The organism is Gordonia sihwensis NBRC 108236, from assembly GCF_000333035.1.
GTDB classification, from domain to species: Bacteria; Actinomycetota; Actinomycetes; order Mycobacteriales; family Mycobacteriaceae; genus Gordonia; species Gordonia sihwensis.
Window position 1 is genome coordinate 1 of sequence record NZ_BANU01000037.1, and the last position, 43596, is coordinate 43596.

At 68.6% G+C, this 43596-nt stretch carries 35 protein-coding genes, 1 pseudogene and 1 riboswitch; of the genes and pseudogenes, 18 read left to right on the forward strand and 18 right to left on the reverse strand.

From position 1 onward, the window contains the following. Together GSI01S_RS17305 and GSI01S_RS17310 are read right to left on the reverse strand one after the other, a co-directional pair. Positions 1–353: pseudogene (locus GSI01S_RS17305) on the reverse strand (HNH endonuclease signature motif containing protein); the annotation flags it as partial. Between the two features lie 115 nt (positions 354–468). Further along, positions 469–1674, reverse strand: a complete 1206-nt coding sequence (locus tag GSI01S_RS17310; RefSeq protein ID WP_006897930.1) for a CaiB/BaiF CoA transferase family protein — start codon at positions 1672–1674, stop codon at positions 469–471. 290 nt (positions 1675–1964) lie between these two features. Here GSI01S_RS17310 and GSI01S_RS17315 point away from each other — a divergent pair, with 290 nt between their 5' ends. Together GSI01S_RS17315 and GSI01S_RS17320 are read left to right on the forward strand one after the other, a co-directional pair. Further along, positions 1965–3233 carry a hypothetical protein gene (locus GSI01S_RS17315; protein WP_006897931.1) on the forward strand — a complete coding sequence of 423 codons (1269 nt, stop codon included), beginning with the start codon at positions 1965–1967 and terminating at the stop codon, positions 3231–3233. Further along, complete coding sequence (locus GSI01S_RS17320; RefSeq protein ID WP_006897932.1) at positions 3230–4576, forward strand: lipase family protein; 1347 nt, start codon at positions 3230–3232, stop codon at positions 4574–4576. Before GSI01S_RS17315 ends, GSI01S_RS17320 begins: the two co-directional genes overlap by 4 nt. Positions 4577–4747: 171 nt before the next feature. Here the strand turns inward: GSI01S_RS17320 and GSI01S_RS17325 are convergent, their stop codons facing one another. From GSI01S_RS17325 to GSI01S_RS17350, 6 genes are all read right to left on the reverse strand, one after another. Next, positions 4748–5611 carry an SCO6745 family protein gene (locus tag GSI01S_RS17325; protein ID WP_039868059.1) on the reverse strand — a complete coding sequence of 288 codons (864 nt, stop codon included), beginning with the start codon at positions 5609–5611 and terminating at the stop codon, positions 4748–4750. A gap of 5 nt (positions 5612–5616) precedes the next feature. Further along, positions 5617–6777 (reverse strand): galactokinase, encoded by a 1161-nt coding sequence (gene galK, locus GSI01S_RS17330; protein WP_006897934.1) that lies wholly within the window; start codon positions 6775–6777, stop codon positions 5617–5619. Further along, positions 6770–7906: a galactose-1-phosphate uridylyltransferase gene (gene galT, locus GSI01S_RS17335; protein WP_006897935.1), complete on the reverse strand. Its 1137-nt coding sequence runs from the start codon at positions 7904–7906 to the stop codon at positions 6770–6772. The genes galK and galT overlap by 8 nt, the downstream gene beginning before the upstream one ends. Before the next feature lie 100 nt (positions 7907–8006). Then, on the reverse strand, positions 8007–9554 hold the full coding sequence (locus tag GSI01S_RS17340) for an MFS transporter (RefSeq protein ID WP_006897936.1): 1548 nt from the start codon (positions 9552–9554) through the stop codon (positions 8007–8009). Next, positions 9554–10102 carry a TetR/AcrR family transcriptional regulator gene (locus GSI01S_RS17345; RefSeq protein ID WP_006897937.1) on the reverse strand — a complete coding sequence of 183 codons (549 nt, stop codon included), beginning with the start codon at positions 10100–10102 and terminating at the stop codon, positions 9554–9556. Before GSI01S_RS17345 ends, GSI01S_RS17340 begins: the two co-directional genes overlap by 1 nt. A gap of 81 nt (positions 10103–10183) precedes the next feature. Then, positions 10184–10741 carry a TetR/AcrR family transcriptional regulator gene (locus tag GSI01S_RS17350; protein WP_006897938.1) on the reverse strand — a complete coding sequence of 186 codons (558 nt, stop codon included), beginning with the start codon at positions 10739–10741 and terminating at the stop codon, positions 10184–10186. 49 nt (positions 10742–10790) lie between these two features. Between GSI01S_RS17350 and GSI01S_RS17355 the strand changes: the two genes are divergently transcribed. From GSI01S_RS17355 to GSI01S_RS17385, 7 genes are all read left to right on the forward strand, one after another. Next, positions 10791–11591 carry an acyl-CoA thioesterase gene (locus tag GSI01S_RS17355; RefSeq protein WP_006897939.1) on the forward strand — a complete coding sequence of 267 codons (801 nt, stop codon included), beginning with the start codon at positions 10791–10793 and terminating at the stop codon, positions 11589–11591. Positions 11592–11629: 38 nt separating this feature from the next. After that, positions 11630–11815: riboswitch (cobalamin riboswitch) on the forward strand. 28 nt (positions 11816–11843) lie between these two features. Beyond that, complete coding sequence (locus tag GSI01S_RS17360) at positions 11844–12809, forward strand: ABC transporter substrate-binding protein (protein WP_006897940.1); 966 nt, start codon at positions 11844–11846, stop codon at positions 12807–12809. A gap of 7 nt (positions 12810–12816) precedes the next feature. Beyond that, a complete protein-coding gene (locus GSI01S_RS17365; RefSeq protein WP_006897941.1) occupies positions 12817–13857 on the forward strand; it encodes a FecCD family ABC transporter permease in 1041 nt (346 codons plus the stop codon). Then, complete coding sequence (locus GSI01S_RS17370; protein WP_006897942.1) at positions 13854–14666, forward strand: ABC transporter ATP-binding protein; 813 nt, start codon at positions 13854–13856, stop codon at positions 14664–14666. The genes GSI01S_RS17365 and GSI01S_RS17370 overlap by 4 nt, the downstream gene beginning before the upstream one ends. Then, positions 14666–15400 (forward strand): (2Fe-2S) ferredoxin domain-containing protein, encoded by a 735-nt coding sequence (locus GSI01S_RS17375; protein WP_006897943.1) that lies wholly within the window; start codon positions 14666–14668, stop codon positions 15398–15400. The genes GSI01S_RS17370 and GSI01S_RS17375 overlap by 1 nt, the downstream gene beginning before the upstream one ends. 86 nt (positions 15401–15486) lie before the next feature. After that, a complete protein-coding gene (locus GSI01S_RS17380; protein ID WP_006897944.1) occupies positions 15487–16188 on the forward strand; it encodes a hypothetical protein in 702 nt (233 codons plus the stop codon). Positions 16189–16294: 106 nt separating this feature from the next. Next, positions 16295–17020 (forward strand): hypothetical protein, encoded by a 726-nt coding sequence (locus GSI01S_RS17385; protein WP_231650068.1) that lies wholly within the window; start codon positions 16295–16297, stop codon positions 17018–17020. Positions 17021–17081: 61 nt separating this feature from the next. Here the strand turns inward: GSI01S_RS17385 and gdhA are convergent, their stop codons facing one another. Both gdhA and GSI01S_RS17395 read right to left on the reverse strand, forming a co-directional pair. Then, complete coding sequence (gene gdhA, locus GSI01S_RS17390; RefSeq protein WP_006897947.1) at positions 17082–18425, reverse strand: NADP-specific glutamate dehydrogenase; 1344 nt, start codon at positions 18423–18425, stop codon at positions 17082–17084. A gap of 229 nt (positions 18426–18654) precedes the next feature. After that, complete coding sequence (locus tag GSI01S_RS17395; RefSeq protein WP_006897948.1) at positions 18655–19332, reverse strand: MspA family porin; 678 nt, start codon at positions 19330–19332, stop codon at positions 18655–18657. Between the two features lie 190 nt (positions 19333–19522). Between GSI01S_RS17395 and GSI01S_RS17400 the strand changes: the two genes are divergently transcribed. Beyond that, a complete protein-coding gene (locus GSI01S_RS17400) occupies positions 19523–23278 on the forward strand; it encodes an NACHT and WD repeat domain-containing protein (RefSeq protein ID WP_006897949.1) in 3756 nt (1251 codons plus the stop codon). A gap of 10 nt (positions 23279–23288) precedes the next feature. Here the strand turns inward: GSI01S_RS17400 and GSI01S_RS17405 are convergent, their stop codons facing one another. Beyond that, positions 23289–23768 carry a TY-Chap domain-containing protein gene (locus GSI01S_RS17405; protein WP_006897950.1) on the reverse strand — a complete coding sequence of 160 codons (480 nt, stop codon included), beginning with the start codon at positions 23766–23768 and terminating at the stop codon, positions 23289–23291. 59 nt (positions 23769–23827) lie between these two features. Further along, complete coding sequence (locus GSI01S_RS17410; RefSeq protein ID WP_006897951.1) at positions 23828–24415, reverse strand: DUF2812 domain-containing protein; 588 nt, start codon at positions 24413–24415, stop codon at positions 23828–23830. A 202-nt stretch (positions 24416–24617) separates the two neighbouring features. Here GSI01S_RS17410 and GSI01S_RS17415 point away from each other — a divergent pair, with 202 nt between their 5' ends. The 5 genes from GSI01S_RS17415 (at position 24618) to GSI01S_RS17435 (ending at position 29914) form a co-directional block, all read left to right on the forward strand. After that, complete coding sequence (locus GSI01S_RS17415; protein ID WP_039868064.1) at positions 24618–25766, forward strand: N-acetylglucosamine-6-phosphate deacetylase; 1149 nt, start codon at positions 24618–24620, stop codon at positions 25764–25766. 131 nt (positions 25767–25897) lie between these two features. Beyond that, positions 25898–26443: a Rho termination factor N-terminal domain-containing protein gene (locus GSI01S_RS17420; protein WP_039868051.1), complete on the forward strand. Its 546-nt coding sequence runs from the start codon at positions 25898–25900 to the stop codon at positions 26441–26443. 36 nt (positions 26444–26479) lie between these two features. Beyond that, entirely contained in the window at positions 26480–27568 is a 1089-nt protein-coding gene (locus GSI01S_RS17425; protein ID WP_006897954.1) for an S-(hydroxymethyl)mycothiol dehydrogenase, read from the forward strand. After that, positions 27565–28230, forward strand: a complete 666-nt coding sequence (locus GSI01S_RS17430; RefSeq protein WP_006897955.1) for an MBL fold metallo-hydrolase — start codon at positions 27565–27567, stop codon at positions 28228–28230. The genes GSI01S_RS17425 and GSI01S_RS17430 overlap by 4 nt, the downstream gene beginning before the upstream one ends. Further along, a complete protein-coding gene (locus tag GSI01S_RS17435) occupies positions 28220–29914 on the forward strand; it encodes a SulP family inorganic anion transporter (protein WP_006897956.1) in 1695 nt (564 codons plus the stop codon). The genes GSI01S_RS17430 and GSI01S_RS17435 overlap by 11 nt, the downstream gene beginning before the upstream one ends. 55 nt (positions 29915–29969) lie before the next feature. Here the strand turns inward: GSI01S_RS17435 and GSI01S_RS17440 are convergent, their stop codons facing one another. Continuing rightward, on the reverse strand, positions 29970–31112 hold the full coding sequence (locus GSI01S_RS17440; protein ID WP_006897957.1) for an SLC13 family permease: 1143 nt from the start codon (positions 31110–31112) through the stop codon (positions 29970–29972). 86 nt (positions 31113–31198) lie between these two features. Continuing rightward, a complete protein-coding gene (locus tag GSI01S_RS17445) occupies positions 31199–31591 on the reverse strand; it encodes a YccF domain-containing protein (RefSeq protein ID WP_039868053.1) in 393 nt (130 codons plus the stop codon). A gap of 34 nt (positions 31592–31625) precedes the next feature. Here GSI01S_RS17445 and GSI01S_RS17450 point away from each other — a divergent pair, with 34 nt between their 5' ends. Then, complete coding sequence (locus tag GSI01S_RS17450) at positions 31626–31889, forward strand: hypothetical protein (RefSeq protein ID WP_045538737.1); 264 nt, start codon at positions 31626–31628, stop codon at positions 31887–31889. Positions 31890–31929: 40 nt separating this feature from the next. Here the strand turns inward: GSI01S_RS17450 and GSI01S_RS17455 are convergent, their stop codons facing one another. The 4 genes from GSI01S_RS17455 to GSI01S_RS17470 all read right to left on the reverse strand — a co-directional run bounded on the left by GSI01S_RS17455 (position 31930) and on the right by GSI01S_RS17470 (position 36995). After that, a complete protein-coding gene (locus GSI01S_RS17455; RefSeq protein ID WP_006897960.1) occupies positions 31930–32493 on the reverse strand; it encodes a LemA family protein in 564 nt (187 codons plus the stop codon). A 70-nt stretch (positions 32494–32563) separates the two neighbouring features. After that, a complete protein-coding gene (locus GSI01S_RS17460) occupies positions 32564–34336 on the reverse strand; it encodes a DUF2207 domain-containing protein (protein ID WP_006897961.1) in 1773 nt (590 codons plus the stop codon). An 82-nt stretch (positions 34337–34418) separates the two neighbouring features. Beyond that, the gene (locus tag GSI01S_RS17465; protein WP_006897962.1) at positions 34419–35873 is read right to left on the reverse strand and encodes a catalase; all 1455 of its coding nucleotides are present in this window, start codon (positions 35871–35873) and stop codon (positions 34419–34421) included. A 129-nt stretch (positions 35874–36002) separates the two neighbouring features. Continuing rightward, on the reverse strand, positions 36003–36995 hold the full coding sequence (locus GSI01S_RS17470) for an alpha/beta hydrolase (RefSeq protein ID WP_039868056.1): 993 nt from the start codon (positions 36993–36995) through the stop codon (positions 36003–36005). 211 nt (positions 36996–37206) lie between these two features. Here GSI01S_RS17470 and gltB point away from each other — a divergent pair, with 211 nt between their 5' ends. Both gltB and GSI01S_RS17480 read left to right on the forward strand, forming a co-directional pair. Then, a complete protein-coding gene (gltB, locus tag GSI01S_RS17475; protein ID WP_006897965.1) occupies positions 37207–41841 on the forward strand; it encodes a glutamate synthase large subunit in 4635 nt (1544 codons plus the stop codon). Further along, on the forward strand, positions 41834–43288 hold the full coding sequence (locus tag GSI01S_RS17480; RefSeq protein ID WP_006897966.1) for a glutamate synthase subunit beta: 1455 nt from the start codon (positions 41834–41836) through the stop codon (positions 43286–43288). The genes gltB and GSI01S_RS17480 overlap by 8 nt, the downstream gene beginning before the upstream one ends. The last annotated feature ends 308 nt before the right edge of the window (positions 43289–43596 follow it).

The following is a 43596-nucleotide window of genomic DNA, read 5'->3' on the forward strand; positions in this document are numbered from 1 at the left end:
TTGGAGAATTCGCCGATGGTCTCGGTCATCCGGAGCCGTCGGCCGGCTTCGCGGGTTCCGAGCCGCAGCCCTTGTGAGAGGTATTGGTGTGGATTCAGGTAGCCGGCGGTTCGGTGAGCGTTGCGGTCGGAGACCTCCACCAGCAGCGCAGCGGAGATGCCGTCCCAGCGGCGCCGGATCCGTTCGGCGGTCTGCGTGTGGGCCAGCAGTTCCGGTTCGGTCTCCGGCGACAGGGAGGTCTCGGCGAGTTTGACCGCCGCGGCATCGATCAGTGCGAGTAGTTCGGCGGGCCGCTCCGGCAGTGCACCGGTGGCGACGACAGTGGCGATCGAATCGGTGATCGGATCGGTCATCGCTGTCACCTCCCCCGAGTGTTTCAGCTGGTCACACCATGTTTTCTTGACCTACCTGAAAGCTATCACCCACCTATGACAAACAACATTGACGCGATCGACCTACGTTCGATTCTCAGTCGCCGACGCGAACAACACCGGCGGCCGACATCCGCTGCACGTCCTGCTCGTCGTAGCCGAGTTCCGCGAGCAGCGCGGCTGTATGGCGGCCGAGTGCCGGAACGTCGCCCATCGCCGCCTCGACGTCATCGAAGGTGACCGGCGGAAGTAGTGCCTTGACCTGCGCGAACTCGGTACCGACAGTGCGCCAGCGATCCCGTGCGGAGAGCTGCGGATGCTCGGCGACCTGTTCGAGCTCGTTGATCTGGGCTGCCGGAACACCCGCGGCGGAAAGCTTCGCGTCGAGCTCCGCAGTGGTCCACAGCCTGGTCCGTTGCGCCACTGCGGCGTCGCACGCCGCCCGGTTCTCGACTCGCTTCATATTGGTGGCGAATCGCGGGTCGGTCGTCAACTCGGGGACGCCCAACACTGTGGTGAGCGCCTTCCAGCCTCCTTCACTCTGAACGCCGATCAAGATCTGTCCGTCGCTGGTGGGGTACGAGTCGTACGGCGCGATCGACACATGACTCACGCCCATTCGCGGCGGCTGCACGCCCGTGTACATCTGCGTGTAGAGCGAATGTCCCATCCATTCGACGGTCGATTCGAGCATCGAGACCTCGACCGCCGCTCCGACTCCGGTGCGGCAGCGACGCAGGAGCGCCGCGAGAACCGCCTGCGCGCAGTACATTCCGGAGGCGATGTCGGCGGTCGGAATCCCGGTCTTGGCGGCATGCTCCGGTGTACCCGTGATGGAGATGAGGCCGCTCTCGGCCTGAATGAGCATGTCGTAAGCCTTGCGCTGTTCGAACGGACCGCCTCGGCCGTAGCCCGACAGATCGACCGTGACCAATTCGGGGTGCTCCTCGCGCAACTCGTCGGCCCCCAGGCCGAGCCGCGCTGCAGCGCCCGGCGCCAGGTTCTGCAGAAAGACGTCCGCGTCGCGGATCAGCGCACGGACCACCTTGCGCCCCTCGTCCGACTTCAGGTCGACGGCGATGGATTCCTTCCCGCGGTTCAGCCACACGAAGTGCGCGCCGGTGCCGTGCACGGCGTCGTCGTAGGCGCGGGCGAAATCGCCGCCGTCGGTCCGTTCCACTTTGATGACGCGGGCGCCGAGATCGGCCAGATGGCGGGACGCGAGCGGCGCGGCGACGGCCTGTTCGAGAGTCACGACCGTGTAACCGGCGAGGGGGAGGAGTTGGTCGGGACGCAGTGCCATGCACTCCACTATCGCACCGCGGCGATGGGCGGCTCCGGCGGGCGGCGTGTCACCCGATCGAGCGATTTGTGGTGTGACGACCGGCTCCCGCGACCCGCCCGAATCCGCCGTTCGCGACCGCTGCATACGGTTTGGACCTGCACCGTTATCAGATTCATCGCGCTCTGACCTGCAGGTCGAGACGGATCGTGCCATTTGTCGTTGTGACAACGCGGTGATTCACTATCCCGGACCAGCGAGCCGGACAGGCTCGCGTGATCGGTGCGGCCTCGAGTCGCAGGAGGTGACCGATGCGTTCAATTCGCACGATCGGCTGGAGGGCCGTCGTTCTGATGGCAGCGGCTCTGGTGGTGGCCCTGGCCGGATCGGCCGTCCTTGCGCCGCCCGCGTCGGCCGCCGGAGAGTTGGATCGGTACCTGGATCTGCCGCTGGTCAATCGCCATGCGGATCACGGTCCCGGCGGGGTCAACCCGGCACTCCCCACCGACCCGAAGGTCCTGAAGAACCTGCTCGACGAGGCGCGTGAACGAGGGGTCGCGCCTACGTCGTACCAGGCCCTGGTGCTTCAGTACTGGCTGGCCGACACCACAGTGGCGGCGGGAATCGACCTCAAGTCGTGGAACCCGCGCGCGGGAGTGACTGCGAACCGCGGAAACCTCACGAAGTCGTACCAGTTCTACAAGAACCTGCAGCTCAAGCACCGCGAACTCCAGTGGGCCGGGATGGGCGGGCTCGTCGGTGCCGATTTCGGCGGCGGGCTCCTCGACTTCGAGCTGGCCACCGACGTCTACGAGTTCACGCGGTTGGCACCGGTGGCGAACGCCATCGTCACCGAGACCAACAGGGCGTTCGGACCGACGATGATCGACAAGCTCCCCAAGGGTCTGCGCGCGCTGGCCCGCGTCGGCGCCACCCTCACGCCGGCCGACCTCCAGTACGTGCAGGGCTCGATCCTCGTGATGCAGAAGAACATCTTCAGCGACCTGATGCCGATGCACCGCGCATACGTGACCGGCGGACTGTCGGCACTGCGAGAGATGTACCGAGCGGGACTCTTCCCCGCCGACGTCATGAAGGCGTGGGAGGATGTCGCGAGCAAGACGCTCGACGGGATCGCGGCGGGCAATGCGCGCCTGCTCAGGCGTGAGCAGGGCGAGATCATCAACGAGCAGTGGGACACGGTCCGCGCCTACCGCGGGGACGTCGGTGAGGCGATGACCTACGCGAGCACCCTCGCCGGGTCGCCGTCGGTGGCCGGAGTCCTTCCGCTGCGCTCGTACAAGCCGCTGAAGCTGACGGGGACCACGCCCGACGGGCGGACCGTCACCGCGACCGTGCCGCTGCCGTCGTGGAACTGGTCGGTCTTCGACGAGCGATGGGATTACATCACCCACGAACTGCTGCCGAAGTACCGATTCCAGGTGGAGAACCGCTGGCCGGACCTGCGCCGAGAACTGGTGATGCCGGCCGATCCGCAGATGGAGCAGCACCGCCCCATCTTCAATCTCCTGCCGATGATGCAGTCGGCGCTCGACACGCTGAAGGTGGAGGTCCGATGAAAGCGCAGCGTTGGATCGTCGCGGCGGTCGCACTGCTGAGCGCCCTGACCGTCGGTGCCTCCCTCACAGCCGCGCCGGCCGCAGCCGGACCGCCGAACCGCACTCCGCAACTCGGCGAGGTCTTCAACGGTTTCGTACTCGGGACCTTCCAGCACGGCCGGATGGGTACGCCCGACGAGATCCTCAAGCCGCTGCAGTCCACCGACCCGTTCTACAAGGAGCCGCGACTCACGGGGTCGGAGAAGGCCGGGACGCTGCTGAAGGCCGAGCCCGTGGCCATCCAGTTCGCCGGCTTCCGCCCGGGCGACGTGGATGCGTACAAGATCATGTACGTCACCACGGCGCTCGACGGTGAGCCCGATATCAGCACCGGGCTGATCATGATCCCGCGCGACGGCCGCAAGAACGCCACGCGGCCGATCGTCAGCTACCAGATGGCCAACGACAGCGTGGGCGCCAACTGCCATCCGTCGGTGATGTGGACCGGTGGCGATCCGATCGACGGCGCCTCGTGGTCGGCCCTCGGGCCGCTGGCACAGTTGTTCGGCAAGGGGTACGCCGTCGTGATGTCGGACGTCGGTAACAACGGCGACCCGCGCCCGCACGGCGTGTTCGCCGGAAAGTACAACGCCCGCACCAGTCTCGACGCGGTGCGCGCCGCGCTCGCGGTCCGCGATGCCGGCCTGTCCGCATCGTCTCCGATCGGCATGTTCGGCATCGCCGGCGGCGGTGTCGGCACCGGTCACGCGTTGGAGATGAAGGATCAGTACGCGCCGGAACTGAACATCAAGGCCGCGGTGCTCGAGGGAATGGTTCCGAACTACCGGAACTTCATCGCGACCGCCGACGGCTCCGTCGGTTCGGGTTTCGCGATGGCGACCCTTCTGGGCCTGGAGCCGCACTACCCGGACATGCGGATCGACGACCACCTCACGGATGCGGGACGCGCTGTGGCCGATTACTACCGGACCCAGTGCCAGACGCCCGCGTACTTCACATTGCCGCTGGTACCGCTGAACACGCTGTTCAAGGGGAATGAGTCGCCTGCGACGATTCCCGCGTTCCAGCGCGCCTACCGGGACAACGTGATGGGGCAGGGGACGGCAGCGAAGGGCGTGCGCACACTCGTCGCGTCGTGCGTGGCCGACGACTCGCCGATGTCGCTGGTACCGGCTGCGGATTCGCGCAAGCTGGTCCGAGCGTGGCGCAGCCGAGGCGCTCGCGTCGACTACCAGCCGACGGACTGCAGCATGGTCAAGTTCATCACCGACATGTACGGCTGGGGCACTGACCTGTTCGGCATGCAGACCGTCGACTGGCTGGCGGCGAATCTGAAGGGGTAGAGGGGGTTTCGACTCGCTTCGCTCGCTCAACAAGCCTGGGGAGGGATGCTCGCTCAACGAGCCTGGGAGGTGCGCTGGGCGGGGTCTGGGGTTTCGACTCGCTTCGCTCGCTCAACAAGCCTGAGGAGGACGCTCGCTCAACCAGCCTGGGGAGGGCCTGGGAGGCGCTCGTCAGGACTTCTTCGACGTACCGGGGAGCACGCCGGCGTCGAGCACCGGCTTGACGAAGGGGCGAGTGCGCTCGATGAGGTCGGCGACGTCGGTGCCCAGACTCGCGCCGGTCAGTAGGTCGGTGCGTGCTTCGATGTCCTGATACAGGTCGAAGCCCGCCGAAGTGAGGCGGTGTCCGTCGTCGCCGATCTCGACGAGACCGCGCCGCGCCAGTCGGTCGACGGAGGCGTCCCAGTCGTCCTCCGACCACCCGCGGGTGAGTAGGAAGAACCGATGCCCCATCACCCGTCGACGGACGGTCGGGTCGGGCAATGCGGCCTCGTGGAAGACGCCGGCGTCGATCCCGTCCAGACCGTGGCCGATCAGCTCGGCGATGTGGTTGTCGCCGCGCCATTCCCGGAGTACCGACAAGTGACGCCAGAGGGCGAGATGCGGCGCGTCGGGAATCGGGGTGGACGCCCACGCCGCGCCCAGGGGCCGACCGGAGACGGGCAGTCCTCCGACCGCCTTCTCGTACTCGGGCAGCAGCGGCGTGATCCGCTCGCACGCGTCGCCGAGGATGGCGCGGTACTGCTCGTCGAGCATCGCGTACCGCCGTTCGGCGACCTTCTCGAGGCCGACGGCCCGAGCGCGGTCCCATGCGGATTCGATGAGCGCGGGTGAGAAGTTGTAGAAAGCGGCGGCTACGACCGCTCCCGTGGCTTCGCCCATCGGGGCGCCGCGAGCGCCGACGTAGAACGCGTGGCCGTCGAGCCCGAGGTCGGTCTGGGCGTCGCCGAGGCCCGGATTGAAGTAGGCGAGGACGTGGAAGGGTTCAAGAGTCTCGTAGGCGCGGCGCGCGATCGCCGCCTGTTCGGTGCTCATGAGTGTCACTGTGCCATCACCGGACCGGCTCCCGCGCCCGGACGGACACGGATCACCGTCGGACGCGGATCGCCGGCATCGGCGACGAGACCCGGCAACGTGCTCTCGATCCGCATCGCGGCCTCGGCCGGTGCCAGGGCGACGACGCTGCCGCCGAATCCTCCGCCGGTCATCCGGGCCCCGAAGGCGCCGAGGTCGCGGGCGGTCTCCGCGATGCGGTCGATGCCGGGTGTGGTGATCTCGAAGTCGGCGCGCATCGAGTGGTGCGACTGATTCATCAGTTCTCCGAAACGCGTGCAGTCTCCGTCGCGCAACGCCTGTGCTGCGTCCCGGACCCGTCGGTTCTCGGTGAGAACGTGCCTGGCGCGGCGCCGCAGTTCGTCGCCGCGGAGTGCTCGCCAGCCGTCATCTCGGACATAGCGCAAGCTGGGCGCCGACAGGCGGCGGGCGGCGTCCTCGCACGCCGCTCGTCGCCTCCGGTACTCGCCGTCGGCGTTCCGGTGCGGGGACCGCGAATCGATGACGAGGAGCACCGCGCCGCCCAGAGTCACCGGCACCGGCGTCACCTGCAGTGAGCGGAAGTCGAGGAGCAGAGCGGTGCCGTCGGCGCCGTACAGACTGCTCAACTGGTCGAGCAGACCGGTGGGGGCGCCCACGTATCGGTTCTCGGCGCGCTGGGCGATCAGCGCGAGGGTGCGCCGGTCGACGGTGGCCTCGGCCGCGGCGGCCAGCGCGTGGAGCACCGCGCACTCCAGAGCGGCAGACGACGACAGTCCCGCTCCGACCGGCACATCGGAGCGGATCGCCATGCGCCCGCCGGGCGCCCGGACACCGTGTTCGCGCAGCGCCCAGACACAGCCCGCCACATACGACGCCCAGCCGGTCACCCGGGTGCCGTGCGCCGCGTCATCGTCGGGAGCGGTGTCGATGGGCACGCCGGCCCGGCCGGGCGCGAGGTCGGAGGAGACGACGACCGATTCGGCGGCCGGGTCCGGCCGGAAGCTCACCGTGGTCCCGAGCTGCAGCGCGATCGACAGCGCCAGCCCGTCGTTGTAGTCCGTGTGCTCACCGATCAGATTGACTCGGCCCGGCGCATATGCGCGCACCTCCGGCTCCCGCGACCGCGGTCCGGGAGGCGAGGTGCTGCCGGCCGATCCCTCAGGCATGTCTGCCATGGTCCGCCTGTCGGCCGAGCGCCGCACGCAATTGCTCGGCGATGTTCTCGGGGGTCTTGTCCGTGATGAAGGCATCGCGCGCCGACTCGGACCCGGCCAGGTATTTGAGTCTGTGGGCGCTGCGGCGGATCGAGAAGATCTCGGCGTGCAGGTAGCCCTCGGCCGCGTCGGCCGGATACTGATGCCACGACGCGACGTAGGGCAGCGGGGCGTCGTACAGGGCGTCGCAGGCTCGAAGGACCGCGAGCTGGGTCCGCGCGAGGTCGTCGGCCTCCCGGTCGGTGAGTTCGCCGAGACCGCGGACGTGCCGGTTCGGGTAGACGTGCACCTCCACCGGCCAGCGCGCCGCGAACGGTACGAACGCGGTGGTGTGCGCGGTCGACAGGAGAATTCGCTCGCCGTCTTCGAGTTCGCGGGCGAGGATCGCTTCGAAGAGGTCTGCGGAGTGCTCGCGCCGATACCGACCGGCCGACCGCAGCATCGATTCGGTGCGTCGGGTACGGAACGGGTAGGCGTAGATCTGGCCGTGCGGGTGACCGAGGGTCACGCCGATCTCCTCGCCGCGATTCTCGAAACAATGGACCTCGCGCACGCCGTCCAACGCCATGAGCTCGGCGGTCCGGTGCGCCAGAGCGTCGAGGACCAGGCGGGCGCGGCGTTCGGGGAGTGCGCCGAACGAACCGTCGTGGTCGCTGGTGAAGCAGACCACCTCGCAGCGGCCGGTGCCCGGAATCTCGGTCCGCAGCGGATCGTCGCTCGCCGGCGGCGACGCTCCGGCACCGGCATGCTCCGGTGGTGCGGCGAGCGACGGGAAGCGATTCTCGAACACCGCCACCCCGTAGTCCGACGCTGGGATCTCGCTTCGGAGACCCTCCGGGTCGGGGCACAGCGGGCACTGCCGCCGCGGCGGCAGATGGGTACGGTCCTGGCGCGCGGGCGCCACGATCACCCAGTCGTTCGTGACGGGGTCTCGGCGGACGGTCGTCGCACCGCGATCCGTCGGCAGGTCGCGGCGGTCGGGGCGCAGGACGGAGGCCTCGCCGTCGTCGAACAGCAGTATCTCGCGTCCGTCACTGAGCCGTCCGCGGACCGGTTCGGGGAGAGACCTCGCCGTCGACACGCGGCGAATCTACCATCGGGCTCCGGTCGCGACGACCTTCCGCGACCGGAGCCCGGCACGCGTTTTCAGATCGTCACGGGGAGACGACCCCGGGCCCGGCTCATCCCTCGACCACCTCGGCGTCGATACGCGTACCCGCCGGGACCAGGGCGTACACCGCCGCGGCGACCGCCAGCATGATGAGACCGCCGGTGAGGCTGGTGATCTGCAGCGAATCGGTGAACGCGGTACCGGCTTGCTGTGCCAGGTTCGGCATGTGCAGCTGATCGGCGACGCCCGCCGCGGACCCGATCGACTCGCGGGCCGCGTCGTGCAATCGGGGATCGAGGTCGTCCAGCGCGCCGGAGTCGTCGAGCCGGCTGCGATAGAGCACCGCGGCGACGCTGCCGAGGAGCGCGACACCGATGACGCTGCCGAGTTCGTAGGAGGTCTCCTCCATCGCGGCGGCGTTGCCCGCGCGGTTCTCGGGGCTGCCCGACATGATCAGCGCCGAGCCGATCGCCAGCGATCCGATGCCGACACCCACCAGGATCAACGACACGACGGCCGACGCGTAGTGCAGCTCTCCGGGGATCAGGTACACGGCGATCATGCCGATGCCGGCCACCGCGATGCCGCCGGCAATGACGATTCGCGGACCGACGCGTTCGGCCAGACGCGGTGCGGCGAGCGAGGCGGCGGCCGAGGCGACAGCGAGAGGGACCAGCTGCAGGCCGGCACGGATCGGTGAACTGCCCTCCACCGACTGCAGCCACTGGGCGAGCAGCAGCAGGGCCGCGGCCATCGCGAACATCGAGCCGAGGGCGCCGGCGATACCGCCGGTGAAGACGCGGCTGCGGAACAGCCCGACGTCGAGCATCGGCCGGTCCTGGCGCAGACTGCGGCGGACGAAGACGGTCAGCAGCAGCACTCCTGCGGCGAACGCGGCCCAGCCCTCGGGGACCAGCAGACTCGATTCGGCACCGAAGTGCTTCACCGACCACATCAGGAGCACCATGCCGGAGAACGAGAGGGCGATGCCCAGCCAGTCCCAGACTCCCGGGTCGGCCGACCGCGACTCTGGGAGCAGGAAGACCCCGGCGACCACGGCCAGCGCCATCAGCGGAGCGTTGACTAGGAAAGCCGACTGCCAGGAGAAGTGCTCCACCAGGAAACCGCCGACCAGCGGGCCGATCGCCGCACCGAGACCGGCGACCGACGACCACACCGCGAGTGCGCGCGCCCGCTGGCGCGCGTCGGTGAACAGGACGCGGATCGTCGACAGTGTGGTCGGCATGATGAACGCGCCGCCGATGCCGAGGAGGGCGCGGATGGCGATCACCGCGGTCGCCGACTCGGCGACCAGGACGAGCAGCGATGCGGCGCCGAAGACGGCGTACCCGGCCAACAGCATCCGCTTGCGTCCCCAGCGGTCGGCCAGCGATGCGGCCGGGACGAGCAGCCCGGCGAGGACCAGCGAGTAGACGTCGACGATCCACAGCAGCTGGGAGGCGGTGGGCTCCAAGTCGGCCGACATCGCGGGAAGAGCGATGTTCAGGATCGTCATATCCATCACGATCACGAGCAGGCTCGCACTCAACACAGCGGTCGCGAGCCAGGCGCGGACGGTGGAGTAGCCGGTGCTCCCCGTGGTGGGTGAGGCAGTCATCACGGTTGTCTTTTCTGCGCCATGAACGGCGCGACGAGAGTGTGCAGGAAGTCTTTGGAGACGACGGTGTTGTGCAATGCCGCGTGCATCACGACACCGTCGGAGACGATCGCGAGGGCGAGCGCGTTGTCGGGTCCGACGTAATCGCTCAAGATCTCGACGAGATTGGTCTGCCAGCGGAGCGACAGCGCGCGCAGCTCGGGATCGAACAGGCCCGCCGACATCAGCGAGACGTCGGCCGCGACGGCGCGGCCGTCGGCGAGGTAGTCGTGAATCTGATCCACCAGCGCTTCCGCTGACCCGCCGGCCGCGACCAGGCTGCTCCGCACGGCGGCCAGGTCTTCGTCGACCTCCGCGGCGAGCCGCTCCAGGGCCTGGGTGCGCAGGTCATCGATGGAGGTGAAGTACTGGGTCGTCGATCCCAACGGCACACCCGCACGCTCGGCGACGCGGCGGTGCGTCAGCGCGGCCGGTCCGAGTTCGACCACCAGATCCGCCGCCGCGGCGAGAATCGCCGCCCGCCGTGCCTCCGGGTCGTGCTTGGCCATGACTCCCTCACAATTCTGTACGAATGTACATGTACTTTTGTACAGGGCTGACGGAGGTCTGTCGACCGAATATCGGACGGCTCAGCCCCACGTCTCCCGGATGTGTGCCGACAAGGCGTCGAGCGGTGCGGTGGAACGGGTGGCGCGAGAGGTGATGATGGCGCCTTCGAGGGCTGCCACCAGCATGTCGCCGGCCCGTCGGGCGGCGTCCGCGGCCAGTCCGTCGGCCTCGAAGGATGCGGCGATCTGGCCCGCCAGCGTTTGGAAAGCCGTGGCGGCGCGCTCGGCCGCACCCGGGTACTCCGCGGCGGAGGTGGAGGCGGCAACCAGGGGGCAGCCGAGGCGGTAGTCGTGGCGCACCAGGATCTGCTTCCACTCGTCCACGATGACGATCAGACCCTCCACAGCGGTCCGGCCGTACAGTGCGGCCGCGAGGCGCGACGAGGCGTGCCTGCCCGCCTCGTCGGTGGCCTGCTCCAGCAGTTGCGCCTTGCCGCGGGGGAAGTGCTGGTACATCGAGCGCCGCGCCACGCCGCTGTGCTCCATGAGCTCCGACATTCCGAATCCGTCGGCTCCCTTGCTCCGGAGCAGCTGAGTCGCCGACAGGAGCAGTCGGTCGCGGACGGGGAGTGTTGCCATGCACCCAGGGTACGCGTGAGTAGAACGATCGTTCTGTTACCGTCGACGCATGACTCACGTTTTCGATGAGGCCATCGCCCTCACGCCCACGGCGTCGGACCATGTGGTCCGCGCGCAGACGCATCCCGCGTACAACAACATGGTCGGCCCGTTCGGCGGCATCACGGCCGCGACCGTCGTCAACGGCATCCAGCAGCGGCCCGACGTCCTCGGCGATCCGCTCGCGCTGACCATCAATTACGCGGCACCGATCGCCGAAGGACAGTGGGATCTCGACCTGCGGCCCGTCCGGACCAACCGCACCAATCAGCACTGGGTGGTGACGATCAGCCAATCCGGACAGGTGGCGGCCACCGGCACCGCGGTCTTCGGCGTCGCCCGTGACACCTGGTCCGACACCGAGCCGACGCCTCCGGCCGCACCGCCCGCCGAGGAGGTCGAGGTCAGCGAGTACGTGGACTTCATCGCCTGGGCCAAGAACTACGACAAGCGGTTCGTCGCGGGCGGCATGGACGGGAGGAACGACGCCGACTCGACGTCGACGCTGTGGCTGCGCGACCGGCCCGAGCGGCCGCTCGACTTCCCGGCGCTCACCGCGATGACCGACGTCTTCTACCCTCGTGTCTTTCTCCGGCACGGAACCTACATGCCGGCGGGCACCATCACCCTGACCACGTATTTCCACGCCACCGCGCAGGAACTCGAGGCGCATGGAACCGGACACGTCCTCGCGACGGCGCGCGCCGCCCGGTTCGGGCACGGTCATTTCGACCAGTACGGACAGCTCTGGTCGGGCGAGGTGCTCCTCGCGACCACGCACCAGCTCGTGTACTTCAAAGACCCCGCCTGATTCGAGGTCGCCCGAGTGTCCCGGCCGTGCCCGGATACACTCGGGCGATACGTCACGGTGCTCGGGAAGTCCGGTGAGAAGCCGGCGCGGTACTCGCCACTGTGAACAGGTCCGGAAGTCGCCGGGAGTGCAGGACTCCAGCCACTGGGTGCTCGTCATCTGGGAAGGTGCGACCGCCGGCAGTCCTGTGTAGCCAGGAGACCGGCCGCGGCGTACCCCGAAGTTCCACGAGTATCTGGAAAGGGGGTCGCATTGCGCACCCTGAAGAACGCGGTGATCCTGGCCGTCGCCGGCACCGTCCTCACCGTCTCCGCCTGTTCCGGCGACGATCCCGCATCGGGCGCCGACGGCTCGGCGATCAGCCTGCAGAACTGCGGCCGCACCGTCACGCTGAAGAAGCCGGCCGACGCGGCCATCACCGTCAACCAGGGGGCCACCGAGTCGGCCCTGGCCGTCGGCGCCGGCGGGCAGCTGGTCGGCACCGCCTACCTCGACAGCGCCATCGCCCCGCAATGGGCCGCAGCCTACGGCGAGATCCCGGTGCTGTCGGAGAAGTACCCCACCCGCGAAGCGGTCCTCGAGAAGCACCCCGACCTGATCGCCGCGTCGTACAGCAGCGCCTTCGACGACAAGGCGCTGGGAAGCCGGCAGTCGTTCGACGACCTCGGTGTGGCGACCTACGTGTCCCCCTTCGGCTGCGAGGACAAGTCGAAGCGTCCGGCCTCGTCCTGGGACGCGGTGGCCGGTGAGACCAGCGACTACGGCGTGCTCTTCGGACGGACGGCCGATGCCGACCGGGTGAACGCCGACATGCGCGCGAGGCTCGCCGACCTCACCGCGAAGTCGGCCGGACGGGGCAAGACGGTTCTGTGGTGGGATTCCTCGACCGACAAGCCCTTCGTCGGTGCCGGCGACGGCGGGCCGCAATTGGTGATCGACGCCGTCGGCGCGAAGAACGTCTTCGGGGATCTCTCCGGCAACTGGGCCGAGACCGGCTGGGAGGCGGTGCTCAAAGCCGATCCGGACGTGATCGTCCTGGTGGACGCCGACTGGGATCCGGCCGCCGCCAAGCGGAAGTATCTGGAGTCCGACCCGGCGCTCAAGGACCTGAAGGCCGTCGCGAAGGGATCGTTCGTGGTGATCCCGTTCGCTGAGAGCACCCCCGGTCCGCGGCTGATCGACGGCGCCGCCAAGCTGTCGGACGCGCTCGCGAAGTAGTCGGCGCATGCGCGAACGGCTCCGCGGTACACCGGCCCTGGTGGGTTGGCTGGCCGGACTGACGATCCTGCTGCTGATCAGCATGGCGCTGGGAATCGTGGTCGGATCGGCCGATTTGCCGCTGGGCACGGTGGTGCGAGCGCTCGGCAGCAGCGTGGGCATCGGCACGTCCGATGTGCTCGACGAGAACATCGTCGTTCAGCTGCGGCTGCCGCGGGTGGTCGGAGCGGCACTCATCGGTGCGGGCCTTGCGGTCTGCGGCACCGTCCTGCAGTCGTTGACGGGCAACCAGCTGGCCGACCCGTACATCCTCGGGATGTCTGGCGGTGCGTCTCTCGGCGCCGTGGTGGTGTTGAGCACGGGAGTCGGCATGGGCAGCATGGCCGGTGGCTCAGTGGTCTCCGTCGCAGCGTTTCTGGGGGCGATGGGTGCGCTGCTGCTGGTGTTCGCGATCGCGGTCACGCGCGGGGGCGCGCTGCTTCCGGGCAGACTGATCCTGGCCGGCGTCGCCGTCGGGCAACTCGCCGCGGCGCTGAGTTCGGCGTTGATCTACTTCGGCCCGCACGGCACCGCCGACCGCGTCATGTTCTGGTCGATGGGGTCGGTGGCCGGCATCCGCTGGAACACCCTCGCGCTGACCGCGATCGTCACCGTGTGCACGATCGTCGCCGTGCTGGCCCACGCCCGAACGCTGGACGCCTTCGCCTTCGGTGAACGCGCCGCCGCGAGCCTGGGCACTCACGTGGCCCGCACTCGCTGGGTGCTCTACGCGCTGGTGTCGCTGTGCACCGCCGTCCTGGTGGCGCTGTCGGGGATCATCGGGTTCGTGGGGCTCGTGGTGCCGCACATGGTTCGCTTTCTCGTGGGCCCGCTGCACTATCGGGTCCTGCCGGTGGCGGTGGTGCTCGGGGCATTGGTGGTGGTCTGGGCCGACATCATCGCCCGCGGCGTGATGCCGTCGCGGGAACTGCCGCTCGGGCTCGTCACCTCGGTGATCGGCGTGCCCGCCTTCATCTACCTGCTCCGGCGACAGCGAGGCACCGAATGACCGGTACCGAGACCGGGATGCCCGGCATCGAGATGCGGGCGGTGAGCTTCGCCCGCGGCGAGCGGAGAATCCTCGACGACGTCACGGCCCGGGCGCCCGCCGGCCGATTCACCGGCGTGATCGGCCCGAACGGGTCCGGAAAGTCGACCCTGCTGTCGATGGTGATGCGTTGGCAGCGGCCCGACGCCGGACAGGTGCTGCTGGGCGGCACCGACGTCCGGGAGTTGGGCCGCCGCGAGTTCGCGCGCACCGTCGCCGAGCTGGAACAGCACTCGGCGACCGTCCTGGAACTGTCGGTGGAACAGATTGTGGAGCTCGGCACCATCCCGCACGCCGGGGGATGGGCCAGGCCGCTCGGAGACGCCGCGCACGAGGCGCATCAGGCCATCGGAACGCTCGGCATCGAGCATCTGCGGCACCGCACCTGGCAGACCCTGTCCGGCGGCGAACGGCAGAAGGTCCAGATGGCGCGGGCGCTGGCGCAGCGCCCGAAGGTCCTCGTCCTCGATGAGCCGACCAACCATCTCGATGTGGCGGCCGGGCTTCACCTGCTGCAGCTGGCCCGGGATCTCGGCCTCACCGTCCTCGCTGCCCTGCACGATCTGCAACTCGCCGCGATGTACTGCGACCACCTCGTCGTGCTCGACGAGGGCCGCGTCCGTGCGCAGGGCAGCGCCTCCGAGGTGCTGACGCCCGAGTTGCTGGCGGACGTCTACGGCCTCGACGCGCAGGTGCTTCGCCATCCGGTCACCGGCGGGCCACTGATCGTCATGTGCGGCGTGGTTTCGGCCACAGGAGGGGAGAAGTGATGATCGACGCCGACTGGGTGATCGTGACGGCGCCGACGGATCGCGGCGCGGATGTGCACGGCGAACTCGCCCGTGCGCTGGGAGAGCTCGCCGAACGCCATCCGGGCACGGTCTTCCGCTCCGCCGTCCTGGGCGGTGAGTCCGACACCGTCACCGAGGTGCTCGACGAGGCGGCCCGCGAGGGCGCCGACTCGGTGGTGGTGCTGAGCGGTCAGACGCTCGCCGACCGAAAGATGGACGCTTGGTTCCGCCGCGTGATCGGGCACTGGCTGCGGAACCGCCCGGCGGGCTCCGCGCCGGATATCAGAATCGGCGGATCGCTTTGCCAGACAACGGATTACGCGAATCTGATCGAGCGGGCTGCCGCCGACGGCGGGGCCCCGGCCCGCGATACCACCGCCCCGCTCGCGACGAAGGCCTGGGACGCGGTTCCCGGGTTCGCGCGACACGTGCTGGTCTGCCGCGGTCCCCGATGCTCGGCGCGAGGGGGCGCCGAGACGCAGTCGGAACTCTCCGCCGAACTCGACGCCCGGCGGCTCGGCGACGACGACGTCCTCATCACGCTCACCGGGTGCCTGTTCCCCTGCTCGCAGGCGCCGGTGGTCGCGGTCTACCCGGACGACGTCTGGTACGCCGGACTCACAGCGGCGCGAGTCGCCGATGTGGTGGAGCGGCACCTGGTGGGAGGTGAACCGATCCGGGAGTGGTTCGGAGACCGATCGGCGAGCCGGTGAACCGGACGCCCGAGCGGAGACGGCCGGGGACGGCCCGGATGTCCGGCAAGTACATTCAGTACTGAAACCACAGTCGAAGGGGACACATGGCGGGCAGGGCGATCCGGATGTCGGTGGCGATGCTGGCGGGTGGCGCAGTGCTCGCCTCGGTGGGATGCAGCACCGACGGCTCGTCCACCGCTGCCGAGCGCGAGGCCGCCGAGCTGCCGCTGACACAGGCCGAACTGCCCGCCGGTTTCCACACCGCCCGGCTCAGCAAGGACGCCCTCGCGCAGATGACGGAGCAACTCTCCGATTCCACCGCATACGTCGACATCGCACCCGCGCAGTGCGCGGCATCCGGAGCGATGGTCACCACGATCGACCCGAAGAGGGTCGGCGTGATGGCGGCGACCGATGGCGACGATGCGATCAGCGAGTCGGTGCAGCCCGTCGCCGAGATCGACGGCGGCGTCGACCTCGAGGCTGCGCGCAAGCAGGTCACCGGCGACTGCGGCGTCGTCCGGGTGCACGTGAAGGCCGGCCCGGTCAAAGGTTCGGAGATCACCGTCACGCACACCGTGATCGACGTACCGCGCGGGGCCGCCGACCAGGTCCTGGCGGTGGAGAGCCGGAGTAGGACGGTGAACGGTTCCAAATCCGGTGAGACGAGTCTGCTGGTAGGAAACGCCCTCGTCAACGGTTACGCGGTCACCGTACAGATGAGCGCCGTCGACCAGACCGCCGATCTGAATCGTGCAGTTTTCGAGGACGTCTTCGCCAGGGCGATCGCCAAGGCCGCGCGCTGACCGCCGCCTCGACGGGATGCCGGTGCCGCGCCCGGATTCCGCATCGGTCAGGATTGTCCCGTCTACTCAGTATCACCAGATAGGGATGAAGACCGACGTGATGACAATGAAGAGGATTGCCGGCGCCGCCGCTGCCGCGAGCGCGGCATTGCTGCTCGTGACCGGCTGCAGCTCGACCGAGGACGGCGCACCGGTGCCGGGTGCCGCATCGTCGGCCGCCGCACCGTCCGCCGATGCGGGCAAGGCGCCGACGCTGGTGATCGGCAAGGCCGAGTTTCCGGCCGGGTACCAGGTGACCCCGGTTCCGCGAGACCAGATCCAGAAGGTCGCCGATTCCGTCCTCAGCTCGACGAAGAGTGCCAAGGTGACGCCGGCGAACTGCATGCAGCTGAGTGCGTTTCCAGACAAGATCGACCTCGCCAAGACCGGCTTCGTCATCGCGATGAAGGGCACCTCCGTGCTCGCTGAGACCGTCTCCGTGGTCGACCACTCCGTGGAGGACTTCCGCAAGGCCGTGACCGGCGACTGCGGCAAGATCAAGGTCGAGATCACCGAGGGCCAGGCCGCGGGCGCGAAGGGCACGGCCGTCTCGAAGGTGATTCCGGCGCCGAAGACGAAGGCGGACGACGCGATCGTCGTGCAGCAGAGTTCCACGATCGACTTCAAGGGAACCACCACCAAGACGTCGATGATCGTCGGTTACGCGATGGTCAACGGCTACCTGGTCAGCGTGCAGGCCAGCGACGCCTCCCCGCAGTCGACTCCCGACCTGGCAGCGTTCAACAAGGTCTTCACCAAGGCCGTCGATCGGGTGGCCACCGAGACCGCCTGACCACTCCCGGACAATGAGAAAGGCCCGCCGACGGCGGGCCTTTCTCATATGACTGCGTCGGTCAGATGACGCCGAGCGCGTTCATCGCGTCGGCGACCTGAACGAAACCGGCGACGTTGGCGCCCAGGATGTAATTGCCCGGGTCGTTGTACTCGTCGGCGGTCTGCAGGCAGGTGTGGTGCAGGGTGCGCATGATGGAGCTCAGACGCTCCTCGGCGTACTCGAACGTCCAGGAGTCGCGCGAGGCGTTCTGCTGCATCTCCAGCGCGGAGGTCGCCACACCGCCGGCGTTGGCGGCCTTGCCCGGCGCGAAGCCGACGCCCGCAGCGAGCAGGACCTTGGTGGCCTCCGGTGTGGTGGGCATGTTGGCGCCCTCGGCGACCACCTTGCATCCGTTGCGGACCAGTGCCTCGGCGTCCTTCTCATCCAGCTCGTTCTGCGTCGCACACGGCAGCGCGATGTCGGCGGGCACCTGCCAGAGGTTGCCCTCGGTGACCAGGCGGGCACCGCCGCCGCGCAGTTCGACGTACTCGCTCAGGCGGGCCCGGCGGACCTGCTTGACCTCCTTGAGGATCTCCAGGTCGATGCCGTTCTCATCGACGACGTAGCCGGAGGAGTCCGAGCAGGCGATGACCGTGCCGCCGAGCTGGTGGATCTTCTCGATCGCGTAAGTGGCGACGTTTCCGGAACCGGAGACGAGGACCTTCTTGCCCTCGAAGCTGTCGCCCTTGGCCTTCAGCATCTCGTCGACGAAGAAGACAGCGCCGTAACCGGTGGCCTCCGGGCGGACCTGCGAACCGCCCCACGACAGTCCCTTGCCCGTCAGGACGCCGGACTCGTAGCGGTTGGTGATGCGCTTGTACTGGCCGAACAGGAAGCCGATCTCGCGGCCGCCGACGCCGATGTCGCCGGCGGGAACGTCGGTGTACTCGCCGATGTGGCGATACAGCTCGGTCATGAACGACTGGCAGAAGCGCATGACCTCGAGGTCGGAGCGGCCCTTGGGGTCGAAGTCCGAGCCGCCCTTGCCGCCTCCGATCGGCAGGCCGGTCAGAGCGTTCTTGAAGATCTGTTCGAAGCCGAGGAACTTGACGATCGACAGGTTCACCGACGGGTGGAACCGCAGGCCGCCCTTGTACGGGCCGAGGGCCGAGTTGAACTCGACGCGGAAGCCGCGGTTGATCTGGACCTGGCCGGCGTCGTCGATCCACGGCACGCGGAAGATGATCTGACGCTCGGGCTCGCACATCCGGGCCAGGACGTCCTGGTACTCGGGGTGCTTGACCATGACGGGGCTCAGCGACTCGAAGACTTCCTGAACGGCCTGGTGGAACTCGGGCTCACCGGGGTTGCGGTTGATAACCATGTCGTAGCAACCCTGGAGATCGCTGTCCCATGCGGTCATGTGTAGTACTCCCAACTGGTGCGCTGGACGAGGCGGGCTCGGCGCACACCGCAAATTCCGGTCCTCTCGGGCCAATTTCCGTTGGTCACTCTATCGGCGCAGCGGGTGCGGCATGAAACCGGATGCTCGTTTCGTGTGGTTGACCACTGCATTACATGCTTATTACGGCGCAGCCGCCACGACGACGGGGCCGGCGCGCGATGCACCGGCCCCGTCGCGGGAGAGCGGGTCAGATCCGGCTGGTCTTGCCGTACGCGTAGTAGACGTAGACGCCGGTTTCGGTGGTGACGGAGATCTTCGTGAACGGACGCACCGAGATCGGGCCGAGCGCGTTGGTCGCGTGAAGCTCGACGCCGGACAGCACGATGTCGGCCGTCGGCTTGGTGAGCGCGATCTTCGCGAGCGAGACAGTGGTGATCTTGCCCGCGGCCACCTCGAACTCGAGGTCGGTGGCCGGGATGATCGTCGACTCCGCGCCCAGGCTGACACCCACGTCGCCGACCGAGCCGCCGCCACCGGTACCGGAGACGGTGACGTTCGGGTTCACCTTCGCGTCGACGCCGCCGGTGAGCTTGAGATCCGGGGTGTGCGCGGTGATCTTGACGCCACCGGGTGCGATCGAGACCGGATACCCGATCTGGTAGCCGACCTCCAGCGTGGCGCTGACCTTCTTGTCCTTGATGCCGGTCAGCGCGGCGTGCACGTCGGACGAGAGCAGGGCCTCGGCCGAGGTGGGAGAACCGTCCAGCGGCGGAATCCGCTTGGCCGAGAGCTGGCCGGTGGTCAGCTCCACGGTGACACCCTCACGGGTGTGGTGGGTGGCCGCCGTTGCGGTGGCCGGAATCAGTGCGGCGGTCGCGAAGAACGCGACGAGCAGCGTGAACGCTGTGATCAGACGCTTGGTCATGTGTTGATTACCCCGACGGTAGAAGAGAGAGACCCGCCCGGCGGCGAGTCCATATCACAGTAGGAATCCGCGATGTGCCGATTCAACGAATCTCTCGCCGATGTCCGCATCGTCACTGGTCACAGGTGTGGATGAGTTATCCGGACCGGAGAAATTCCCCGGAATCCGGTGCTCGGATAACCTCACAGTCGTGACCTCGACGCCGCCGGAGAGCGAGTTCGGTCCGGCGCTCGCGAGACTCTTCCGCCAAGCCGGTAAGCCGACGCTGCGTGCGGCATCGGAGGGAATGGCCAGATTCGGTCGCGCCGAGGCCACGCCGCAGCGGATCAGCGACTGGCGCAACGGCAGACACGTCCCGCGGGACTTCGACACCGTCCTGCCGCTGATCATGTGGCTCAACCGGCGGGCGCTCGACGCCGGTGCCGACGACCTCGTGTCCATGCCCGAATGGAGACGGCTCTGGGAACGCCACCACGACCCCGCGTCGGGCGCCAGGCTGGACACGCCCTTTCCCGGACTCGCCTCGATGGGTGCCCGCGACCGCGACAGGTACTTCGGACGCGACGACACGATCGCCGCCCTCTCGGGGCTGCTTTCCGAGGCACGGGACTCGGCGGGCAATCGGGTCGTCGTGGTGACCGGAGTGTCGGGGGCGGGCAAGTCGTCACTGCTCGGTGCCGGGCTCGCCCGCGCCGGTGAACCGTGGAACACCGCGATCGCGCTGCGCGTGGGGCCGTCCGGACTCGTCGGAGACGAGGTGGCCGCCGGTGCGGCGCTGGTGGTGATCGACCAGTTCGAAGAGGTCTTCGCGCTCGACGACGAGACGCGGCGGCGCGCCGTGCTCGATCGGGTGCAGGAACTCTCGGACGCCGGGAGCGTGGTGGTCCTGGGTATCCGCGCCGACTTCTTCCGTGCCTGCGTCGAGTACCCGATGCTCGCCCGAGCGTGGCAGGACCGTTCGATGATCCTGTCCGAGATGTCCGACGACCAGCTCCGTCAGGTCATCATCGAGCCGGTGCGGATGGCCGGCGGCCGGATCGACGAGGGTCTGGCGGATCTGATGATCGACGATCTGCACCAGGCCTCCACCGAGGGCGATCGCGCGGGACGGCTCCCGCTGCTCGCCCACGCTCTCCAGGTGATGTGGGCGAAACGGACCGGGAACCGGCTGACGGTCGGGTCGTACCGCGCCGCGGGCGGGATCACCTCGGCGCTCGCCGAGACCGCGGAACGCACCTGGGCCGCACTCGACCCGGCCGACCACGAGGAGGCCAGGGCACTGCTGCTGGCGCTGGTCCAGTTCGGTCCTCGCCGGACGCCGATGCGCAACGCCGTCGCCCCGAGTGATCTGCGGGAGCGCTTCCCGGAATCGGCCACGCGGATCATCGACGCCTTCTCCGACGCCCGATTGCTGACGGTGAGTTCGGAATCGGTCACCTTCATCCACGAGGCGGTCATGTCCGCGTGGCCGCGGATGGCCGACTGGATCGCGGAAGACGCGGATCTGATCCAGTGGATGCAGCAGTTGGCGGCGGACACCGACGCGTGGAACGAGAGCGGCCGCGCAGCGGACCACCTCTACAGCGGAGCCCGGCTGGCGACCTCGCAGGCCAACCGCGCCGAACTGGGCGCTCACCGTCAGGTCCTGCTGCCGGCCGGTGCCGCGGAGTTCCTCGACGCCGCAGGCAGGCAACGGACCGTCCGCAAGCGCCTCCGGTTCGCCTCGATCACGTTGGTGGTGGTCCTCGGCCTGGCGTCCGCGATCACCGCGATCATCGCCACCCGGCAGGCGAGCGATCTCGCACGGCAACGCAACAGCGCCGAACACGCGGCCGTCATGTCCAGCATCGAAGGACTGGTGAGTTCGGATCCGTCGCTGGCCGCGCGGATGCTGGCGGTGGCGGATCAGCACTACGCCGACGACACCGAGGTCAGCAGTGGCTTGCTCGCGGCATACACCTCACCGCTCGCACGCTCGCTCGACGGGCACACCGGCGCGGTCTACGACGTCATGTTCTCCCGCGACGGACGGCTGCTCGCGTCGGCGAGCAACGACCGCACGGTCCGCGTGTGGCAGCGCACCGACGGTGCGGTGAAGCCCTTCCGCGAGGTGGCCCGGTTGGGCGGCTTCGGGTCGTTCGTCACCTCGGTGGATTTCGATCGCTCCGGCCGGCTGCTCGCCGCGGCGAGCGGCGACGGCACGGTCCGGCTGTGGAACGTCGCCGATCCCGGGTCTCCTCGGGAGATCGCGACATTGAGGCCCGGCAGCGGCGCGGCGTATCTCACGCGCTTCAGTCCCAGCGGCGCTCACCTGGCGGCCTCGTCCGACGACGGAACGGTCACCGTGTACCGCGTCGACGGCGACCGTCCGCCGACGCAGACCGCGGTGCTGCGCGGCCACACCCGCGCGGTCCGCTCGCTCGCGTTCAACTCCGCGGGCACGGTGCTGGCGACCGGCGGGGAAGACCAGACGGTACGGCTCTGGACGGCCGCCGACACCGACACCCCGCGGCCCGCGGGCGAACCGTTGCGCGGATTCCCCAGCATCACCCACGCGCTGGCCTTCACCCGCGGTGACTCGGTGCTTGCCGTCACCGGCGACAGCGCCAACGTGCAGTTGTGGAACGTCACCGACCCGGCGGCGCCCCGGCCGGACACCACGTCGCTGGCCGGCGTCACCGGCGGCTCGTGGTCCATCGCCGCCAACCCGGTGCGCCCGCTGCTGGCCCGCGCCGGGACCGACGGGATCGTGCATGTCTGGAACACCACGTCGATCTCCGATCCGTTGCCGCTCTGGGAGCTGCAGCGATCGGCCGCACCCGGAGCGGTGCGCATGGTCAGCACCGTGTTCAGCCCCGACGGTCAGGAACTCGCCGTCGGGCGGTCGGACGGCGAGGTGGACCTCTGGACCCTGCCGCCGGGCCTGCTCCCGGACCGCGGCGCACTGATCAGCGGCGTGGACATGGACGCGTCGGGCCGCCGGCTGGTGACGGTCGGTTCCGACGCCCGGCTGAACGTCTGGACCCGGGACGACGGGCAGTGGCACCAGCGGGGCGGTGTCGACATCGACCGCCGGGCCAACAACCGGCCCAGCGTCGCGGTGACCACCGACGGGATGCTCGCCGCGACGGCCAACAACAACGGCGGCCTGGTGGAACTGTGGGATCTCGGCGATCCCGATCGCCCGCGCCGGGTGGGCGAACTCCGAGTCGGGACCCGATACACCAATGCGCTCGCCTTCGCTCCCGGCACGCGGGAACTCGCCGCCGGGATCGACGACCGGCGCGTGCAACGTTGGGATCTCACCGATCCGGCGGCGCCGCGACCGGTGGGCGATCCGCTCGGCGGGCCGGGGGATCTCATCCGCAGTGTGAGCTATGCGGTCGACGGTTCTCGGTTAGCCGTCACCGCCGACGACGGCAACGGCTACGTGTACCGGCTCGACCGGGCCGATTCCCGACCGCTGGTGCTGCCGATGGGCGAGGAGGTGGCCGACGCGACGTTCGCCCGCGACGGCAGGTACGTGGTTCTGGCGGCCGGTGATCTGGCGGTGTGGCGCATCGACGACGGCCCGCCGACGGTGGTCAGCAGGGTCAGCGACCTGCACGCCGAGTCCATCGGCCGATCGGGAGGCCGGCTGATGATCAGCACGGGGACGCGGGAGGTGGTGGACTTCGCCCTGGGCGCCGACGGCTCGCTCACTCAGGGGGCGGCGGTCTCTCCTGTGCTCGGCGGGTCGCGGACGGTGTCGAACTGGGTGCTGCCGACCGATGCCGGTTCGGGTCCCGGGTATCCGGTCGCCGGCGACGGCACCGGCGTCGTATACTTGCAGACCACCGACCGCGAATCCGCGCGCCGCTGGGTGTGCACTGCCACCGACCCGCTCTCGGGTGCGGAACGCGACCGCTATCTCGGCAGGCTGTCGGCGGACGACGGCTGCCCGTGACCCATCGGGTTCAGCGCATCTTGGGTTCGCGCGCGGCGGCGTCCGACGTGATGAACGTCCGCAGCACGTCGTCCTGGTCCGCCACCAGATAGCTCGGATCGGGCACGCCCCACACCTCCCGCAGGGCGTACTGTGCGGCCATCGCCGCGGCGTCGACTCCGCGCCGGGCGAACTCGACGATGCACGTCTGGTCGCGCAGCGAGCGCCAGCCCCGGTCGGTCAGCATGGCCACCCGCTGCCGGTCCTCTGGCCCGTACGGATACAGATCGCGATGCGCGACGGTCAACCGCAGGCGGGAGTTCAGCGTGTGGGTGAATACGACGGTGGGCTGCGGGCCGAACAACTCGGTCCAGAGTGCGAACACGGTGACGGGGTGGTCGTGACTCATCCGGTCGAGTTGGTCGGCCAACTCACACCGGAATCTGACCCAGACTCGATCGATCGCCGCGTCGAACGCGGCCTCGGAGAAGACGCCGGATGAACTGTCCATCGTGACCTCCTGAGCGGATGGCCCTACGGTAACAGCGGACACCGACAGATCGGGCGCGCTCAGCCGCCGATCTCGGCGCGTTCGCGCGTGGCGGTCTCGCCCGGCGCGGTGCGCGCGGACGCCTTGCGGCCCGAGACCGCGAGCACGACGCCGGCGGTCACGGCGAGCACTCCCACCACGGCTGCTGCGACGGCCGGAGCCCAGAACTCCACCGAGTTCGTCCACTCGAAGGCCGCCAGACCCGCGACGGCGCCGAGAGCCAGGGCCACGGCGAGGGCCAGGACTCCGATCACTCCGAGCCCGATCGCGAGCGCGGAGGCCCGGCGGCCGAGATCCTCGCCGATGAACCCGGCCGGGCGCTCGCCGGTGTACGGGCGCTTCCAGATGTGGAAGTCGGCGGCCTGACCCACGTGCTCCCAGCCCTGCGCTTCGCGGAACCGGAAGTAGTCGACGGGTGCGGGGACGGCGCGCCGCTCCACCGCGTACCGGACCCGGGCCGGAGCGGACTCGGTGAACCGCATTCGCAGCGGACTGAGCAGCGAGTAGTCGGTCAGCACGCGGCCGTCCGCCGCCTGGGCTTCGAGCCACAGTTCGAGATCGGCGGGCGACGGGTGCCGGAGCGCGACGAACCATGATGAGGAGCTCATGAGAACCTCCTGGGGAGAGCTGCCTGAGTAGAGCTTGCACTCCACTGTTCCGCCGGTCGGACGACCCGGTCAAGGAATTTGAGACTGAACTCACCAGTCGTCTCTTCCTGCAGTTTGGCGCCGATCCGCGGCGTCGCCGGCGATACACTCCGAGCCACTGGCGTCGAGTCGATTCGCGGAAGGGAGTCCCTTGAACGAGACGATGATCATCGCCGCGGGCACGCTCGTCGCCGACGGCGTGGTCCACCGGCCGGGCTGGGTGGAGATCGCGCAGGGCTTCATCACCGGTGTCGGCGCGGGTCCGCCGCCGGCCGCGGCGAGTGCGACCTTCGCCGACGGAGTGATCGTGCCGGGTTTCGTCGACATGCACGTCCACGGCGGCGGGGGATCGTCGTACACGGACGGGATCGGCGACGACGTGCGGGCCGCCGCCCGATTCCACCGGGAGCACGGAACCACGACGACGGTGACGAGCACGGTGAGCGCTGGTCGCGCCGAGCTCCGCGACATCGTCGCGCGTCTGAGCGTTCTGGTAGGCGAGGGGATCAGCGCGGGCATCCATCTCGAGGGACCCTGGATCAGCGGTGCGCGGTGCGGGGCGCACGACCCGGACGTGCTGCGCCCGCCGTCGCCGGGCGAGATCGACGAACTCCTCGAACTGGCCGACGGCGCCGTCGTGATGGTGACGCTGGCTCCCGAGCTTCCCGGCGCGATGGAGGCGATCGACCGCTTCGTGAGTGCGGGTGTCACGGTGGCCGTGGGGCACACCGACGCCACCTACGACCAGGTCCGAGAGGCGATTGCGCGGGGAGCTCGGGTCGCAACGCATCTGTTCAACGCGATGGCGCCGCTCAGCCACCGCGAACCAGGACCGCCGCTGGCCCTCATGGAGGATCCCCGCGTGGTGGTCGAGCTGGTGGCCGATGGGGTGCATCTGCATCCGGCCCTGGTGCGCGACGTGCAGCGTGCCGTCGGCTTCGACCGCGTCGCGCTCGTCACCGATGCGATGGCGGCCGCCGGCATGCCGGACGGCGCGTATCGACTGGGTGCTCTGGACGTCTCCGTCGCCGACGGCGTCGCGCGGGTCGCGCGGACCGGCGCGATCGCGGGAAGCACCGCCACCATGGCCGGATTGTTCGCGCGGACGGTCGCGGGCCTGCGCTCCGACGCCCCGGGCGTGCGAGACCGCGTCTCCGACGAGATCCTGCTCGGGGCGGTGGCCATGACCTCGGCCAACCCCGCCCGCGTTCTGGGGCGCGCGGACATCGGCGCCCTGGCATCGGGCCGCCGCGCGGATCTGGTGGTGCTCGACGCCGACCTGCGTGTGGTTCACGTTCATTCCGCACGCTGACCCCGCTGTTCGGATCTGCGGCGACGCATGCTACCCGCGAGTCGCATCGCGGGGTTTGCTCACAGTAGGGTCACAATTGACCCGGTCGGGCACTCCGGCTGGAGCCACAGACATATGGAGGTACACCAGTGATGAGTGGCAAGAAGAGCTTGATCAAGCGACTGGAGAAAGAGGTCAAGCGCCTCTCCGCCGAAGTGGTCGCGCTCCGCGACACGATGCTCGCCCGTTCTCCGATGCTGCCGAAGAAGCCTGAGACGCCCGCGCCCGCATCCAAGGCACCGACCGCCGTGAAGCCGGCGCAGCCCAAGCCCGCCGAGCCGAAGGCTGCTGAGCCCAAGTCCGCCGCGAAGCCTGCTGAGCCCAAGTCCGCCGCGAAGCCGGCGACTGCGAAGCCCGCCACCCCCAAGACCGCCGAACCCGGCGCCAAGACCACCGGCGCCACCGCCAAGCCGGCCACCGCCAAGTCCGCCACCGCCAAGTCCGGCGCTGCCAAGCCGAGCGCCGCGAAGACCGCCGCCAAGTCCGGTGCCACCAAGCCGGCTGCTTCCGCCAAGCCCGCGCCGAAGTCGGGAACCGCGTCGAAGACGGTGGCGGATCTGCGTGCCGAGGCCAAGGCGGCCGGAATCAAGGGATACTCGACGATGAAGAAGGCAGAACTCATCGCCGCTCTCGGCTGAACGCGTCGAAGTGCGGCCGTCCAACTAGGAGAACACGTGCCCACCGTCGTCAAGGGAGTCGTCTCCCGCAGCAAGAACGCGCCTACCGAACTGGTCGACATCACGATCCCGGATCCCGGGCCCAATGACGTGGTGGTCAAGATCAAGACGTGCGGCGTCTGCCATACCGACCTCGCCTACGCCACCGGCGGCATCAACGACGAGTACCCGTTCCTGCTCGGACACGAGGCGGCGGGCATCGTCGAGACGGTCGGCGACGCGGTGACCCACGTCGCGGCCGGCGACTACGTGATTCTGAACTGGCGTGCCGTGTGCGGCGAGTGCCGCGCCTGCAAGCGCGGTCGGCCCTGGTACTGCTTCGACACCTTCAACGCCAGTAAGCCGATGACCCTCGCCGACGGCACCGAACTGACTCCGGCGCTGGGCATCGGCGCCTTCGCCGAGAAGACGCTCGTCCACGAGGGACAGTGCACCAAGGTCGACGAAGCCGCGGATCCAGCCGTCGCCTGCCTCCTGGGCTGCGGGGTGATGGCCGGGCTCGGCGCCGCGATGAACACCGGGGAGGTCGGTCGCGGCGATTCGGTAGCGGTGATCGGCTGCGGTGGAGTCGGCGACGCGGCGATCGCCGGGTCGCGCCTGGCCGGTGCCACGACGATCATCGCCGTCGACCGCGACCCGAGCAAGCTCGACTGGGCCAGAGAGCTGGGCGCCACCCACACCATCGACGCGTCGGCGATCGACGACGTGGCCGAGGCCGTCAAGGAACTGACCGGGGGATTCGGCGCCGACGTGGTGATCGACGCCGTCGGCCGCCCCGAGACCTACCGGACGGCGTTCTACGCCCGCGATCTCGCCGGTGTCGTGGTGCTGGTCGGTGTGCCGACGCCGCAGATGCGCCTCGAGATGCCGCTGGTCGATTTCTTCAGTCACGGCGGGGCGCTCAAATCGTCTTGGTACGGCGACTGCCTGCCCGAACGCGACTTCCCGATGCTCATCGACCTGTTCCTGCAGGGCCGTCTTCCGCTCGACAAGTTCGTCACCGAGCGCATCGGCATCGACGGTGTGGACGACGCCTTCAAGGCCATGGAGGAGGGCCGCGTCCTGCGTTCGGTGGTGGAGCTGTGAGCACCGAGTCCACCGGACCCGAAGGATCGGTCCCCGCCGGTCTGCGGATCGACCGAGTCGTCACTTCCGGAACGTTCTCGCTCGACGGCGGCACCTGGGACGTCGACAACAACGTCTGGGTGGTCGGCGACGACGACCAGGCCGTCATCATCGATGCCGCGCACGACGCGGCGCCGATCCTGAAAGCCGTCGGCGACCGCGACGTGGTGGCGATCGTCCTGACCCACGCGCACAACGACCACATCGGAGTCGCCCCGGAACTCGCCGAGGCGACCGGCGCACCGATCCTGCTGCATCCGGCCGACGAGATGCTGTGGGACCGGACTCACCCGGGAGTGGCCCACGACGAACTCTCGGACGGACAGCGGATCGTGGTCGGCGGCCACGAACTCGAGGTGATCAACACGCCGGGCCATTCCCCCGGCTCGTGCGTGGTGTGGGCGCCGTCGGCGAACGTGCTCTTCAGCGGCGACACCCTGTTCCAGGGCGGACCGGGCGCCACCGGGCGTTCGTTCTCCAGTTTCGACGACATCATCGCATCCATCCGCGACCGAATCCTGGTGCTCGACCCGCAGACGCGCGTGTGCACCGGGCACGGCGACGAGACCACCGTCGGTGCCGAGGCAGGTGACCTCGACGAGTGGATTCGTCGTGGCCATTGACCGGCTGACGCGTCTTCGCCCGCCCGCGCTGAGCGGCTATCAGCGCTCCTGGCTGCGGGCCGACGTCCTCGCCGGGGCGTCGCTCGCAGCCGTCGCGATCCCGGAGGCGATGGGCTACAGTTCCATCGCCCATGTCCCGATCGGCGCCGGCTTGTACTCGCTGATCGTGCCGGCGGTGGTCTTCGCGCTGATCGGTGCGTCTCGGCTGCTGGTGGTCGGAGCGGATTCGGCCACCGCGGCGCTGCTCGCCTCGGGCATCGCGGGTCTCGGAGTGGTCGGGTTGCGGCCCGACACGGAGCAGTGGCTCGCCTGGGCCGGCCTCATCGCACTGGTGACCGGCGTGATGCTGCTGGTCGCCCGAGTTCTGCGCCTGGGCTTCCTGGGCGATTTCCTGTCGACCTCCGTGCTCGTCGGCTTCCTGGCCGGCGTCGGCGTGCTCGTGGTGACCGAGCAGATCCCCGGTATGCTCGGCGAACCGAAGCGCGACGCCGGCCACACTCTCGAGAAGTGGGCGCACGTGATCGGGGACGTCGACCGAGTGCACTGGCAGTCGATGCTGTTCGCCGCGGTGACGCTGGCCGGCCTGCTCGGCGTCCGACGGCTGCGGCCCAGCCTGCCGACGCCGATTCTGATCGTGATCGGGTCGATCGTCGCCGTGGCGGTATTCGGCCTCGATCGCTGGGTGCCGACGGTCGGGCCCGTCGACGCCGGTCCGCCGTCGATCGACTTTCCACCGATGAGCGAGGTGCTCGGGCGCCTTCCCACCGTTCTCACGGTCTCTTTCGGGTGCGTCTTGGTGATCTTGGCGCAGAGTGCGGCGACGGCACGCAGCTTCGCTCAGCGCCACGGAGATCGGATCGACGTCAACCGCGACATCCTCGGGCTGTCGGCGGCGAACGTCTCCGCGTCCCTCACCGGCTCGTTCGTGGTGAACGGCAGTCCCACCAAGACCGCGATCCTCGACCGTCAGCGCGGCCGCACTCAGGTCGCGAACATCACGACCGCCGTTGTGACGCTCGTGGTGGTGGTTGCCGCGTCCGGTCCGCTCGGTGATCTCCCGGAGGCGGTGCTGGCAGCGATCGTGTTCATGGTCGGACTCGATCTGATCGACTGGGCGGGGTTCGCGCACATCTGGCGGATCCGGCGCGTGGAGTTCGCCATCGCGGTGCTGACGACCGTGATGGTGGTGGTCTTCGGCGTGTTGACCGGCATCGTCGCCGCGATGGTGATGTCGGTGCTGCAGATCATTCACCGTCAGTACCGCCCGGAGCGGTTCGTCGTAGGGGTCGGCCGGAACGGGCAGCGCGAGTACGAGAGCGCCCGACCCGGGCATCAGACCCTGCCGGGACTCATCGTCTTCCGTTACGACGCGGACCTCTTCTATGCCAACGTCGGACGGTTCACCGACGACGTGACCGCGCTGATCAAAGCTGCGCCCGACCCGGTGCGATGGCTGGTGCTGGACTGTTCGGCGATCTCGGACGTCGACTATTCGGCGGCGAAGGCACTGCGCGATCTCATCGACTACGTGCATTCGGTGCATGCGAGGTTCATCCTCGCCGGTGTGACCCCGGAATTGCGGGGCGCACTCGAGACCGCGCAGTTGCTCGCCGATCTGGCACCCGACAGCGTGTATCCGAGCGTCGGCTCGGCGGTTCGCGCGTTCGAGCAGTCACCGCACTGAGCCGGTCCGCGCCGAGTCGTCACGCCGCGCAGGCGCCGTTCCGCCGGCCGCCCTGTCAGGATGTCGCCGACAGCGTCAGCGTGGCCGCCGCGACGATGGCCGGAGCGGCGACAGCACCGACGAAGACGTATCTGCGCCAGCCGAACTCGACTCCTTCGTCGACCAGCCGTTGATGCCAGAGCAGCGTCGCCAGCGAGGCCCACGGCGTCACCAGAGGTCCCGCGTTGACTCCGATCAGCAGTGCCGCAAGGGTGATCGGCGAGGTGGTCGCCGGTTCGAGGAGCAGGAAGCCCGGCAGATTGTTCACCAGGTTCGCGCCGACTGCGCCCGCCCCCGCGAACGCCCAGACACTCGCCGTGCCGTGTTCGGAGAGCCGACCGAGGGGGTCGAGCAGGCCCGAGGCCTCGACCGCGCCCGCCACCAGGAACAGGCCGCCGGCGAACAACAGAAGCGACCACGGAATCAGGCCGAACTGCAGCGCCTCGGGTCGGCGGAGGGCGAACGTCGCCGTGAGGGCGAGCGCGGCGAGGCAGGCAGGCACCCACGGTGCGGGCATCACCACCAGCAGCGGGATGAGAAGCGCGAGTATCGACGAACAGATCCGAAACAGTGTCTGGTCGCCGACGTACGGGACCGGCGACGCACGGAATCGGCCGCGGAGCTCGCGTCGATGCAGCAGCCACAGGACCCCGACCGTCGCGGCCGTTGCGCACACGGCCGGCAGCCCGAGCAGGGAGACGAAGCCCGCGGCGCCGTGAACGTTCAGACGGTCCAGTGCCAGCAGATTCGTCAGGTTGGAGACGGGAAGCAACAACGAAGCGGTGTTTGCGAGCCACACCGTGGTCAGCGCGAACGGTGCGGGCGCGACGCCCGCGACGCGCGCCAATGCGAGTACGACCGGTGTCAGCAGGACCGCGGTGGTGTCGAGCGACAGGAAGGCCGTGCAGACCACGGCCAAGAGGACCGTCAGCAGCCACAGGCCGAAGACCCGGCCGCGGGCCAGAACACCGAGCCGCGCCGCGACCACTTCGAACACCCCGGCCTCCGCGGCCAGTTGCGCGACCACCGTGATCGCCACGACGAACAGCAGCACCGGCCACGCTCGGTCGAATGTCGCGGCGGCGTCCGCGGCGGGCAGAGCTCCCGTCACCAGGGCCGTCGCACCGGCGAGCACCAGTGCGCCGCCGATCCACGCCATCGCCACGGATCAATGATGCCCGGCCGAACAGCGACCCGCGGGACCGGACACCGCCGGCCGCCTGCACCGCCCCGTCACCGGTCGGTTCAGTACGCCGCGCGCGGATCGTTGGTCGAGACGATCTCGGCGCCGAGCGGTACCAGGGAGATGGGGATCATCTTGAAGCTCGCGACACCCAGCGGGATGCCGATGACGGTGATGCACAGGGCGAGGCCGGTGGTGAGGTGGCCCAGCGCCAGCCAGATACCCGCGACGATGATCCAGATGACGTTGCCGACCGTCGACGCGGGGCCCGCGGTCGGCTTGCGGACCACGGTGCGTCCGAAGGGCCACAGCGCGTAGTTCGCCATGCGGAACGACGCGATACCGAAGGGGATCGTGATGATGAGGATGCAGCAGACGATGCCGGCCAGTACATAACCGATCGCCATCCACAGTCCGCACAGGACCAGCCACAACACGTTCAGTATCGTCCTCATGGCCCCATTGTCCTGCGTCGCCTACGCTTTCGGAATGGGTATTGACCCCGAACCCGGAGCCGGTCGCCGAGCGATCTGGTCGGCGGCCGCGCTCATCGTCCTCACCGTCCGAGTCCTGGCGACCATCGCGACCGTCTTCTTCACGATCGCCTGGCTGGTCGCCGCGGTGCGTTCGAGCCTGCTCAACGGCTGGCTGTGGTGGGCCGCCGGCGCGGCCATCGCCATGGCGATCAGTTGGTATCTGTACAGCTACCTGCGGGTCCGCTATCCGAGCACGAGCCGCCGGTGGGAGCCCTGATGAGGCCTTCCCTCCCGGCGGCTCGCGAGTGCGCTGCTGCTCAGAACTGAACCTGCGGCGGCTGCTCCTGTCCCGCCGGGGCCTGGTAGAACTCGCGGACGCGAACCCCGGCCATGCCGGAGAACAGCATCCACGGGATGGTCTGCACCGCCTGGTTCAGGCGCGAGACGGCGTCGTTGTAGTACTGGCGCGCGAACGAGAGCTTGTTCTCGGTTTCTCCGAGTTCGGTCTGCAGCGCCATGAAATTGGGCGCTGCCTGCAGCTGCGGGTAGTTCTCAGCGACAGCGAACAGCCGCCCGAGGGCTCCGCTCATCTGCGCCTCAGCGGCGGCCTTGTCGGCCACTGACGCCCCCTGCGCCGCCTGCTGCATGTGAGCGCGGGCCTCGGTCACCGCCTCCAGCACGCCCGACTCGTGGGCCGCGTACCCCTTCACCGTATTCACCAGGTTGGGGATCAGATCGGCGCGCCGAGTGAGCTGGACGTCGATACCGCCGAGCGCTTCCTGAGCGGTGATGTCCGCCTTGCGGAGTTTGTTGAAGCCGACCATCACGAAGACGGCCAGCAGGACGAGCAGGACAACGATGACGATCAGTGCCCAGATCACGATTGGTGCCTCTTTCTATTAAGGGACGTGCACAGAGAATGGCATGGAGGGACGGCCGGCCGCGACGGGCTCACCACGAACCGCCTCCTCCGCCACCGCCGCCTCCGCCGCCGAAGCCGCCGCCGAATCCTCCGCCGCCGCCTGAGGACGACTGCGACGAGCTGTACGCCGACAGGGACGACGAGAGGCTCGATTCGAAGCTGTCCATGCCGGAGCCGGCGCCGCCGAACAGGGCATGCGAGCTGCCGATGTAGAAGCCGGGGAACCAGATCGGGTCGGGCGGTTCCTGCCCGGTCGCATAGCGATACTTGGCAGCCCACGCGTCGGCGCAGTCGAAGGCCATCGCGTACGGAATGTAGCTGGTGAAGAGGTCCTTGCGGGCGGAGAAGTCGAGTCTTTCCCGGTTCGACGTAGTCGACAGGAGCCGCTCGAAACCGCCGGCCCGCGACCACACCTCACGGCCCAGCCGCGTACGCCGGGTGCCGACCCCCGCCACGTAGAGTCCGGCGCCGCCGACCGCGAACGCTGCGAACGGCAGCGCCATGATCGTGCCCGGGAGGAGTTGGAAGATCATCAACACGGCTGCGACGACCACCGCCGCCGCCACGACCACGCGCCCAGCGAGCTCCGAGCGGCTGACCCGCAGCGCTCCGCTCCCGGTGCCCCAGTTGGCGGTCGCGGCGTCCATCTCCTTGGTCGCCGTGGACAGCCGCAGTCCGGCGTTCTTGGACCCGTCGGCGGTGAAGGTCGAGCCCTCGTGCGACAGGCCCAGTGCCGCGACCACCGCGTTGGCGGCGGGATCGAGTGAGGCGAACCGCTCCGGCGTGAGCTGCGAGATGACGGTCCAGTCCTTGTTCGACGTCCGGTCGAGCCGGACGTGTCCCTGCTCGGCGAGGTGGAAGAGGGTGGCGACCAGCGCCTTCTTGGGCATGTCCTCGTATGCGACGTAGTAGGTCTGGACCGGTCCGAGCTTGCGGCTCTGCTTCTGCGGGTCGGCCGGCGGCTCGTACATGACCGGTAGCAGCGGCGCGTGCTCCCGGCTGCGCCACATCCAGTAGAAGCCCCCGGCGAACGTCAGAAGCGAGAGCAGAACGATGACGATCGGCATGGCCTTCGACGTGCCCAGAATCGGGTCCATCGACACCGACCACGGCAGCTGTGCGCGGCCGGGACCCGGGAAGGGCAGGTCGGCCTTCACCGCGACGCCGACGTTCGGTTCCAGCGGGCCGGTGGTGACCACTCGCGTGGCCGGGTCCGGTTCCGACACCTGGCACGCGGTTCCGTTGTTGGTGCTGCACGCGAACGACGTCGGCGCCTCGGGGAAGTGGACGGTGCTGGTGGAGCGCTCCATCCGCATTCGCCAGCCGTTGCCCACCACGCGCCAGATGAAGCGGCCCGGGTCGCCGTCCGCGATGGTGTCTGCGATCCGGTACGACACCCGGTACACGTGCTCGCCGGGTGAGACGAGGGTGTCGGCGTCGCCGATCCGTGCCGTCTCGAACTTGCCGCCCTCCTCGGAACCCAGCTCGAACGGAACCGCCTGCCCGTCCATCGTGATCCGGATGTCGCGGGGTTCGTAACGCACGCCCTTGTTCTCCGGGTTCGCGTCGGAGACATCCCAGAATTGGAAGATCCCGTGCTTGCCCTCCGGCAGATCGACCGTCAGCGTCTCGTCCACGGCCAGTTCGCCGTCGCGCGCGAGGGCGTAATCGGCGCGGTAATCGGTGATCACGGCCGTGTCGACGGTCTCGTCGCCCGACGACGCCGAGTTCGCGACCAGCGGCCAGAAGACGCCGATCACGGTGGCGATGAGCGCCACCAGCGACAGCAGGAATCGTTTCATGCGGCGATCCTATGCGCCGCCGGCCGAGTTCTCTGTTCGATGAATGACTCGGCCGGCGACGCCCAGGATTACCACGACGGCATCACTGTGCCGCGCGCACTCCCGCCTCGATCGCCGCACCGGTGTCGGCGTCGATATTCCGCCAGTACTCGAAAGCCCTGGACAGGACCGGCTCGGAGACGCCGTCGAGCAGGTGACCGACCACGTTGTCGACCAACCGGCTTCGCGCGGCGTCGTCCATCACGTCGCGGACGAGTGTTCCGGGCTGCGTCACATCGTCATCCTCCGGGTGATCGACGTAGGCGCTGCGCACGATCTCACCGTCGGCCGCCCACTGCGGTTCGGCCTGTCCGGGGTACACCGCGGCCGGACCGCCCTTCGAATTGGGCGCGTACACGGGGTCGGTGACCGGATCGATCCGCATCGCCCCGTCCTTCGAGTAACTGCGCACCTCGTTGCGCGGACGGTTGACCGGGATCTGCTTGTAGTTGGCTCCCAGCCGTGCGCGGTGTGCGTCCGAGTACGAGAAGACCCGGCCCAGGAGCATCCGGTCGGGGCTGAAACCGATTCCCGGGACCACGTTGCTCGGCTCGAAGGCCGCCTGCTCGATCTGCGCGTGATTGTCCGTCGGATTGGTGTGCAGGGTCATCTTCCCGACCTCGTGCAGCGGATAGTCGCCGTGCGGCCACACCTTCGTCAGATCGAACGGATTGAAGCGGTAGCCCGCGGCGTCGTCGAACGGCATCAGCTGCACCTTCAACGTCCACGTGGGATGATCGCCGCGATCGATCGACTCGTACAGATCCCGCATGTGGTAGTCGCTGTCCTGCCCGGCGAGCCGGTCGGCCTCCTCCTGGGTCAGGAACTCGATGCCCTGATCGGTGATGAAGTGGTACTTCACCCAGTGCTTGACGCCCTCGGCGTTGACCCACAGGTACGTGTGGGAGCTGTAGCCGTTCATGTGCCGCCAGGTGCGCGGGATGCCGCGATCGCCCATCAGCCAGGTGACCTGGTGTGAGGACTCGGGCGACAGCGTCCAGAAATCCCACTGCATGTCGTGGTCGCGGAGATTGTTGTCGGCACGCCGCTTCTGCGACCGGATGAAGTGCTGGAACTTCATCGGGTCCTTGATGAAGAACACCGGCGTGTTGTTGCCGACCATGTCGTACACACCCTCGTCGGTGTAGAACTTCAGGGCGAATCCGCGGGGGTCGCGCCAGGTGTCGGGGCTGCCCCGCTCGCCCGCGACGGTGGAGAAGCGCGCGACCATCTCGGTCTTCACTCCCGGCTGGAACAGCGAAGCGCAGGTGTAGGGCGAGACGTCGGCGGTGGTCTCGAAAGTGCCGAACGCGCCGCTTCCCTTGGCGTGGGGCTGGCGCTCGGGAATGCGTTCACGATTGAACTGGGCCATCTGCTCGAGCAGATAGTGGTCGTGCAGAACGATCGGCCCTCCGGGGCCGACGGTGAGCGAGTGCTCATCGCTGCCGGCCGGAGCGCCGGAGTCGGTAGTCGTGTAGTTGGTGGTCTCCTCGGACATATCACCCTCCCAGGAAGGTTGAGTGCGGGCTGTACGGGGCTCGGCGCCTGCCGAGGCCCCGCCTTCGACACTATCGCCCGTCCGGCAGACGTGCCCGACAAACGGACATCGGTCGCCGCGTGGCGTCCGCTATCGGCGGCGCTGCCGCGAGATGAACTCAGCGGCCGCGCCCACGGCCCGCTCCGACTCGGGGGAGAAGTACGGGAACATCTGGAAGACATGCCCCTGACCAGGCCACTCCTGCAGCTCCGACAGTCCACCGGCGTCGAGCAGCCTGCGGTGGACGGTGCGGGCGTCGTCGGCCATGATCTCTCGCGCGCCCACCTGGATGAGGGTCGGCGGCAGGTCCATCGCGGGGGAGAGCTTGATCCGCATCCGCGGATGGTCGGGATCGGCGCCCGCGGTGTAGAGACCGAGGAAGGTCACCGCCGCGCCGACGTCGATGATCGGGTCTCGGACGCCGCGGTCGGCCAGATCTCGTGCGAGCTGGAAAGTGGGGTCGTACAGCGGCGAGAACAGTGCCATCGCCCGCGGTTGCGGCACGCCGTCGGAGTGATTGGCGGCCAGGAGGTCGAGCGCCAGGTGGCCGCCGGCCGAGTCGCCGGCCACGATGATCTGCCCGGCGTCGAACCCCTGATCGAGCAGCCAGCGGTATCCGCGGACGGTGTCGTCGCCGCCGCTGGGCCAACGATGCTCCGGACCCAACCGGTAGTCGAGGCTGAACGCACCGATCCCCGCGCGCCCGGCGAGCCGTGCGACCAGCCCGCGATGGGTGCGCGCCGAGCAGATCACGTATCCGCTTCCGTGCAGGTAATAGAGAATCGTGTCGTCGGTCGACGGTGCCGGGACGTCGGCTCGCCCGCGCCCGTGAACCCACTCTCCGCGGACCTGCCCGGAGTCGGTGAGTTCGCGGACCGGGGTGATGCGGGTGCCGCGCGGAACCGGGCTCAGCAGCGACAGGCCGCGGTTGACGCCCGGGCGGGTCATCGTCAGGAGCCGCGGACTGGCCAGGACACTCCGCCCCGCCGCGGCCATCAGCGGCCGCGAGGCGAACGTCGACCTCGAGAAGGCGCGGGCACGCAGTGACGCGCGACTTTCACCCGCGTGTGACGTGGTGTACACAGTGGGACTGTATCCACTTTTTGCCTCAGCCGGGCCCGAGTGGAATACTTGAAGTACTGCGCTTTGCGTCGAGGGGTCACCCCCTGCGACCTGAGCGGGCCAGCAATGAAGCTGAATCCCCGGGCGGTGCGCTGGTTCGCACTGACCTCTGACCCGGGACTCTCTCCAGTACGTATCAGTACGCAGCGTCGCGTGCGGAGTAGGCAGATTCATGAAGCACTTGCCGGGGCCCGTCGGGCTCTACGATCCGATCAACGAGCATGACGCATGCGGCGTCGCGTTCGTCGTCGACATGCACGGTCGCCGCAGCCGCGACATCGTCGAGAAGGCCATCACCGCCCTGGTGAACCTCGAGCATCGCGGTGCGGCCGGTGCCGAGCCCAACACGGGCGACGGCGCGGGCATCATGATTCAGGTCCCCGACCGCTTCCTGCGCGAGGTGGTGGACTTCGACCTCCCCGCCGAGGGCTCGTACGCCACCGGCATCGCCTTCCTGCCCCAGTCGGCCGGCGACGCCGCCGAGGCGGTCGAGGGCGTCGAGGAGATCATCGCCGCGGAGGGGCTCACTCTCCTCGGATGGCGCGACGTGCCGGTGGACGAGAGCTCGCTCGGCGCACTGGCGCGCGATGCGATGCCGACCTTCCGGCAGGTCTTCCTCGCGCTCGCCGGGAGCGAGGCGAGCGGGCGCACACCGTCCAGCGCGGAGATCATGGAACTCGAGCGCAAGGCCTACGTGGTCCGCAAGCGCGTCCAGTACGAGCTCGGCGAGAAGGGCGCCGGCCAGGACGGCCCCGGCCGCGACACCGTCTACTTCCCGAGCCTGTCGGGGCAGACGTTCGTCTACAAGGGCATGCTGACCACTCCTCAGCTGCGCGACTTCTACCTGGACCTGCAGGACGAGCGTGTGGAGAGCGCGCTCGGCATGGTCCACAGCCGCTTCTCGACGAACACCTTCCCGTCGTGGCCTCTCGCCCACCCGTTCCGCCGAGTCGCGCACAACGGCGAGATCAACACCGTCAGCGGTAACGAGAACTGGATGCGCGCCCGCGAGTCGCTCATCAAGACCGACGTCTTCGGCGACAGCCTCGACAAGGTGTTCCCGGTCTGCACTCCCGGCGCGTCGGACACCGCACGGTTCGACGAGGTCCTCGAGCTGCTGCACCTGGGCGGACGCACCCTGCCGCACGCAGTGCTGATGATGGTCCCGGAGGCCTGGGAGCGCAGCGAGGACATGAAGCCCGAGCATCGGGCGTTCTACGAGTACCACTCGGCACTGATGGAGGCATGGGACGGACCGGCGTCGGTCTGCTTCACCGACGGCACTGTCATCGGCGCCGTCCTGGACCGGAACGGACTGCGTCCGTCCCGCATCTGGGTCACCAAGGACGGGCTCGTGGTTCTGGGGTCGGAGGTCGGCGTCCTCGACATCGACCCCGCCGATGTGGTCGCCAAGCAGCGACTCCAGCCCGGAAAGATGTTCCTGGTCGACACCGCGCAGGGCCGCATCGTCGCCGACGAGGAGATCAAGGACTCGCTGGCCGGCGAGCAGCCGTACCAGGAGTGGCTCGACGCCAACCAGGTCGCACTGTCCGACCTGCCCGCGCCGCCGCACAAGCACATGGCGCACGATCGCGTGACGCTGCGTCAGCAGATGTTCGGCTACACCACCGAGGATCTGAAGCTGCTCATCTCGCCGATGGCCGCGACGGGCGGCGAGGCGCTGGGCTCGATGGGCACCGACACCCCGGTCGCCGTCCTGTCGAACCGGCCGCGGATGCTCTTCGACTACTTCCAGCAGCTGTTCGCCCAGGTCACGAACCCGCCGCTCGACGCCATCCGCGAGGAGGTGGTCACCAGCCTCGGCGGCCGCATCGGCGGTGAGCGCGATCTGCTGAACCCGGCCGCGGGTTCGGCCAAGCAGATCGTGCTGAGCCAGCCGATCCTCGACAACGACGATCTGGCGCGGCTCGTGGAGATCGACCCGGCCACCGGCTTCCCCTCCGTGCACATCCACGGTCTGTACCCGGTCGCCGAGGGCGGTGAAGGTCTGCGTCGGGCACTCGACGGAGTCCGCAGCAAGGTGTCGGCGGCCATCGCCGACGGCGCCCGCATCATCGTGCTCTCCGACCGCGAGTCGGACGAGACCCTCGCGCCGATCCCGTCGCTGCTGCTGACCGCGGCGGTTCATCACCACATGGTGCGTGAGCGGACCCGGACCCGGGCCAGCCTCATCATCGAGTCGGGCGACGCCCGCGAGGTGCACCACATGGCGCTGCTCGTCGGCTTCGGCGCCAGCGGCATCAACCCCTACATGGCCTTCGAGACCATCGAGGACATGCTCGAGTCGGGCAGCCTCGACGTCCCGGGGACCGAGGACATGAGCCACGAAGCCACCTTCGCCGTCGCCCGCGCCAACTACATCAAGGCGGCGGGCAAGGGCGTCCTGAAGGTGATGAGCAAGATGGGCATCTCGACGGTGCCGTCGTACACCGGCGCTCAGCTGTTCCAGGTCATCGGCTTGGGGCAGGAGGTCGTCGACGAGTTCTTCACGGGTCTGAACAGCCAGCTCGACGGCATCGGGCTCGACGAGATCGCCGACGAGGTGGCCCAGCGTCACGCTCTCGCGTTCACCAAGCGTCCCGCCGAGCGCGCTCATCGCGAACTCGAGGTCGGTGGCGAGTACCAGTGGCGCCGCGAGGGCGAGTACCACCTGTTCAACCCGGACACGGTGTTCAAGCTTCAGCACTCCACCCGCACCGGTCAGTACTCGGTGTTCAAGGAGTACACCAAGCTGGTCGACGACCAGGCCGCCAAGCTGGGCACACTGCGCGGTCTGTTCGACTTCAACTTCGGCGACCGCGACCCGATCCCGATCGACAAGGTGGAGCCGGCCAGCGAGATCGTCAAGCGTTTCTCGACGGGCGCGATGAGCTACGGCTCCATCTCGGCGGAGGCGCACGAGACGCTCGCGATCGCGATGAACCGTCTGGGTGGCCGGTCGAACTCGGGTGAGGGCGGCGAGGACCCGCGCCGCTTCGTCCACGACGAGAACGGCGACTGGCGCCGCAGTGCGATCAAGCAGGTCGCCTCCGGCCGCTTCGGTGTCACCAGCCACTACCTGAGCAACTGCACCGACATCCAGATCAAGATGGCGCAGGGCGCCAAGCCAGGCGAGGGCGGCCAGCTGCCTCCGCACAAGGTGTACCCGTGGGTCGCCGAGGTGCGCGGCAGCACGCCCGGCGTCGGCCTCATCTCGCCGCCGCCGCACCACGACATCTACTCGATCGAGGATCTCGCTCAGCTGATCCACGACTTGAAGAACGCGAATCCGCAGGCCCGGATCCACGTGAAGCTGGTGTCGGAACTGGGTGTGGGCACCGTCGCCGCGGGCGTCTCCAAGGCGCACGCCGACGTCGTCCTGATCTCCGGACACGACGGCGGCACCGGTGCGAGCCCGCTGACCTCGCTGAAGCACGCCGGCGCCCCGTGGGAGATCGGCTTGGCCGAGACCCAGCAGACACTGCTGCTCAACGGTCTGCGCGACCGCATCGTGGTGCAGGTCGACGGTCAGCTGAAGACGGGCCGCGACGTGATGATCGCCGCCCTGCTCGGTGGTGAGGAGTTCGGTTTCGCGACCGCTCCGCTGGTGGTCTCGGGCTGCATCATGATGCGCGTGTGCCACCTCGACACCTGCCCGGTGGGCGTCGCCACGCAGAACCCGCTGCTGCGTGAGCGGTTCTCCGGCAAGCCGGAGTTCGTCGAGAACTTCATGCTCTACGTCGCCGAGGAGGTGCGCGAACTGCTCGCGCGCCTGGGCTTCCGCACCCTGCAGGAGGCCGTCGGACGGTTCGAGGCGCTCGATACGCGCAAGGCGCTCGAACACTGGAAGAACCACAAGGCCGGCAAGCTCGACCTGACGCCGATTCTGACGATGCCCGAGTCTCCGTTCATGAACCAGGACCTGTACTGCTCCGGCACTCAGGACCACGGCTTGGACAAGGCCCTCGACAACGAGCTGATCGAGAAGGCCCGGGCCGCGATCGAGTCCGGCACCCGCGTCACGCTGGCGTCCCCGATCAGCAACGTGAACCGGACGGTCGGAACCATGCTGGGCCACGAGGTCACCAAGGCCTACGGTGCCCAGGGACTGCCGGAGGGGACGATCTCCATCGACTTCACCGGTTCGGCGGGCAACAGCTTCGGCGCCTTCGTCCCGCGCGGTATCACCATGCGCATCGAGGGCGACGCGAACGACTTCGTCGGCAAGGGGCTCTCGGGCGGCAAGATCGTCGTTCGGCCGCCGCGCAACGCGCCCGCCGAATTCGTGGCCGAGGACAACATCATCGGCGGCAACGTGATCGCATTCGGCGGCACGGCGGGCAAGATCTTCCTGCGCGGTGTGGTCGGCGAGCGGTTCTGTGTCCGCAACTCGGGTGTCCAGGCGGTCGTCGAAGGCGTCGGCGACCACGGATGCGAGTACATGACCGGCGGTACCGCCGTGATTCTGGGACGTACCGGACGGAACTTCGCGGCGGGCATGTCCGGCGGCGTCGCATACGTCTACAACCCGCACGGTGAGTTCGAGGCCGACCTGAACACCGAACTGGTGGAGCTCGAAGAGCTCGACGCCGACGATCTGACCGTGCTGTCGGGCCTGCTCACCGAGCATCGCGACGAGACCGGTTCGCCGGTCGCCGCGGCGATCCTCGACGACTGGGACGTCGCCCGCGGGCACTTCGTGAAGGTGATGCCCCGCGATTACAAGAAGGTGCTCGTCGCCATCGACGCCGCCGAGCGCTCCGGACGAGATGTGAACGAAGCGATCATGGAGGCGGCACGTGGCTGATCCGAGAGGTTTTCTCAAGCACCCCGAGCGGGAGACGCCGGTCCGCCGGCCCGTCGAACTGCGGCTGCTCGACTGGAAAGAGGTGTACACCGAGTTCGACAAGGGCACCCTGCAGACGCAGGCGAGCCGCTGTATGGACTGCGGAATTCCGTTCTGCCACAACGGATGCCCGCTCGGTAACCTGATCCCCGAGTGGAACGATCTGGTGTACCGCGACCAGTGGGACGCAGGCATGGACAGACTCCACGCCACCAACAACTTCCCCGAGTTCACCGGGCGGCTGTGTCCGGCGCCCTGCGAGGCGTCGTGCGTGCTGGGCATCAATCAGCCCGCCGTGACCATCAAGCAGGTCGAGGTGGAGTTGATCGAGAAGGCCTGGGGCGACGGGACGGTGACTCCGGTGATCCCCACGCAGCGCACGGGCAAGAAGGTGGCCGTGGTCGGTTCGGGACCCGCCGGACTGGCGGCCGCACAGCAGCTCACGCGTGCCGGCCACGATGTGACCGTCTTCGAGCGCGCGGACCGTATCGGCGGTCTCCTCCGATACGGGATTCCCGAGTTCAAGATGGAGAAGCGGTTCATCGACCGCCGGCTCGAGCAGATGGAGGCCGAAGGCACCGTCTTCCGTACCGGAGTCAACGTCGGTGTCGACGTCACGGTGGAGCAACTCCGCGGCGACTTCGATGCGGTGGTCCTGGCCAACGGTTCCACCATCGGCCGTGACCTCCCGATTCCGGGACGCGAGCTCGACGGCATCCATCAGGCGATGGAGTTCCTGCCGCAGGCCAACCGCGTCCAGCACGGTGACGTGGTGGACGGCCAGATCACGGCGGAGGGCAAGCACGTCGTGATCATCGGCGGCGGCGACACCGGCGCGGACTGCCTCGGCACCTCGCTGCGCCAGGGTGCCGCACAGGTGCACCAGTTCGAGATCATGCCCAAGCCGCCGATCGAGCGTGCCGAATCGACTCCGTGGCCGACGTACCCGCTGATGTACCGGGTCTCGTCCGCTCACGAAGAGGGCGGCGAGCGCGTGTACAGCGTGAACACCGAGGAGTTCGTCGGAGAGAACGGCAAGGTCACCGCGCTCAAGGCCCACGAGGTCAAGATGACCGGCGGCCGCTTCGAGAAGGTGGAGGGCACGGACTTCGAATTGAAGGCGGACCTGGTGCTGCTCGCGATGGGCTTCGTCGGCCCGGAGCGCGGCGATCTGCTCGACAAGCTCGGAGCCACCTACGACGCTCGAGGCAACGTGGCCCGCGGAGGCGATTTCGGTGCCGTCGGACTCCCCGGCGTGTTCGTCGCGGGCGATGCCGGACGCGGACAGTCGCTGATCGTCTGGGCGATCGCCGAGGGACGGTCCGCCGCCGCCGGCGCCGACGCGTACCTGATGGGTTCCACCCAGCTCCCGTCGCCGATCCTCCCGACGACGGTCGCGCAGCGGTAGCGACGCGGGGCCGGTCAGGAATCGTCGAGCTTCCACACTCTCATCGAACCTCTCCCAGGCTCATCGAGTAAGCGGAGGAGCGAACTAGGCTCATCGAGTAAGCGGAGGAGCGAACTAGGCTCATCGAGTAAGCGGAGGAGCGAAGCGGGGGAGCGCATCGAGATCCCCCACCAAAACACTCCAACAGGGCGGTCCGGCCGAAAGGCCGGGCCGCCCTGCGCCGTTCCCCCCACCACTGCGCCAAGAACTTGTCGCAGGTCACACCTGCGGCGATTTGACCTCACGTCCATCTGTGCGTAACTTATTCG

Coding starts and splice junctions, on each gene's coding strand:
- GSI01S_RS17370 (WP_006897942.1), top strand. CDS start 13,854: ATGACCGGTACCGAGACCGGGATGCCCGGCATCGAGATGCGGGCGGTG.
- GSI01S_RS17325 (WP_039868059.1), bottom strand. CDS start 5,611: ATGAGCACCGAACAGGCGGCGATCGCGCGCCGCGCCTACGAGACTCTT.
- GSI01S_RS17440 (WP_006897957.1), bottom strand. CDS start 31,112: ATGGCGTGGATCGGCGGCGCACTGGTGCTCGCCGGTGCGACGGCCCTG.
- GSI01S_RS17375 (WP_006897943.1), top strand. CDS start 14,666: ATGATCGACGCCGACTGGGTGATCGTGACGGCGCCGACGGATCGCGGC.
- gdhA (WP_006897947.1), bottom strand. CDS start 18,425: ATGACCGCATGGGACAGCGATCTCCAGGGTTGCTACGACATGGTTATC.
- GSI01S_RS17465 (WP_006897962.1), bottom strand. CDS start 35,873: ATGTCCGAGGAGACCACCAACTACACGACTACCGACTCCGGCGCTCCG.
- GSI01S_RS17445 (WP_039868053.1), bottom strand. CDS start 31,591: ATGAGGACGATACTGAACGTGTTGTGGCTGGTCCTGTGCGGACTGTGG.
- GSI01S_RS17345 (WP_006897937.1), bottom strand. CDS start 10,102: ATGGCCAAGCACGACCCGGAGGCACGGCGGGCGGCGATTCTCGCCGCG.
- GSI01S_RS17355 (WP_006897939.1), top strand. CDS start 10,791: ATGACTCACGTTTTCGATGAGGCCATCGCCCTCACGCCCACGGCGTCG.
- GSI01S_RS17410 (WP_006897951.1), bottom strand. CDS start 24,415: ATGAGCTCCTCATCATGGTTCGTCGCGCTCCGGCACCCGTCGCCCGCC.
- GSI01S_RS17450 (WP_045538737.1), top strand. CDS start 31,626: ATGGGTATTGACCCCGAACCCGGAGCCGGTCGCCGAGCGATCTGGTCG.
- GSI01S_RS17385 (WP_231650068.1), top strand. CDS start 16,295: ATGAAGAGGATTGCCGGCGCCGCCGCTGCCGCGAGCGCGGCATTGCTG.
- GSI01S_RS17320 (WP_006897932.1), top strand. CDS start 3,230: ATGAAAGCGCAGCGTTGGATCGTCGCGGCGGTCGCACTGCTGAGCGCC.
- GSI01S_RS17365 (WP_006897941.1), top strand. CDS start 12,817: ATGCGCGAACGGCTCCGCGGTACACCGGCCCTGGTGGGTTGGCTGGCC.
- GSI01S_RS17350 (WP_006897938.1), bottom strand. CDS start 10,741: ATGGCAACACTCCCCGTCCGCGACCGACTGCTCCTGTCGGCGACTCAG.
- galK (WP_006897934.1), bottom strand. CDS start 6,777: ATGCCTGAGGGATCGGCCGGCAGCACCTCGCCTCCCGGACCGCGGTCG.
- GSI01S_RS17310 (WP_006897930.1), bottom strand. CDS start 1,674: ATGGCACTGCGTCCCGACCAACTCCTCCCCCTCGCCGGTTACACGGTC.
- GSI01S_RS17420 (WP_039868051.1), top strand. CDS start 25,898: ATGAGTGGCAAGAAGAGCTTGATCAAGCGACTGGAGAAAGAGGTCAAG.
- GSI01S_RS17415 (WP_039868064.1), top strand. CDS start 24,618: ATGATCATCGCCGCGGGCACGCTCGTCGCCGACGGCGTGGTCCACCGG.
- GSI01S_RS17340 (WP_006897936.1), bottom strand. CDS start 9,554: ATGACTGCCTCACCCACCACGGGGAGCACCGGCTACTCCACCGTCCGC.
- GSI01S_RS17460 (WP_006897961.1), bottom strand. CDS start 34,336: ATGAAACGATTCCTGCTGTCGCTGGTGGCGCTCATCGCCACCGTGATC.
- GSI01S_RS17315 (WP_006897931.1), top strand. CDS start 1,965: ATGCGTTCAATTCGCACGATCGGCTGGAGGGCCGTCGTTCTGATGGCA.
- GSI01S_RS17395 (WP_006897948.1), bottom strand. CDS start 19,332: ATGACCAAGCGTCTGATCACAGCGTTCACGCTGCTCGTCGCGTTCTTC.
- GSI01S_RS17405 (WP_006897950.1), bottom strand. CDS start 23,768: ATGGACAGTTCATCCGGCGTCTTCTCCGAGGCCGCGTTCGACGCGGCG.
- GSI01S_RS17380 (WP_006897944.1), top strand. CDS start 15,487: ATGGCGGGCAGGGCGATCCGGATGTCGGTGGCGATGCTGGCGGGTGGC.
- gltB (WP_006897965.1), top strand. CDS start 37,207: ATGAAGCACTTGCCGGGGCCCGTCGGGCTCTACGATCCGATCAACGAG.